Consider the following 57671-nt stretch of genomic DNA (forward strand, 5'->3'; position numbering starts at 1 on the left):
TATAGTTGAAAAAAGTGCCACTAAAAAATATATAATTTGCATTTTACCTACTCCTATACAATATTTTAATTTTGTGATTCTAGTTAACTGTTTTATACCCTATATTTTAAATCACTAAAATTTTAATTACTTTCCAGAGTCTTTAAGTTCTAATAAATCCGTCGGAAATACTTTAAATATTTTCTGTCTTAATAAATATTCATTATTAAATCTTAATGACCATGATTTAATAATTGATAAAGGTACTAAAAAAGGTACTTTTTCTTCTTGATACATTTGTAATGAATCTAAGAAAAAAGATTTTTCTTCTTTTGATAATGAATCTGAAAAATATCCTAACAAATGTAAAAGCATATTAACATTTCTTCCTTTGTTTGTTCTATTACTTAAAGCGCTCCTCAATATTGTTTTATATTCTAACAAGCTATCTTCTATATTTTTTTTATTAGCTTTTGCTACAATCCTACCTAATTCTTTTTGTTTCGAAGGACTATAAGCCATTAATAAATACTTATAATCACTTTGAAAATCAATTAAGCTTTTAACTGAATTTTTATTTATTACATTTTCAAAATCTAAATCCACAAAAATTCTTGTTAAAAAATGCTCTCTTATATTAAAATTACTCAGCCTTCCTTCATCTTCTATAGCAATATCCTTAAAGCTTTCAATTAAATCCCCTGCAAACAATCCACTCACTTTTTTAGGTAAAGGCGCTACTTTTCCAAAATCATTATAAATTTTACAATCTTTTATAGCACATGACGGAGATTTACTTTTTAAAATAACTCCATTTATCTTCTTATCTTCTATAGAATTTAAAAAACTATTAGAAAAATCATTCATATTTAAAGTAAAATCTTCTCCTGTTTTTGAATTTAATAATAATATTTTTTCTTCTTTTTTAACTAATCTTAAAGCTTCTCTAGGACATTTAAGTCCTATTTCCATTTCTGGGCATACGTCAATAAAATCAACATGTTCTTTTAGTTTTTCTATAAATTTATCTTTTACCATACTTCCATCATATCTACAATGTTCATGCTCTATACATCTACTTATTAATACTAATGGTTTTTTCTTTTCCATTTTTTATTACCCCCAAATTAAATTGTATAGTAATTATTTAAGCTCTACATTTTGAATTCGTAACACCTATATAATTTAAATGATCAAAAACAAATCTAGAAATTTCATTTTTATGTCTTGTTTTAAAATTATAAAACTTTAAGTTGTATAAGTAATTCCCACTTCCATAATTATTTCTTTTCTTTATAATTTCACTTTGTATATTATATAACTTTCCATCTATATCTATTTTTAATTCTATTTTTTTATTTATGGGCATATCTTCATAAGTTTCCATAAGCATTCCACTACAACTTAAATTTAATGTATTCGCATCATATTCAATATTTTTAATTCCTCAGTTTTAAACTTACAGTCCATTATTATTGGCAATCTATGATTTTTTCGTCTTTCTTTCTTTTCAATTGGAGAAATTATTAATCCTTTATAAAAAGATATATCTTCTCTTATTATTTTTTCAGTAATTAATATTTCTGTTTTAAATAACTCAATTTGATTTATTAACTCTACTTGTATAGTGCTTTTATTTTCAAACCTAACAATTTCATATCTATCAGTAGGACATCTAAATATGATTTTTTTATCTTTAATACGATCCACATAACTTGTATAAATTCGTCCTTTATATAAAGTCCTTATACTTAAATCCATATCATTTAATCTTTCTTCATATCTAACAATAGATTTTTCTAAATTTTTTTCTGATTTTTTACTAAATAAATTAAACATCACTTATCCCCCTAGTTCATTTCTAAATCACCCAAGTTCAGTATAATAATTTATATTTATATTGTAAATAACTTAAATAAAAAGCTAGAAGATTATACTCTCCTAGCTCTTTATTTAATATCTTTTTCTTTTATATTTAGCAATAAATATTGTTGAAATTAATAATATAATTAAACTTATAATTGAAACCCCATAGTAAATCCATCTGTTTTGATTATTGCTTTTTTTATTTGGAGGTATCATCTGTTTGTCATCATTTTTATCACCATTATTTATCATCTCTTGAGGCTTTTCTTTATTATTTTCATCAACTTGCTCTTTTTTATTTATATCTTTATTTTTACCCATATTTTGTTGGCCTAATGAGGGTAAGTTTAAAGTTGTTGCTATATTTCCATATTCTGTAGATGACTGTTCTCCATTTAATTGAGCTTGAACACTTTTAGTTCTATCCTTTCCAAAAGTTAAAAGTTCACTTACTCCAGTTTTATACTCTTCATAACTATAAAATGCCGTAGCATCTTTTTTTACATAATTACTGATTAATTTATTTATCTGAGTAACTCTATTGTTAAATGTGCCACTGCTAAAATAATTATCTGATATTTGTTTTAAATACTTATGATAAAGCTCTTTATAATCATCATTTTCTAAAAGTTTACCTATAAGAGGAGCATCTTCTAAATTGCCTGTAACAGGTGAATCAATTGGGAAGTTTATAGCTTTTTCTCCATCCTTAACAGCGAAGCCTCCGAATGACATGTTTAAATCCCATGGCAATATCTCAGAGACTCCATCTTTTTCATATAGATAGTAATTATGATACATTCCTCCTGAATAACTATCTAAATTAACTAAAAATGTATTCACTGCAAAATATTTTAAAACTTCATCAACATTTAAGTAATTTTCTATGTTTTTTCCAGTTTTAAGGCTTTCCGTTAGATCAATAATATTTTTGAAATTTTTATCTGTTGTATTTTTAAAAACTGCACTATCTCTTAAAATCGAATAACTATCTATATCGTCGTCTATATATTTTAAATCTGCACCTTGGCTATCTTTATTTCCCATCTTAGGCGCTCCACCATTATTTTCATCGTTACCTTTATTAGTTTCTAAATTTTTAACATCTCCATCTTCACGTGAAACATTTTGATTTTGTACAATATTAGGATCATCTCCATTCATAGCTGGAGGTACTTCATCCTTAGGTACATTACCATCCATGCTTGGAGGTTCACCACCCATTTCAGGCATGTTTCCATCCATCTCTGGTCTTTGAATTTCTCCATTATTACCCTTATTACCGCCCATATTCATTGTTTCTGGCTTATATAAATTACCACTTACTTCTCCATAATTTTTCTCAATAAACCTTTCATCTATAACTTCTACTCCTAAATATAATCCCCAATCAGAACCATTTATTTTTATGTCTGTATAAGAATATTCTGGAGTTGCTATGCCTAAAAAGTTATATATATCATAAGAAATAGCTTCTTTCATATAAGTAGCATCAGATATATTATTATTTAAAGCTAACTTTCTAATTCCATGATATGTTTGTCCATCAACATACTGTCCAAAATCAATTTTTATACTGTATCTATCCGTAGTACTATCATTTGCCACAGAAGTTAAACTAGAGTTGCCCTTAGGCCTTATTCCAACATTATTAAACGTTTCTCCGTTTATAATTACATCCGCACTTTTATATTCCTCTTTTGTTGCATTTTCTAAAAGCCATTTCCAATCACTTTCTTTAATTTTTATGTCTATACTAGTTATACTATTTTTATCTAAAACATCTTCTGTATTAGAAATAGTTTCTATATCAGTTTTATTTTTTGGTATGTATATAGACACTACAATAAATACTACAGATAATATAATACTTATTACAGATATATATTTACTTTGTTTGTCATTTATCATTTTGTTTCACCACCTTATTTGCAATAAGTTAGTATACTATTGCTTTTAAGCCATATAATCTCCATTGTAGCTTACTAAAACTACATTCGAAACTCCACTTATACACGATATTTCATTTACAAAGTTTGTTGTAATATTATTTAACTTAACTTCAACAGTCATCTCTATTCCATTTGTTGGCGAAACAGTTTTAGACTTAACGCAATACTTACTTACACTACTTCCTACTTTTTCTAATATTTTATTTTCACTATTGTCACTATCACAGTTTACAACTAGTATGTATGGATTATCAGTTGTTTCTTTGTTTGCAAATAGAACCATTATAATCCCTATAAAAATAGCTCCTAACACAGCTAGTGGTATTAATCCTGCTCCTAATACTATTCCTTCACTAATTGACCAAAATAAAAATGCTATATCCATAGGTTCCTTTACTGCACTCCTAAAACGAACTATAGATAACGCACCAACCATACCTAATGAAAGTACTACATTAGATGTAACACCTAATATAATTAATGTTGTAATTAATGTAAGAGCCATTAAAGACATGCTAAATGTGGATGAATACATAACTCCCTTAAATGTTTTTTTATAAACTTGCATTATAAATAACCCCAACACAAATGCAAGTGACATCGCTATTAACATATCTAAAAATGATATTGATGTCATTTTTTCAATAAAACTTGATTTAAAAATATCACTAAAATTTACTGTTTGATTAGACATTATTTTTCCTCCTAATTTTTATCCATATATTCTAGATGCTGCATATTTTGAAATAGCAGTCGCTCTACGGTTATTAGTTTGTATTATATCTTGTATTATCTCTGGTAGATATTCATCAAACTTCACTTCTAAAACTATTACATCCTTATCTATAGACCCTATAGTGGGTAAATTGTTATCAAAAAAATTAGTACTTTGAATTCCTGTTCTAATTTTTTTATCAAATGTTATTCTTACATTTCCCATCTTATATACATAAGCTTCTCTTGTATAATCAACTATACTTTTAGGTCTCAACATTTCTGACTTAATTTTCGAATAAAATTCAATAAATAAAGGCTTATTGCTTTTGATTAAAAAATCTATATCTCCTTTAATCAGATTCTCACACTCTTCCTTAGTTATTAATTCACTATCTTTAGAACATAGCCCATTGACTTTTGACTTTTTCTCTAGCTTAATAAAAGAGTGGTCATCATTGTAGTATCTTAGCCTAAATTTTTCTCTTACACTTATTCCATTAATTTTTTCCATAAGAACTTTATCTCTAAAGTTATCAAAATAAAGACTTCTAATTTTATATTCCTTTTTTTCATTAGCATTCTTATCTAAACTCATTATTTGAGTTAACCTATTTTTAATAGCTAAGTAATCTGATGTGTTTATATAATGTTTAATTTCATGTCTAAACTTTTTTTCTTTCATAATTTCACCCCCTATCTGCTCGAAATCAATATTATATAAACAAACTTAAAATTTCCTAAAAAAATTTTTCATTGTTAAAAATTCTTTATAATTTATAATAATTATATTTTTAATGTCATTCCTCAACTAATAATCATAACTTATATTAAATATACAAAATAATTTAGAAGGTGGTTAAAATGGAAGCAATAAATATAAATATAGAAATTTATACGAATGAAAATAATTTTAATTTACACCCAGAAATAGCCGCTACAGTTAGTAAATCAGTTACCCCAAGTACAGTAAATTATGAAGAAACTTTTATCTACACAATAAATGCCTCCTTTAGTGGATTGGGAGATTTCGGGCCTATACTCAATGCTTATATAATTGATCTAATCCCTGAGGACATTGAAATTATAACTCTCCCTCCAGTAGGTGGAATAATTAAAGATATAACTACAAACTATGTTCCTGGAGTTGGAACATATATAAAATTTGATTTTGGCTCCATAACAAACCTTGGAGTTGCTTATGTATTCGATTTAGAATGTAAATTTGCATTATCTGCACCTAATAATAGCTCTTTTGTAAATAGTGTAGATTTAACTGTTACTCAAGAATCTAAAGTAACAAATCTTTCTGCAGATTCTCCCCCAATAAATTTAGTTGCTATTGCAGATTTTGAAATTAGTAAAGTAAAAAGACTTCCGATAATAAATCCTGGTCCTGGAAGCAGACTTGTATATGTAATAGATTTAAAAAATCTTGGAGATAAAGGAGCATGTATAAATAATGTTGTTATTTCTGATTTACTACCAAGTGGAATTTCAATAGACCCGTTGTTCCCTCCAGTTGGGGAAGATGTATCACCTGCGCCATTTCAAGATCCTAAATATGATAAAACCCTTAGTCCACCTTTTAACAATCCTGTTGTATTTAATTTATCTGGATTAGGACCATATTGTGGCACAGATTATAGAATTACAATAACTACTTTAGTAGATGCAACTATTTCAACTGATCAAATTGAAAATAAAGTAAATTGGTCTATAGATGGCACTGAACAAAAAGAAGTTACTTTAACTACAGATATTATAGGCGCAATATATTCTTCTTCTATAACTAAATTTGCTCCTATTTACGGAACTACAGTTGCTCCTGATAATAAAATTAGTTATGCATTAAATTTTAGTAATAATGGTAACCAAGACTTATCAAATGTAACTGTTATCGATACAATTCCTCTGGAAGTTACTCCAAATAGATTATTTACTGGAAGATATGGTATAAGTAGCATAGACTATCTACTTACAGGAACGTTACAAATAGATTATAGTACTGATAACCAAGGTACTTGGTTTCCAGTACCACCATTAACATTTGATCCAGCTATAGGTCAGTGGATTCCTCTACCTACTTCTCCTAAAATAACAAATATTAGATTTAGGTTCTCTGATTGGACTTCAGGAGTAAGGCCATTAAACTTACCTAGAATAGATGGAACTATCAATCCTTCAGCTGCTGGATCAACTATAGACAATACTGCAAGTATAAATTGGACTGAAGGTCCTGGACCTTATTCTGATTCAGATACAAAGTCTACAATACTAAACGGTAATGCTTCTTTAAATTTACGTAAATTCAGGGTGGGTACTAATGCTGCAGTTATTCCTGGAAATATAATTACCTATAGATTAATTTTTAATTCTGGAAACTCCACAATTAACAATGCAGTTTTAACTGATTTGTTACCTGAAGAAGTAGAGTATGTATCACCATTAGGAACTATAAATTCAACATATTATAATTACTTTGATGGAGATGGAGGTAGCTCTCAGCCTCTAACATATAATGTTGCCCTTACTCCAAACTATATGGGCTCTGGTAGAACATTAGTAACATTTACCATTACTTCTCCAACTGTATTCCAACAAAATTCTAATGTTTCTATAGATTTCAATGTAAAAGTAAAAGTTGGAGCAACTGGAGTTATCTCTAACAATGGAGAAATCTATGCATCAAACAATGCTGATCCTGCTATCCCTTTTATAAGTAATACAGTAAATACAAATATTTCCTTTATTAATAGTTTAGCTTCTGATAAAAAAGTTAAAGGTGCTCTTGATTCAGATTATACTGAATTCCCCCAAAAAGGAAAAACTTTCAATGGAGGAACTCTAGAGTATAAACTTACACTTTCAAATACAGGAAACCTTAATCTACAAGAATTAGAGGTAGTAGATATTTTTCCTCATGTGGGAGATACAGGTGTAATACTAATTAATGATCCTAGAAAATCTGACTTTAAAGTGTTTCTTACAGATATGCCAGATATAACTGTAACTAGTACAGATCCTTTAATGCCAACACCTACAGTTCAAATACAATATTCAGAAAGTTATAATCCTGTAAGATTTGGTGCAAATAATAATACTATAGGAACTGTAAATGATTGGACTTCTATAGCTCCTTATCCTATTGATCAAGTAAAATCAATAAAACTTATTATTTCTGGATCTCCTTTAAAACCAGGTCAATCAGTTATTCTGTCAATAAAAGCTCAAGTTCCAGTGGGTATCCCAACTACAGATCCTCCTTTGGTGGCTTGGAACAGTTTTGCTCTTAGAGGTTCTTATATAAATCAATTTGGAGCTTTAACTAACTTTTTACCAGTAGAACCTGAAAAAGTTGGTATCACAGTAGAAAACCCTGTATTTCCTGGAAAAATTGGAACCTTTACATGGCATGATGTGCTTGAAAATGGAATATTCCATCCATTAGTTGATAATGGAATAAATAACGCTACAGTATATCTTTATGACGTAGACCCTACGCTAAATCCGCAAGCTTTGCCTATTGCAACATCTATCTCCAATAACGATACTCTAGGAAAACCTGGATACTATTTATTTTCAAATCTACCTTTAAATAAAACTTATTATGTTAAATTTATTCCTCCTTTAGGATTTGAATATACTATTCAAAACTTAAATCCTGATGGAAGTAAACCTGATCCAAGTACGGGCGTAGTAAAAAATATAACACTTACAGATGATAATCCTTTCGTTTTAGACGTTAACGCAGGTTTTATTGATATAATTTGTAGTGTTACAAATATAAAACAATGCCTTTATATTATATGTTCTGATGATGAGATAGAATATGTCGATACAGATCAAACTTTTTTATATGTCAGCATAAAAGATTATTATATAGATAAATCTAAAGTTGTATATGATGAATATTTAGGTCAAATTGTATCTGGTTATTACCTTTATGCAACTGTAGTTGTAGAGTTTCATATTCACTACAATGAAGATGATTTTATACAATACAATATCTCTTATGAAATAAAAATATTTATTCCTGAATATATTTCAAATGATACGCTTTCTCTTAATAGCTTTACAGATAATATAAACTTTTATATTTGTAATTCAAAAGAAACATTATTGGTAAATTTTGATTTATACACATGCATAAATTTTGAGCAAAGTTAATAAAAAGCAGTAATCTCTTAATCGAGATTACTGCTTTTTATATATAATGTTTAATATTATTTAAAAGTATCCCTTTTTTTTAATACCTAACCAATGTTCCTAATAGTGCTTTAAATAAAAATACAAATATATACATAAAAAAGAACTATGATTTTTATCATCATAGTTCTTAATAAGTTTAATTATAATATTTTTAATTAAACTTATACAGTTTCATTATCTATAGCATTTATTGCATCCATGCATTTTATGATATTCCTTATACTCATCCCATTTATGGCATTTCTTACACTGGTTCCAATTATGAAACTTTTCGCATTTTTCACATTCATCCCATTCATCCCATTTATGACATTGCTTGAATTTATCATATTTATGACATTTATCGCATTCGTCCCATTTATTGCATTCATGACATTTATTGCAATTTTCATATCCATAACATTCGTCGCAATTTTGCCATTTATAATATTTATTCCATTCATACCAATCATAGCATTTATGACATTTATTTGAATAAATCATCTTTATATCTCTCCATAGTATAATATTAAGAAATTCTTATTAAAGAACCTCTAGTTTATAATATGTATCCATATCGAAATGTGTGCTATATTGTCAAAATCCATAATAAATTAACTAAAAAAGTTTTTCGTTCAAAATGTACTCCCTATGTAATATGTTATTTTAATATAATTTAAAATATTAACTTTAATTCATGCTAATATTTTTATTTTTTAAAAAGTACTTGCATAAACAAGTATTTAGTTTTATAATATCCAATATAAATTACTTGCATAAACAAGTATTAATTTAAAATAAGATTGGAGACATTTAAAATGAAAACATTAGTAATTATAGCTCATCCTAATATGGATGAATCAAAAGTAAATAAAGCTTGGAAAAATAACTTAGAAAGTAGTGAAAATATAACAATAAATGAAATTTATAAATCTTACCCAGATGGCAAAATAGATGTAAAAAGAGAACAAGAATTAGTTAAAGCTCATGATAGAGTAGTTTTTCAATTCCCATTCCACTGGTATAATGCACCTTCGTTACTAAAACAATGGATGGATTCTGTATTTGCATTCGGTTTCTCTCATGGGCCTAATGGAAATCATTTAAATGGAAAAGAATTTAGATTAGTAATTTCAGCTGGTGGTCAAGAACAATCTTACCAAGCTGGTGGAGCGCAACACTTTACTATAAGTGAATTAACTAAAACATATGAAGCAATGGCAAAATTCACTGGTATGAACTATCGTCCTGCTTTTGTACTTTACGCAACTCATTTATTAAGTGAAGAAGATATAATTAAAAGTGCTGATAAATTAAAATCTATCTTAAACTAAAAAATAGTCAAAATAAAAATAGAATAGCTGAAGCTATTCTATTTTTATTATTTAGTATTAATACTGTTTAAATTTTCAGCTATCTTTGTTAAAAACTTCATCCCTTGTTCTATTTCTTCCTTAGAAATTCCATTAACCGCCTCTTCAAAACATTCTCTAGCTATAGACTCTACAGGTTCCTTCAAAAGTTCCCCTTTTTCAGTCAACTTAATACGATTTATTCTTTTGTCCGAAGGACAACATTGTCTTATTATTAATTCATTTTTTATTAAAGTATTTATCAGCCTAGATGTACTTGCTTGATCTCTATTTGTAAGTTGCGCTAAATTATATTGGCATAAATTCTCATTATCCCAAAGCATAGTTAATATAGTAAACTGCTCAAAAGTAATGTTTATTCCGTTATTTTTTAGCTTTCTTACAAAATTATTCGTTATAATTTTGTCTGTCGCATTTATCAAAAAGGCTAATCCTTTATCTTTTCTATATTTCATGCTATCACCTTTTTTATTAGATTATAAGTTTATCCTATATATAAAAAAATATCTTGTCAAGACAAAGGACTCATTATTAATTAATATATTTTTATAAACTACATAAAAAAGAATATCTATTTTATTAGATATTCTTTTATTTTTATTTATTGAGCTTTATTTGATTGTTTTGATGGTATAAAGTTTCCTACTATACCTGCAATTACAACTGGTACTATCCAGTTAAACCCTATCTTTGCAAAAGGTAATTCATTTACAAATGGAACATTTATACCCTTGCTACTTAGAACTGTAAGTACACTTACTATTAAAGCTACATAAGTTGCACATTTAAATGCATTATCATTTTTAATTTTATTATTAAATAAAGTCATTAATACTAATACTATTGTAGCTGGATAAATAATTGATAATATAGGTGCTGAGAATTTTATTATTGTACTAACTCCAAAGTTTGCTACTATTGCACTGAATATACATACTCCAATAACGATAGTTTCATATTTTACTTTTCCATTTGATAGTTTAGTAAAATATTGAGCTGTAGCTGAAACAAGACCTATAGATGTAGTCAAACAAGCTAGTGCTACAATTATAGCTAATACAACTTTACCAGGTTGACCTAATAATTGCTCTGTTATATTTACGATTAAAGCTGTTTGATTTATATCACTTGGGTTTACACCTTTAAATTGATGAGCAACTGAAGATCCTAAATAAGTAAGTCCTCCGTATACTATAATTAATGCTACCCCTGCAACTAAACCAGCTCGTAAAGTTAATTTAATTTTGTCAGATTCCTCAGTATATCCTTTTTCAACAAGTGACATTATAACAACTGCTGATAAAGCTATAGCTCCAAGTGGATCCATTGTTTGATATCCTTGCCCTATACCCTCTGCAAATATTGCATCTATAGTTGCTGGTTCATTTAAATTTCCAAGAGGAGATACAATACCTACTATAATTAGAAATATTAAAGCTACTAATAATGCTGGTGTTAAGTACTGCCCTATTATATCTACAACTTTAGATGGTTTTATTGTAAGTACCAGTGTTAATCCGAAAAATATTATAGAAAATAATATCGGACTAAAACCTCCAAAAATAGGTTGTATTCCCATTTCAAATGTTGTTGCTCCTGTTCTAGGTATAGCTAAAAGTGGTCCTAAGCAAATCATAATTGCTGTTGCTAGTATTATGGATAATGTTTTCCCACTTCTTGATAAAACCCTACTTATGTCTCCATCACATTTAGCAGCTGCTAATATCGCTAATAAAGCTAATCCTACATCAGCGATAATAAATCCACTGAAACCTAACATCCAGTGCTCTCCAGATACAACTCCTAAATATGGTGGAAATATTAAGTTTCCTGCCCCAAAGAACATGGCGAATAAGGCAAACCCTACAACTACAGTATCTACACTTTGTTTTTTCATAAAAACCCCCTGTATTAATTTTATAGGCTATATCTAATTATTAAATTACTTAATTATATGTTAAACTTACTAAATAAATCAACTATTCTGAAAAATTTAACATAATTTTAGCATTTTGTACCACTAAGTTAAATTTGTGTTAAATCGATTGACTGCTTGTTTATTTATATTTAACAATATCAAAAATAATATTCCTAATTTGTTAAATATAATAATATTTACAGATTTTGTGTTTAATGAAGTTTTTTTGTGTAGTATAATGTAAAGATAAAATACTCAGGTTATATAATCTATAACATGGGTATTTTATCTTTTGTAACAATTGAGAAAGGAGTTTTTTTATGAGCAAAAAAAAGCGGAATATAATTATAGCAATAATGGTTTCTATGTTTCTTGCTGCATTTGAAGGTACTGTTGTAACTACAGCTATGCCTACAATAGCAAAAAGTTTAAATGGATATAATCTTATGAGCTGGGTTTTTTCTTCATATCTTTTAACCTCAGCTGTCTCCACTCCTATCTATGGAAAAATGTCTGACCTTTATGGAAGAAAAAAAATGCTTTCTATTGGTATAGTAATTTTCTTAATAGGTAGTGCCTTATGTGGATTTTCCCAAAGTATGATTCAATTAATAGCATTTAGAGCAATACAAGGTATTGGTGCCGGTTCTATACTAACAGTAACATACACAATTGTTGGAGATGTATTTGATTTAGAAGAACGTTCTAAGGTTCAAGGATGCCTAAGCACAGTATGGGGTGTTTCTAGTCTACTTGGCCCATTTATAGGTGGATTTTTCATAGATTACCTATCTTGGCATTGGATATTCTTTATTAATATACCTTTTGGTATTTTATCTATTTTCCTTCTTAATAAAAATTTCGAGGAAAAATTATCAAATAGTAATCCTAAAATTGATTATCTCGGATCAATATTTTTAACAATATCTATAGTTTCAATATTATTAGGTGTATTTACTACGTCTAGTTCAACAAAAATTATATATGCTATATTAACTATAGTTTCCCTTGTAATTTTCTACTTAATTGAAAAAAAATCAAAAGAACCTATTGTTCCTTTTGATATATTTTCAAAAGATACAATTTTACTAAATTTAATAGGTTTCTTTGTAGCTGTTATACTTATGGTTATAGAGGTTTACATGCCGTTATACACTCAAAATGTTATGGGTTATAGCGCAAAAACTTCTGGACTTTTAATGGCTCCAATGTCTATAACTTGGCTTTTAAGTTCTTTTATTTTAGTAAAGTTATTTAAGAAATTTGGTGAGAAAAAAGTTATCCTAGGGTCTATTTTAATCTTAGCAATAACATGTTATTTGCTTAGATTTACTACTCCAGATACAAATTTAATTTATCTAATTCTTATAATTTTCATCATGGGTGCAGGTTTTGGAGGTGTACTTAATACACTTATAATACTTATCCAAAATGCTGTTACTTATGAAAAAAGAGGAGCTGCAACATCAACAAATACATTAATTCGTACACTTGGTCAAACAATAGGAGTTAGTGTATTCGGAGGATTAATGAACTCAAGTATATCTTCTTACTTTAAAAATTCAGATATTTCAAATGTAACTGCAGATAATATATATTCTTCTGGAGCTAGCACTTATCAAATAATGGAAGCATTTTTTAATGGTGTCCATAATATATTCTATGCTTTAGTGTTTATAGCTTTGATTTGCTTTATTGCTGGAATATTTATAAGTAAAAAATCCATATTAGAAAAAGATGATAATTAAATGTAAAATTTTATAAAATATATACAAAAAAATCTGAAACTCTATATGGAGTTTCAGATTTTTTGTTACTCAAATTTATATGTTGTCCCGGGAAATAATCTTATAAAAATATAATTAATCATTATATGTAGTATTTATAGGTGGTTTCGATACAGATATATCATATCCTTCATTCAGTAAATCAATTTTTCTCATATCTTCAGTAGAAATTTCAAAATCAAAAACTTCTATATTTTCTTTTATTCTATTTTCATTTGATGACTTTGGAATAGGTATAATGCCTTTTTGAATATGCCATCTCAATGCTATTTGTGCTATTGTTTTATTATATTTTTCTTCTAAGTTAATCATTAAATCATTCAAAAATATTCTTCCCCTGCTTATAGGACTCCATGCAATCACTTGAATATCATTTTCTTTACAATAGTTAATCATTTCATTTTTAACACTGAACGGATGAATCTCAACCTGATTTACCATTGGCATTATAGTTGCACTCTTTTTTAACTCTTCTAAGTGATTTATTTTAAAATTACAAACTCCTATAGCTTTAACTTTTCCTATAGAATATAAATATTCAAAAGCTTTCCATGTTTCAGCATTTAATTTATTTGGCCAGTGTATTAGATATAAATCTATACAGTCTACATCTAAATTCTTCAATGACTTATTAAAAGCTTTAATAGTACTATCATATCCATGATCTTCATTCCAAAGTTTTGTTACTAAAAATATTTCTTCTCTATCTATTTTACTCTCTTTTATACCTTTACCTATGCCTTTTTCATTCCCATAAAATGAAGCTGTATCTATCATTCTATATCCTATTTCGAGAGCATTCTTTACTATTTCAGATGTATCTTCATCGTTACCTGACTTGTATGTTCCAAATCCTACAAGAGGTATCTTTACTCCATTACTTAGATTCGTAAATTGTTTATCCATAAAATAATCCTCCCTTTTGTTATCTAAATCATTTTTTAATATTATATCACTATGTAAACTTACATAATATAAACTGATAAAATAAATGAAAAAGGAGGATATATGTTTTTAATAATACACCCTCCTTTTAATTATTTAGAATTATTTCTTATATGTGCTGCAACCTTTACATCTTCTCTTTTTATATGACTAATTATCCAATTAGCAACCTTACTATTAATTTCACCTACTAAGACAATACTTGGCCCTTCTGCTAAGAGCTTTTTCTGTATATTATCAACAGTATCGATAAAATGTTGGTGATACTTTTTATGATTATTGTAATCAGGATAATTATATTTTTTTTGTAAAACTTCTTCATGCCCAAAATGCGTTCTAGTGTAAGAAGATAAAAATTTCACTGTCTTTTCTAATTCAGCTCTACCCTTACCTTTACTGCAAGCTTCTAATAAATCATTTATCGCTTTTATTAATTCTTTATGTTCTGTATCAATTTGTATATTACCAGTTAGTAAATCATCAGTCCATTTATATGCCATTTTGTCTCCTCGCAATCCTTTGCTTATTTTGGTAATTTTTAGTAAATTATACCATCTTTTGATTTCTAAATCTATTATCCTAATTAAAATTGCTATAGAAAATATCTATTTTAAATTTATATAAAATTAAATTTAGCAATAACTAATAAAAAAGATCTCCTAGGAGATCTTTTTTATTAGTTATCTGATTTTATATTTACCCATGCATTATCATACATTTTCTTAACATCCATTGGGAAATCTTCATAGATTTCACATCTATCCATTATTTCTTTAGGCATATATGCATTAGGATTATTTTTCACATTGTCTGGTTGAGCTAATCTAGCTTCTTTATTTGGAGTAGTGTATCCAATTTCATCCGCTATTCTCAACGCACTTTCTTTATCACTAACAAAGTTTATAAATTTCTCTGCTCCTTCAACATTCTCAGCATTTTTAGGTATACATAAGCTATCTATCCAGAAATTTGCTCCTTCTTTAGGGACTACATAAACTAAATTAGGATTCTCATCTTGAAGATTTAACCCTTCTCCTGACCATATCATATTTATATCAGACTCACCTGCTGGAATCATTGTAGTTCCATTGTCCACACCATATATAGGATTTACTGTTTCTCTTTGTTTTATCAATAATGCTTTAGCTTCTTCTATTTCTTTTGGATTTTTCGAGTTTAAAGAGTATCCAAGTTTCTTTAAAGCAGCTCCCATAGTATCTCTATAAGTATCAAACATAAATACTTTATCTTTATATTTTTCATCCCATAAAATATCCCAGCTATCTACTTTTTCCTTAACTACATCTTTGTTATAAATAAGACCTACTGTTCCAAACATATAAGGTACTGAATATTTATTTCCTGGATCTATTTGAAGATTTAAATAATCCTTATCCATTTGAGATATATTAGGTATATTTTCTTTATTTAATTCTTGTATAAGTCCTTTTTTAATCATCCTTGGCATTAAAGCATCAGATACTAAAATAACATCGTATTTAACTCCACCTTTGCTAATTTTTTGATACATTGTTTCCATATCATCAAATGTTTCAACATTGACCTTTATACCATATTTTTTCTCAAATTCTTTTAATGTTTCTTTGTCTATATTTTCTCCATAATTAAGAAAACTGATTTGTTGAGATGAATCTTTACTACATCCAACAAAAAATGCTGCAATCAATAAAATACAAATTGATAAGCTTAATAATTTAAATATTTTTTTCATACTTTAATCCTTTCCTTTAATATAAGATTATTCTAATACCCCAAACTGTAAATAGTCAATCTTCTTTACTTTGTAGTTTTTAATTAAATAATATTCATATCAAATTTTAAATTCCATTTCATGGATATTTATCATTGAAAATAATAAGCTTTTATATTATAATCTAAACTGTTTTGTTACCATAAGTCTAATAATGTTATTATCCTGTGAAATATGTTTTATAGGGGAAATTATTTAATTTTTAGGTCGAAAATAAATTTTATAAGGAGGAGTACAATGGAAAAAAATAATGAAACTGTATTTTGTTCTAAATGTGGACATAAAAATTCACCATCGGACAAGTTTTGTTCGAACTGTGGAAATAGCTTAAAATCTATTGAAGATTCAATAAAAGATGCTACCACAAATATTAAAGATACTATTACTAACAATGAAACTTATAAAAAGTTCACTGATATAAGTGGGGATGGTGCTTTAAAGGCAGATTGGGAAAATGATGATATGATAAATTTCATTCAAAAAAACACTGAGTATTACATACCCAAATTTAAAGAAATGCAAGAATTAGAAAAAAGTACATCTTGGAACTGGGCATCATTCTTTTTAACATCAAATTGGCTATTCTATAGAAAAATGTATGGATATGGAGTGGGGCTAATAATAGCTAATATAATATTCGCTTGTATACCATTCTTAGGCTGGATTTTAAATATAGGAACATATATTGTATGTGGCTTATATGGGAATAGCTTATATTTAAAACATGTCCAAAAACAATTAAGTTCTGTTGATGGTCTTAAAGAAGATATAAAACATAGAGTACTATTATCTAAAGGTGGTACTAACTTAGTATTACCAATTGTCTTAACATTCTTAGTACCTATATTAATATTTATACTAGCATTTTTTGGATTAACATTATCTATAATGTCTAGTCCATATTATTATTAGTTAATTAAAAGGGTTATGCTATAAGTTTTTATAACATAACCCTTTTTAATCTATTTATATTCTTTTATTATCTGTTTAATATTTTTCTTACATCTAATTCCGCAACATATCCCTGTACCTGCTGTAGTATTTTGTTTAATTTCTTTTAATTTTACAGATCCTTTTTTAACTTCACTAATTATTTCTTCTTTGCTTATACCTTTACATAAACATACTAAACTATTATTTCCATCTAATAACTCCTATTCAATATATACTAAATTACTTCTTTTAATTCGTAACTATTATTCTCCTTAGGCATAACCTTAAATAGTAAAATAGATGAGAATGTTAGCATAATCATATCAGTTATAGGTTGAGCATAAATAAATCCTGAAAAACCAAACACTTTGTTTAATATAATTAAAAGAGGCATATATAGTAATCCTTGTCTTGATATAGATAATATAAATGCTACAACAACTTTACCCATAGATTGAGCTGAAGTTGTAGATATCATCTGACCTCCTACAAAAGGAAGGGATATAATTAGAGCTCTAAGTATTATAGTTCCTTTGTTTATAACCTCAGGTTCACTTGTAAATAATCCTATTAAAGAATTAGCAAATACCCCAAATATTAAAGCTAAGCTTAATCCTATTATAGAAGTTATTATTATACCTTTTTTAATAATTTCTTTAACTCTAGTAATATTATTGCATCCATAGTTATACCCAACTAGCGGTTGGCATCCAGCAGAGAATCCCATAAATACAAATGTTCCTATAGTCATTATCTTCATAGCAACTCCCATACCTGCAACAGTTAATGTTCCATAACCTACCGCTATATTATTTACAATAACAGTTGCTACACCCATTAACATTTGATTTAGAGATGCAGGAACTCCTATTGTAAATATTTCTTTGAATATATTTTTATCGTATTTAAATTTCTTTAAATTTATTTTTAAAGTAGTTTTTCCTTTTAAAAATGCATACGTAAAGTAAAGTAAAGTTGATGTTTGACCTATTATAGTTGCTATTGCAGCTCCAGTTATCTCCATCTTAAGTCCAAATATAAAAACTGGATCTAAAACTATATTTACAACAGTTCCTAATGTAAGGCCTATTACAGATTGCATTATATTTCCTTCTGATCTTAAAAGCTGACCTAATGCATAACTACACATAACAGGTATTGCTCCAATAAACATTATAACTATATACTTATAAGTATAATTAAAAGTAGCATCATTTGCGCCTAACCCCTTCGCAATATTAGGAGACATAAATATACCCGCTATCATAACGATTATACTCATAATAACCAAAATACCTGTTGCTATCGATATTGTCTTATTAGCTTCTTCGTAATCCTTATTTCCTAAGCATCTTGATATATATGAAGATGATCCTGATCCTACTATTCCTGCAATAGCCATAAGCATCATAAATACAGGAAGTGATATATTTGCTGCTGCTAATTGATTTGCATCATTTAACATCCCTATAAAGTAAGTATCAACTAAATTATATAAAACTTGAATCATCATCCCCATAACCATAGGTATTGATAATTTTAGTATAGCTTTTGGAACTTTTTCATCTCTTAAAAGTCTAATTTTTTTATCTTCCATTTTGTCCTCCTATTTGTCACTTTCTTCTATTTTTTATACAAAATCTTGATAGTGTATTTAAAGCTTCATTGATTTCTTTTCTTTCTTCATCTTCCATCTTGTCAAACATATCATTTATACTTTTATATAAATTTTCTTCTAACTCAACTGCAATTTGTTCACCTTTTTGAGTTAACTCTAGATTTGTAAATCTCTTATCTTTTTTTGATTTAACTTTTACTACATATCCATTATCAATTAAAATATCCACTGATGTTGTAAATGCCCCTTTTTGAATTCCTATAAATTCATTAATTTTACTCATTTGTTTGTGTTCATGCTTATGAACAAATAGTAAAATTTTTGCATGTGTTTCATTAAGATTATAATCTAATTCTTTTATTGCAGAGTATTTAAATACATTTTTTGTAAAATGATGTACAATCATTAAGTTTTCTATAAAATTTAAATTTTTCATAAAATCTCCCCTTTTTATTAGTTTTAAATAAAACTATCTTACTTTTTATTATATACCACGATAAATAAGATTCAAACAAAAAGTTTTATTTAAAACTATTTATATTAAAATAAAAAACACTAACTAAGTTAGTTAGTGTTTTTTATTTTAATATTTTACTTACATAGCTCTAGCAGGGAATATAGCATCTAAAATTCCTATAACTACAGCTGCTAATAAAGCACCTATAATAGATACACCCATATTAGGTACTAAAAATTGAGCTGCATATATTATTATTGCTGCTATTAAAAATCCTTTTATTCCTTTTCCAAAAGGAGATGCATCTACTCCCATAAACATTTCTACTAAATAATCTAACACTGAAATTACAACAGCAGCTAATAAAAATGACCATATACCCTGTATTGTGAATCCTGGTGTTACAAATGATGTTATAACTAAAATAACTGCAACTAATAGAAATCTTCCTATCCATCTCATTATACTATTATCATTACCGTTTTCATGTACCATAAAAGTCACTCCTTTAAATAAAGTAATTTGTTTTGATTTTTACAAATAATAAAGTAGGTATAAATAATTAAATTTATGCTATTTTTACTTTTCTACTTTATAGTCATATATTAACCACTCTATTTAAAATTATCCATTCTATAATTTGTAGTTTTGAATTAAACCTTTTAACTTATAAAAACCGCACTTATTATAAGCGCGGCTTTCTAAAATTCATAATATAAATTTTTATTTTAGCTTTACAAATTCCCAAGTTTCACCTTGATTTTTTGATTTGTAAAGAGCTTCGGTATTTCCTTTGTAATCTCCATCTGGACCTTGTCCAATTGACATATATAAAACTCCATCCTTCTCATAAGGTATATCTGGCATATCAAATGGCTTTATAACTCCTCCATTATCTAATGTTACTTCCTGTATAGGATATTCTACAAGTTTAAATGATATTCCTCCATCATCTGTACGATATAACGATCCTTCGGTACCAGAAGGCCTTATTGTAGTTATAAATCCAATATTATCATTTATAAACTTAATTCCTCCAACACTTCCAATTGTCCCATTAAAAGGATTTTCATTTATAACTTCCCATATTTTCCCTGAATCTGTAGTCTTACTAAGTGAATATAAACTACTTCCTAATGCTTTATCTACTAAATTAGCTTTATAACCTACTTCTTTAGTTAGATAAAATTCTTCTTTACTTTTATCTGATCCTCCCGATTCCTGCTCATAATCTTCTGGCTGAGGAAGTAAACATGATTTGCTCCAGCTTGAATCGTTTACTAAATTATATCTAGCAGGAGTTATACCTTCGTTACCTGGAGTAAACAAAGATACAGTGTATCCAACAATTTTAGAATCTGTTTGCTCAACACCTGATAATTCTCCCTTTTCATTGATATTAATAATTCCATCCGAATTATATGCCCAATTTCTTTTTCCATAGTAAACTAATCCATAACTGCCTTGATTCCACTTATCAACAGTTTCCTTAACCGGAATAACTTTAACTGTTTCGATTAATGGATTTAATAATTTATCATAGTTATATTTAGGATTAGCATAACCATTTAAAATTAGTAAAATATCCTTAGACTTATTTTTATCATAACTTATTAAATAACTTTTTTCTTTCCCTTTATCATCTTTTCCATATATAAATGTATCAAAAGATGTAATTGTTCCATCTGGTTTAAATTTTAATGAAAAATTATCTGACATATACAATTCTTTTGGGAGTTTATATTTTTTATTAATATCTTCAAATATACCCCCAACGCCATCTTCATATATATTATTATTTTCAAATTTTACTTTTCTTTCATTTTTTAATCGCTCTATAACCCAGGATAACTTTCCTCCATAATTTACTGAGCTCTTATATATTTTAACTCCGTAAAATGATGTTATCGTTAAAATAATTATAATAAAAATATATTTAAATTTAATTGTTTTATTGTATTTATAGTATTTGTTTTTTGTGACTTTAAATATAGTAAATAAAACTATACCTATTATCAATAGTAGACATATAAAAAAGACATAAATATTATTATTCATTCTTCCATACATACATAATGAAGATAATTCATAACAAAATGTCCAATATAAAACTATCAATATTGGATTTGTTATTAAAGAAATAAATATTTTTTTAAAATTTTCCCTAAATATATTAATCACCCCTAATCAAAATTGTAAATTATGCGTTATTTTTAAATATTTTTTCTCATTCTCTTTCCCCCTTAGGAAAAACCTCTGTTAATTATTTTTGTCATCCATATAAAGTAAGAAATATTACTTTAATTATAGCACTATATTTTTCTAATTTTACGACATAAGCTTAATAGAGTATAAAAGTCGCTTTTTAGATTAATTTTAAAAACTAGAAATCATTATCATTATTATTAATGTTTTATATATTTTTTACCGGGTAAAATAAATAGGTATTCATATACCTTATAAAATAACGAAAGGAGATTGTCATAATTTTTATGACATTGATTAATAATGTTTAGCATCTTAGGATTAATTTTATCATTGATACTTATAATGTACCTTGCATATAAAGGGTACTCAACAATAATAACCGCCCCAATAGTTTCTCTATTAACAATAATTCTTACTACAGGATTTGATAGCCATCTAATGGCAAATTATACAGAAGTATATATGGTTGGATTTGCAAATTTTATAAAAAACTACTTCCCTCTTTTTATGACCGGTGCAATTTTTGCGAAATTAATGGAGGAAGCTGGATATGCAAAATCTATAGCTCATTTTATAACTAAGAAACTCGGAAAAAATAAATCTGTATTAGCTGTTGTTCTATCTGGATCACTTCTTACATATGGAGGGGTTTCATTATTTGTTGTTGCATTTATACTTTATCCAATTGCATCTATGTTATTTAAAGAAGCTGATATTCCTAAAAGACTTATTCCTGGAACTATAGCTCTAGGTGCATTTACTTTTACGATGACAGCTATGCCTGGCTCTCCAGAAATTCAAAATGTTATACCCATGAAATACTTTGGTACAGATACATTCGCAGCCCCTATTATAGGAGTTTTTGCAAGTATCTTAATGCTAACACTAGGAATGTTATGGCTTACTAAGCGTGTTAAATCTGCTAGGAAAAATAACGAAGGTTACGGCAATCATAATCATAGTTCTATTGAGGAAAATTATGAGAATTTACCTAATATATTTAGAGCTGTTACCCCTATAATTATAATTTTTATTACTAATTTGTTCTTTTCAAAAGTTTATTATGAAAATATAAACGGCGAATATTTAAGTAGCTTTAATACTACTTTAAGTAATGTTTCTGGAACTTGGAGTGTTATAATTGCAATAGTTCTAGCTGATTTATTTATAATATTAACTAACTATAAAAACATAAAAAATTTAAAATCAGTTCTAGATATAGGTGTTTCTAATTCCTTCAGACCACTTCTTAATTCAAGCGCAATTGTTGGATATGGAAGTGTTATAAAATCATTGGCAGTATTTAGCGTTATTCAAACATTTATTTTCTGTATTTCATCAAATCCAATAATATCAGAAGCTTTATCAGTAAACTTGATTTGTGGACTTACAGCTTCAGCTTCAGGAGGACTTGGAATATCCCTCGATGCACTTGCACCTACTTATTTACAAATGAGTCATTCTTTAAATATTTCTCCTGAAATTCTCCATAGAATAGCTTCTCTTTCTTCTGGTGGATTAGATACTCTACCTCATAATGGAGCTGTGATTACAACACTTGCTATTTGCGGATTAACTCACAAAGAATCTTATAAAGATATTTTTGTTACTTCTGTAGTTATCCCTATTTTAACGACTACTATAGTTGTAATATTAATTTCTCTTAAATTTGCAGTTTAATTATATAAGAAGAGATTATCACTTTTAAAGTATCTCTTCTTATATAAAAATTTTTTCACATTAAAAAGTTTATCTACTTATGCTTTTTAAGTCCTTGTATCCTATCCTTTTTACAGAAACACTTACTACCTTTATTAAAAACAATCCACAAACTAAATTAATTAAAACTGCCGGAACTACTGCTACTAAAAATAATGATTTGAACGTCCCAGGTAATCCTACTAAAACTAATGCAGATAATAAAAAAGTTGTTCCGCTTACTAATGTTCCTATTGGTAATATTATTAAGGATATTATAAAGTCTTGAGTTTTTTCTTTGAATTTTTTTATAAATGAGAACTTATACATAATAAATACTAAAACATATATTATGTTTGTTGTAATAACTTTATCTAATATATTCGGCAATTGTCCTCCAGGAAACTTTGTCGTTAATGCCGTAAAAATTCCAGTTATAACTCCACATACAAGTGAACTTTTATAATCGTCTTTATTTAAAATTATTATTGTAAATAACATTATTAACGTCATATCTGGCTGAATTGGCAAGCCGATAGTTGGTGTTATTTGATGCAATAGTAGCCCAATCGCTAATAGTAGAGAATTTAAAACTAATTTTCTTGTATTTGTTTTCATAATTATGTCCTCCTAGTTTTTTTAAATAATTATTATTTTTCATTGTAAATTTCCAATGATATAAATCGCTGTCTTTTGAGATACCTGTTCACATCATATTTATCACCACCTTAATTTTTTGAAATTAAAAAACTCCGTCCTATATTAATAGGACGGAGTCTATCCGCGTTGCCACCTAATTTACGTACAAAAAATTATTTGTACATCACTCAATTTCAGGTACTATCATACCCTATTCGCTATAACGTGCGACACACGGTAAAGTCTACTCTCACATAATTGTGATTTCAATTTACTCCTCAAAGGCCCATTCACTAAATCACTTCTTGCCAAGATTCCACCACCCTCAGCTCTCTATATTGAACCTAAATTTAGCTACTATCCCTTTTCTTAGGATTTATATTAAAGTTATTTAAAATAATATTCTATACAACTTTATTTGTCAATTTATTTTTTAATAACTACTCATATAATCTATAAATTAATATGATTTATTTATATGAGGTATATATTAAAAAGTTTACTAATTTATTTTAAGACTTAGATTATTTTACTCCAACTTGATCCCATGCAGCTTTAACATCATTAGCTACTTGATCTCCATAAAGGTCTTTTGCTGATTGAACTAAAGAACTTTTAGCATCTTTAAATTGTGATTGTCTTGTTAAGTATTGAGTAAGAGCTCTATAATATATTTTCTCTGCTTTTTCTTTACCTATTTTAGTTATAGTGTTATATGCTGCTTTATTAGGTATACCACTATTTATATGAACTCCACCTCTATCATAATATATACTATAGTTTTTATAGTCTTTCATATTTGCTGGTTGTCCATGTTTTGTAGGATCTTGTAAATCTCTTATAGCTTCACCTGGTGTTTTATATAAATCTTCTCCCATTTGCCAGTCATCACTATCTACAAAATAACCAAATACATCTGAGAATGATTCATTTAATGCTCCTGGTTGATATTGGTAAACTAAGTCTGCTGATGATGATGTAACTCCATGTGTTATCTCATGTGCAACAACGTCATTTGCTGCTGTAAAAGCATTTTCTGTTGTTTTATTTCCATCACCATAACTCATCTCTACGCCATTCCAGTAAGCATTACTCATACTACTTCCATCCTCTTCAGGAACATGAACATAAGAATTTATATCTGATCCTTTACCATCATAACTTTCTCTATTATGAGTATCTTTGTAGTAGTTATAAACTTGATCTGTAAAATAGTGAGCATCTACAGCTGCTTTATCTTGATCGAAGAAGTTTTTTATATTTGTAATAATATTTCCAACTGTTGTATCACCTTTAAAAGCTTCGAAACTTTTAGTTATTATTTGACCTTTATGAGTAGTATCCACTAATTGATACTTACCATTATCTTCAGTTATTTTTAAGTTTTTAATTTGTCCATCTGAACCAATTCCAGTACCTGTTGCTTGAGTTGCTTCTTCTAAAACATTTTGTTTTTCAACTATACTACCATTTTCTGCATCTACTTTAATTAACCAATGAGCAGGCTCTGGAACAGAATATGATAAATCTAAAGCATATACAGCTCTATTAGTTTTTTCATCAACAACAATTTTAGCATCTTGGATTGTATCTTCACCTGATAAGTTTTTAACTTCATCACGTGATTTTTCTATTGATTTAAAAGCTAACTCAATAGCTTTATCTTTATCTATTTTAGTTTCATTTTTAACTTCCAATTTACCTTGATCTAAATCCCCATTTACAAAAACAACTTTTCCATCTTTATCTGTGTGTATCTTAACCTCAGCTTTATCTGCAAAATAACCATCAGCTTTAGGTTTTAGAGTATAGTGAGTAAATCCTAAGTCATCTTTTTCTTTTTTAACTAATTCATATTGATCTGCATTGTCTTTTACTTTGTAATCTTCAGATACATTTTTTAATACATCTTTTAAATCTTTATCTGCTGTAACATTATAAGCTTGAGGCAATTCTTCCTTAGTTTGACTATCTGCAAAACTTACTGTAGGTGCTAAAAATCCGCATGATAACCCCGCAATTGTTAAAATAGCTAAATTTCTTTTAAACATTAAAATCCATCTCCCTTGTTAAATTTTTAATTAATACTTTTGAAAATTTTAACCCTAACTTAAATAACATTAAATTAATGCATAAAAAATATTAGTTAAGCCTTCAGACTGTCAATTTTGAAGTTTTTGTTTTTGTAAAAATTTAAGAGGAATGTTTTTAGAATACAGTTTGGTATAAAAAAATAATATAAATATTGTCTATTTTTATTATATAAAAAACAAATTAATACTTAAAAAAATATCTATTTTTATTTATTTTATTGATAAAATATTGAAAATAAAAGATTTGTTTCTTCTTGAAAATGATTTTGTATACAAAATTTTGGTTATTACTTTAACATAATTATGTTCGTTCTTTCAATATAGATATTATATACGTATAGTTAGATTGTCAACTATTTCCATAAAAAAATATTTAGATTGCTAACTTTAATTATCTAGATTAAATCTGAAAATGGCTTATACACTTAGGTACAAGCCATTAAAATTAATTGTTAAATTTTTTAAATATTCTATTAAAATTTTATTTTTCATCTTCACTCTCCGTGAATTTAAAATTTCCACTTTATTGGGTTATTTAATTATTATTGGTCAAATTATATATATTATTTAAAAATTAAAAAGTAGAAGATTCATTATCATTTGATAACTAACCTTCTACTTTAATACTTAATTTTTTATATTAAATTAAACTCTTTTAAAATTATTTCTTTTTCTTCTCCAAACACTTCTTTCGTCCTTATAAGCGGATATCCTACTTGAAGTATAAGATCAAAGTTATTATCAATATTTTTTTTATGAGTAATTAACGCATAGCTATGGCTTTCTATCACTTCTTTCACTAGTTTAACAGCACCCCAATGGCTATTTTCTAATCGATGTTGGAATCCACATATAAAATCATCTACTGTATATACAAGTGCATAAACTGAAGGAGATGTGTGGAACATATCAGCTAATCTATTTTCATTTGAATCGTATAAATATCCATTTTGACTTAATATACATTGAAGTTCTTCATGATATTTAACCTTACTTAATTCTTCTATATAGTTACTAGAAAACATATTATCACTATCGATTCTAATATGATAAATATATTTATATCCATCTATTAATTTTTCTATATAGATGTCTCCATCATCTGTAAAAATTATATTTTCAGGAAGTTTTGGATATTTAGATAATGCATCAAATATTAAATTTTCACTTTCTTTTGCATATCTCACAACACATTTAAAGTCTTGATTAGTTTGATTAATCAAACTTTTTCCCGTATATTTCATAAATATATCTATTCTATAATCAATCCATTCTTTTGTTTTTGATTGTTTTTTTACATCAATAAATCTGTCATCAAATTCTGGCCAAAACGGGTTTGTGTCTGTATTAAAGGGTATATCTACAATCATAGCAGTTTCTTTGTTCATACTTAGGCACTCCTTTTAAAATATATTTCGCATAATATGACATTTACTAATATACTATGAACTATAGATTCTTTATGTTAATAAGTCTCAAACCAATTTTGAATTAAACAATCTTTTAATATTTGAAATTTCTCTTCACCTATAGAATTTATAATTTCATTTTGAAATTTCTCTTTTAAAATTAATGTTTCTTTACAAAACCTAAATCCCTTTTCAGTTAAACAAAGCACCTTATCTCTAGAATTTACATCTTTATTTTCTATCATGATGTATTCTCTTTCAATTAGACCTTTTGCACATTTATGAGCACCTTGACGTGATATACCTATTATCCTTCCAATCTGTGCCACGGTTAATTTATCTTTTTCAATCAGGGCAAGCATATATGATTCTGTATCAGTAACTCTTTCTTCCCCCATTTCAACCCAAGTTTCTATAACCATTTTTCTAAGCTTTGCATGCTTTTCACTTATTAAATCTATTATATTTAAACTCTGAAAATTTGAATTCATATTAATACTCCTTTTTTATTAAATCTCTTTATATATTATATATAAATTTACAAATAAACAATATAAATTTAGTAAACTTAGTTGACATTTTTAGTTCAAAGGTGATATCATACTTTAGTCAACTAAGTTGACAATAATAAGAAAAGAGAGGTATTTAAATTGTTTAAAAACAAAAAAGAACATTTTATATTTATATTAATGATATGTACAACAATGGTGTTTATTATGAGTTGCTATAATATAGCTATAATTGAAGGTTTTTCATTAAATATATTTAAGCATGCATTAATGGGATTCCCTCTAGCTTTTGTATATGCACTAATAGGAGATATATTCATAGTTGGTAAGATTGTAAAGCTTATTTCAAGTAAAATATTAAAACCAAATGATAGCATTGCAAAAATAGGACTGTGTATGTCATTTTTTACAGGATGCGGTATGGTTATTTGGATGTCATTATTCGGAGTAGTTACTAATATAGGATTATCTTCAAACTTCATTTATGCTTATATTATTGCTATGTTTACAAATTTTATATTTGCAATACCTTTAAACTTACTAATTGTATCACCTTTAATGAGATTTTTATTCTTTAAGCTATTTCCTCCTATTTCACATATTGATAATCAAAGAAAAGCTGTGTAATAATTAAATTAATATAAAAATAGCCCTAATCCTTTAAATTTGGATTAAAGCTATTTTTTCTTAACATCTTTATTGTCTAAAATAATTACAGTTTCTTTATCTTCATTTGCTATTCTCTTTGTGTCATTTACAAGCTGTATAACATCTTTATATGATTTTTTTACTCCCTTTATAAGTAGCGGAACTCCTATAAAATCAATCTTTAGCCATCTAGAAAATAATCCTCCAAGTGTCATTGGTACTGGAACTGTTGGTGAGGTGTTAGAAAATATTATTTTTTCTTCTAATAAATTTTGTTTATGTAGCATAGATGCTAAATTGTATAATCCAGGAATTAGAATTTTTGAACGCCCTCTTCCCATAGCATAAACTTCATTCCCATCTTTATCACTTCCATAATGAAAAAGTTCTCCACGATTTCCATATACCAACTTATTAAAGTTTGGTAGATTCAATATTTCATCCTTAGTTGGTTCTCGATTTTCATCTAACATTTCCAAGTGGTACGCAACTGCTATTATAGAGGAATGAGTCCCTCCGTAACAATTATATATGTATATCATTAAATCACCTATTTTCTGATTGTTTGTTTTTTCAACAAATGTAGTATATGCATTATATGTAAATATTAAACATTTTTGCATATTAAATAATAAATTTTAGTTTACATATTTATGTTAAATCTTAAAATAAAAACTTATAAATACATGGACAAATTTATTATAATAAATTAACATATACTCAATGAGGTGAGTTTCTTTGAATAAACAATCAAATATAGATATAAAAAAATTTATAGACACATTTGAAAACTTAGCAAGAATTGAAAGACATAATCAAACTATTATGGGAATAAAAAAAAGCGAAGCTAGGGTTTTGCTTTGTGTAGAATTTCTTCATGAGGAAAAAAAATGTAAAGTTAATATTTCAGAAATTAGTAAAAATCTATCTATTACTTCTCCTAGTACTACTGAATTCGTAAAAAATTTAATTAGTAAAGGTTATTTAGAAAAACATGTTAGTCAAAATGATAAAAGGTTTATTGAAATAACATTAACTGATGATGGGAAGAAAATAGTACAGGATTTAAAAAAATACTTTAATTCTTTATTTTCTGGAGTTATAGAAATATTAGGAGAAGAAAAAAGCAAATTATTAATTGAATTATTAGATATAGTTAACGTCTATTTCACTGAATGGTATAGTAGACCAAAATAGAAAGTAAATTTCTATTTTGGTCTACTATTTTTTAATTTAATAAAATCTAAGCTATTTAATATTGACTAATTATTATAACCATGTTAGCATATTAATAGTTAGGTTACCTAATTAATATGCTATGAAAATATCAAAGCAAGTAATTTAAAAATTTTCAAAATTACTTGCTAAATATAAGTTAAATATAAAAATTGTTGAGGTGAAAACTATTGAAAAAATCATACATTGTAATGGGATGTACATTCTTAATTGCTCTATCTTTAATTTCAAAAGCATTTTTATTAAATGAAAACATAAAATTATTTTTAGTAATATTCTTTTTTGTTGGTTGTGGAGTAGGATCTTTAAGACTATTTGTTAATAGCCAAATAAAGAAAATGAAGGGAAAAAAATTAATAAGAAAAATTCTCTTCTTTGCAGTTTTACTTGGACTAGGTATTCCTTTTCAAAATTGGTTCAGGGTTAATGTGATAATGACTATGAATAAATCATTTATGCCATGGAATATTTCTATAATGATAACAGGAGCTATTTTTATTACAACTTTCTTTGGTTTTATTAAAGATAAATTAAGTAAAAAAAGAATAACTGAGGATATATTAGCAAAAGCATCATAATATTTATTTTGAATTTTAATTTTGTTAAATTTAAAATCACAGATTAAACTCTAACTTCAATAACCAGAATAAGATTGTATATTTTTAATTTATACAATCTTTTTTTATAGATATTAATATTGAATATTTGATGCACTTAGATACAAAGTTCTTCTATTTACTGAAAGTTTGATTATTACTATGATACTTACAAAATATAATACAAATTTCCAAATTTATGCTACAAGTTTAAAGAAAGTACAATTGAGATTTTAAGCATGAAAAAGGAAGAGTCTTCGTCTTATTCGCAGGCCTCTTCCTTTAATACATATCATATTTCGTCTCACTGCTTATTTTAAACCTTTTAGTCCTATATATAAATTTTTTCACCCTTTATATAATTCCAATTGCCACTATGGTTTTGGCTCTTTGCTCCTAACTCAAAGTGTAACATAGAGATTCCTAAATCAATATCTTCGTATCCATACTTATCTGATACTTTATAAGCTTTTACTTCATTATCTACAAACGAATACCCTATTGGCTGCTTATTTAATGCAGAAGGTGCTTTTATTACAAACTCAATTCCTTCTTTTATCCAACTTGGTAATAACTCAGTATCTTTTTGTAATAATACTTGATCAAATGTTTTTTTACCTTTGTTCATTTTAGAAATTAGTTTTTCTCTTATGCTCTTATCTTCTAAAACTTCACCTACCGCTATTACACAAATTAGTTCTTCATCTTGCTTTATATCTATATATTTTTTACATTCATTTTTATCGTAAGTTCCACCGATCCAACATGTTCCTAAATTCATATAAGTTGATTCTAGTACTAACATTTCTCCATAATACCCAACCTTAGTTTTATAATTATCTATATTTTTATTTCCTACTAAAGCTATACATGAATTTAATCCTTTTATTAATCCATATGAGGCTGAAAATCCTTTAAATAACTTTGAACAATCTTCTATAAATTGAAAATTCAATCCAGTTTCTTCATTTATTTTATAAATTAATTCTTTTATTTTACTTATATCTTTTATTTCTAATTGCTTATTTATATATGCTCTTCTTGAAGTTCTATAGTTTACAGCGTCTATCCAATTTTTATTAAATTCCATTTTAAATCGCTCCTGTATAAGTAATCAATACTTACATTTATCTATTTAATGTATTTTTCTATACAATCTAATTTTTTTACTAATCCATCAAACTCATGAAGATATTTTATATAGTCCTCTTCTGCTAAATTAAGATTTTCTGCTATTCTTCTTGGAATATCTTTTGCCTTGCCTTCAATTTCTAATCCTTTTTTAGTAACAACTATATAAATTTTTCTATCATCATTTTCATCTTTAACTTTTTCTAAATACCCGTTACTTTCCAATTTATTTAAAATAGGAGTCAATGTACCAGTCTTCATTTTTAACTTAGAACTTATTTCTTTAAAAGGTAATTTTTTATGTTCCCACAGAACCATCATAGTTAGATACTGCGGATATGTTAAATCTATCTCTTTTAATAAAGGTCCATATATTCTAACTATACTCTTAGATACTGAGTATATTTTAAAACAAAGTTGATTTTCTAATTTTAAATTTTCGTGCATGGTACATCCTCCTAAAAAACTATACTATTTTTTATTTATTATAACTTCTTTTATAGTATGTATCAAATAATTTCATATTACTGATTCATAATATTTTTATAAATTTTCAGTACATTATTTCAACTTTTGTTATTAAATTTATATACAAACAAGTAAGCTAGATGAAGTATTTATTAATCCATCTAGCTTTATTATATTTATAAAATATATTATTTTACCCAATCCACTACTTGATCCATTGATTGTCTTAGTTTTTCTTCTGGATTATTAACTCTATATCCAAATGCAGCACATAATACAATATTGAACTTGTCTGTGTCTAATAATCCTCTATCCACTAGTATTTTTTCTACTTTATTGTGATCTATACCACCAATAGCACAAGAGTCTATTTCTTGCATAGCTGCTACACTCATCATATTAGCTAATGCAATATGAACTTGTTCTGAAGAATAATTTTCTAAATCTTTATCATCTTTAAATCTAACATCCTCTATAGACTTCATTATACCTTTATACTTATTAGCAATGTCTTCTGGTAAATGTTTAATATCTTTTAATAAATAATCTATATAGTTTGAATCAAATCTTAATTCTTTCGCAGTTCTGCCTAAATATACTACTAAGTGGCTACATGTTGGCATTTGTGTTTTTCCACCCCAACAAACTTCTCCTAATTCACTTTTTAATTCTTCATTTTCTATAACTAAGAATTTCCAAGGTTCGATTCCCATAGAACTTGGTGAAAGTCTTCCTGCTTCAAGGATTACTTCAAATTCATCTTTATTTATTTTTTTATTAGTATCAAACTCTTTACATGCGTGTCTAAAATTTAAAACATCTAGTATCTCTTTTTTATTCATTTTAATGCCTCCTATTTTCTACCTTATATAGTTTTCTATCCTCTATATGATTCTTGATGCTCTCTCTATATACCTCTCTAAAGCTCCATAACTTTCTTTTCTTTTAATGATATTAGAGCTTCAGGTGTATGAGTTGATAAATATACAGTCTTATTTTCTTTTACAAATTCTCTAACATTATTTAAAGTCTGTTTTGCTAAATCTTTATCTTCAAATACTACTGATAATGCATTTTGTCTAAGTGCTTCATCTGTATAAGTTACATCACCATGGAACATATAATGTAATCCTTCAAACTCTGCTACTACTATAGAATTTCCTTTTGTATGTCCATACGCAGGTAACATAAATATGTTATCAGAAATTTTTTGACTTTCTTTAAAGTTTTTATACTCTCCATCTTCAAAGTTAACTCTTACTATATTGTTACCCTTTAAGTCCATTGCTTCAGCTTCTATTTCTGATATATATATTTTAGAATGTTCAAATAATCTAAGTTCTCCTGTGTGATCTTGATGTTTATGTGTAACTATAACTTTATCTATATCTTTTGGTTCATATCCTGCTTTTTTTAATGCATCTACAAAATTATTAACTTTTTCACCAGTGTATATCATTTGTTCAGGTTTTGGTTCTACATCTTTTGTCTCAACTGGTACTCCTGTATCTACTAATATAACTTCTTTTCCAGTATCTATTAAGTAATTTTGTAAACTTGATTCGTAATTTTTATTTGGATCTAATTTTTCTTTTTCAACTGATCCTCCAAATGCAAGTGCTTCTTTCATAAATCCATTTTTATAAAATTCTAATGCTATTATTTTCATTTTTAAATTTCTCCATTCTTTTTTATCGTATGCGATTAATCTTGTACGATTATTATATCGCATTTTTTTAATATGTCAATTATAATTTTTTACAAAAAAATAAAACCGCATCACTTACTTGTGATACGGCTTATATTAATATTTAAATTCTATAAGTTTATTTTTTAATTGATTTTCAATACTTATTAATTCTGCTTCTGCTTCTCTACGTTTTTGACGTCCTTCTGTTTGTATATTAAGTATTTCATCAAGAGTTGAAATTAACGACTCATTTGTAGCTCTAAGCGTTTCAATATCAACAATTCCTCTTTCAGATTCTTTTGCAGTCTCTATAGTTGAAGTTTTTAAAATTTCTGCGTTTTTGCGTAAAAGTTCATTTGTCATATCTGTTACTTCTCTTTGGACTCTTGCAGCATTAGCAGCATGAGCAACCCCAAGCGCTAAAACCATTTGATTTTTCCAAAGTGGAATCGTATTTATAATTGTAGATTGTATTTTTTCAGACATTAATGAATCATTATTTTGAATTAAACGAATTTGAGGAGCCATTTGTAAAGAAATCATTTTAGTTAATTCTAAATCATGAATTTTCTTTTCAAATCTATTACAAAGAGCAACAAAATCTTTTAGTTCCTGAGCATCCTGAGGATTACCACTAGTTCTTGCTTTTTCCTGTAATTTAGGAAGTTCTTCTTTTTCTAGTTTTTGAAGCTTCTTTTTACCCGCTAATATATACATATAAAGCTCTTTAAAATATGCTTTATTTATTTCATACATCTTGTCTAACATAGCAATATCTTTTAAAAGCTGTATTTGATGCGCTTCAAGAATATTGCACATTTTTCCTATATTGTTGTCTACATTTTCATATTTTATTTTCATGTAGGAAATCTTATCTTTTCCTTTTTTAAAGAAACCTAAAATTCCTTTTTTCTCTTCAGATTCTTCAAATGTCTTTAATTCATGAACTACACTAGATAATATCTCTCCAATTTCACCTAAATCTTTAGTTTTTACATTATTTAATGCTGACTGTGAAAAATCAGAAATTTTCTTTTGAGCACCAGCTCCATACTGTAAAATAGAATTTGAGTTATTTATCTGTATTTTATCTACAAATTGATCAACCATTTTTTGTTCTTCTTCTGTAAGTTGCATTTCATTAACTATTTTCTCTTCTATTTTTTCTTCTTTAACTTTTAAATCAATAATTTCCTCTTGAAATGGTTCAAAAGTTAATTCTGGCTTTATATCAATAGATTCTTCTTTAAATTCATCACTCATTCTTAATGCCTCCCTTTTATTTAAAACTTACTTTTTAAAATCATCTTCTACCAATCCCTCTTGTTTAAATAATGTTTTAAGAACAGAAATATCTGTAGAAACATCTAAAACAACATCTTCAAATAAATCATCTAATAAGTTTTCAAAAGCGCTATTAATAAGATCAATACTTTTTTCAATTTCATTTTTAGCATTTTCTATATTCTCGCCTTGAACTACTTGATTATTTATATCTTTGTATGAATTAATTAATTTTATAGTAATAGGAAGATAATGATTTATAAATTTATTAACTTCTTGTATCTTGTTAGGATTCTTTTCAACCTGACTAAGTATTTGGTTTGCAATATTTCCTAGCTTATCTAATTTAACAGCTATTTCTTCTTTGCAAAGATCATTTCTTATATTTTTTATTTGCTCAATATAACTTCTTCCTATTTTAATTGTAGATTCTATTTCTTCTTTCTCTGAATCATAGATTTCTTCATTTAATTTTTCATTATTACTTTCTTTAGCTATTTGTTGATTTTTTAAATTTAAATAGTCATTATAAACTTCATCATTTAGCATAAAGTACGTTTTTTCTTCATCTATATGTCCTTCTAAAAACATGCCTGTATCAATCATTTTACTTAATTCTTTAACAACAAAACTATCTTTTTCTTTTGTAAATTTTGCTAAATCATTAATTAAAAAATAACTATTGTTATTAATAAATCTTACGTATGTCTTAAAACGCTTTACTCTTTTTCTTAATGTTATTCCCCTTAATAACAAACCTAAACTTACTGCAAAGAATAAAAATCCAACTACCAAAATAATATTACTACCTATACTGATAATCCCACCACTGAATAGCATTTTAAGTATTAGAGTTGTAAATACTGAAAACCCAAAAACTAAACTTCCACTAACTCCGAATAATATATAAATTATTCCTGATACACTTCCAGCTGGTTTTTTACTAATGTATGTTGATATATCATTTTTAGGTTTTTTATTTAAATTCATGTACTTTTCACTATATCCATTAAACTTTGATTTAAATTGATTTAAGGTATCCTCAGTTTTATCTGTAATATCCTTTTTTAAATTAGCAAAATCTATTGCTTTAAGTGCATTGCTAACTGTAGACATAATTTGATCTTCTAAATCAGAAAAATCTTTTTTACTCATTATCTTGCCTCCAGGTTATTTTAATTGTAATTAACATAAGTATATATACTATTATGTTAATATTTTAAGTTTATTATATCTTATAATTTAGCTAATTGTAACCGCTAAGTTAAAAGGAAAATAATACATATATTGAATATATTCTTACTTATAAAAATAACCTTAGACAATTTTTATAAATGCCTAAGGCTAAAATTCCACTTATTTATTACAGTGAATTTCATATGATACGTTATTGATCACTTTATTATTTTAATAAACATGAGTTATTATTTTATCATTTGTTCTTATCTTATTTTTTTCCGTAAATAACCATAGCATTCCCTAATACCTTTTTATGTAATAATATAGGTGTCAATTTAATTATATATTCAAGCTTTTCAACTTTAATTTCTGAAATTCCAAGTGAACTAATTCTATTAAAGAACTCATCATTTTTCCCAAATATTTTTTCATCAAGGAATAAATCTAGAAATACAAACTCTCCATCTTTTTTAAGAACCCTTAAAGCTTCTTTCAATACTTTTATTTTGTCAGCCTCGTCTTTTACTTCATGAAAAGTTAAACAACTTACTACTATATCAAATTCATTTTCACTAAATGGTAATTCAGATGCACTTGCTTGTGTAAACTCAATTCTATCTGCTACACCTTCATATTTAGCATTAGTTTCACATATTTGTTTTGAATATTCCCAGTCATTTCCCCAGTAGTCAATTCCTACAAGAGATGCTTTAGTAAATGATTTAGCTAGCTTAGTTATAAGCGAAGCACTACCAACACCTATATCTAATATTTTTGCATTTTCTTTATAACTAATCTTATTTACAATCAAATAATGTATTTTTGATTGTAAATTCCCACCTCTATCTGAAAATTGATAATAAGAATATGATATTATAAATAAAATATATAAAAATGGTAAAAGCAAAACACTAGCACTAATACGCAAATATAAATTAATTGGCAAAAATGATACCAATATTAACAATATAGAAATTGCTAAAAAAGTAATTATTTTATTTATTCTTATCCACGTTTTATAAATTGGTTTCTTGTTCATAAATAACCTTTCTTAGTATAAATTTGATACTCGTAAAAATAACCTTAATCATCTAAATTTCTAAATTAAGGTTACTTTTATATTTTATTTAATTTATAACTGCTATTTATCAAAAGTATCATATTTTTAATAATCTAATAACCTACCATTATCATTCCAATCACCATACATTACACCGTCTCTAGTCTTGTCTATAAATTTTTTTAATCTTCTATCGTATACTTCTCTTTGCTTTTTATATGATTGAATATTATCTATCCTTATCCTTTTATATAATTCAGGTAACTTATTAAAATTATCCCATGCAATAGAATCCTCTTTTATTGAATTTATTACATCTTCATCTATGTCAAATGATTTCATTGATATATCAGGTAAAATAGATCTTCCTGATTCTGTCAGCAGTCCTATTTTTTCAAGTCTTCTACATCTTTCCTTATTTAATTCAGTCCATGAACTATTTTTACGACGTGGAGATATGCGTTGAGCAGTAATTCCTTCTTCTATTTTCTTACATGTACTATCTATCCAACCAAAACACATAGCTTCTTCAACTAAATCTAAATATATAAATTCGCCATTAATTTTAGCTTTTCCTCTGTTAACAATTACCCAACATTCCTTTTCTATTTTATGATTTTTATTTAACCAAGCTCTTAGTTCTTCTCTATTTTTTACATTCAATAAATTGTTTAACTCCATAGTATCTCCTCAAAGTCATAATAATACTTGAAATTCTTCTACACTCCGTTATTTATGGTACGGTTCATTATTGTTTATTCTATATGCTCTATAAACTTGTTCTAATAATATTAACTTCATCATTTGATGAGGAAATGTCATCTTAGAGAAAGACAACTTATAATCCGCTCTTTTTAAAACGTCATCTGCTAGTCCTAATGATCCACCTATTATAAAAGTAATATGGCTATTCCCTCTAACAGCTAATTTACTCATAGTATCTGCTAATTCTTCAGATGATAAATTCTTTCCATCTATAGCTAAAGCTATAACATAACTATTACTTTTTACCTTTGATAAAATCTTTTGGCCTTCTTTATTTTTTACAATTTCCATGTCCTTTTCACTTAAACTTTCTGGACACTTTTCATCATCTAGCTCTATCATATCAAGTTTACAATACTTAGATAATCTCTTTTTAAACTCATCTATTCCTAATTTTAAATACTTCTCTTTAAGCTTTCCAACGCTTATTATAGTTATATTCATAAATGTCTCCTGTTTCTATAGTCTATATATATCCGATGCATCTTCTCTTAAAAGAACATCTAACTTAAGATCTTGTCCAACTATCATGTTGTTTTGTAATAAAATTCCCTTAGTTGTTTCATACGCTAATTCTGGAAAATTATTTTCTTTACTTAAATGTGCAAGTAGTATAGATTCTGTTCCTTGGTTAATTAGTTCCACGCAAAACTTAGCTGCTTCTTCATTTGATAAATGTCCTGTTTCAGACATAACCCTCTTTTTTAAAGCATATGGGTAAGAACCCATCATAAGCATGTTTGGATCATAATTAGATTCCAATACTATTAATTTAGATTTATATAAATGTTTCTTTAAGTTTTCTGTTATACACCCTATATCTGTTGCAATAGATATTTTTTCTTGTTTATCATTATAAAAATTATATCCTACAGAATCTGCAGAGTCATGAGATGTTGAAAATGGTCTTATTATTAAATCATCTAACGAATAGGTTTTATCATTTTCAAAAACTTTCATATTTTTATCTTTTATATCCCCTATTTTATCCTTCATTGCACACCATGTTTTCACATTAGCAAATATAGGTATATCAAATTTTCTTGATAATATTCCAGCCCCTTTTATATGGTCTGAATGTTCATGTGTTATAAATATTCCCTTTAATTCATTTGCATCTATATCTAAATCTTTTAAATTAGTTGTTATTCTCTTTCCGCTAAGGCCTGCATCAACTAGAACCTTAGTGTTCTTACATCCAATATAATGACAGTTTCCACTACTTCCACTTCCTATAGAACTGTATTCTATCATGTGGCACCTCTTTCTTTTACAATCATAAATTATATTATACCAAAAAAATAGAGCCTTAAAATATTTTTTAAGGCTCTACCTAAATTTTACTTACATTTCTTTATTATGTTATCTATATCTACTCCATTTTTTCTCCATAACTCCATAAATTGGGATCCATTTGCATTTTTAAATTTATATGTTTCATAATATTCTTTTAATACTTTAAAAAATACTTTATCTCCTACTTCTTCTCTTATGTTATGGAATACTACTGCACCTTTAGTATATACGTTTAAACTATAATCCATTGAATTTTTGTATTTGCTTGAAGGCTTAAACATATCTTGACTAGAGTACGATTTTGATTGTTTTTCCATAGTGCTCATTAATCTTGTAGCTGTTTCTTTACCATATTTTTTTTCAAAGTAAAGCACTGTAGAATATTCAGTTAAAGCTTCATCTAACCAAGGTTCATTAACTTCATCATTTCCAACTACACTATACCACCATTGATGTGCTGTTTCATGAGCTATTACATATTCTAATAAAAATTTATTTTTAGAATTATATAAGCTTTTATCTATCATAGATAAAGTTGGATACTCCATCCCCCCTATGTAAAAATCACTTGCTATAACAGAATATGTATCATATGGATATTTACCAAACATATCGCTGAATATGTCTATAGAATCTTTTGCTATAGTTGTAGATAAATCAGAGAATTTTTTATCTAAATTATAAGTTAATATTTCTGTATCCTTTGTATAATCTTTTTTAATATTAAATTTATCGCTTAAAACAAAAGCAAAATCTCTTACTTTATTTGCTTCTATATTGTACATGGATTTTTTATCACTTGATTTTGATTCTGTCACCTTTCCAGTAGTTCCAAATTTATATTTAGATGGAGCTAAAAGAGTAACTTTATAATTACTTACATCACTATAAAATGGGTCACCTATACTTTCATAGCTTTTTGTATTCCATCCTCTATCATCATACACACAAGCTATAGGAAACCAATTTGTAACGTTTATAGTATCATTTCCATATCCAAATCTACCAACTGAGTTAGGGATCTTTACATTAAATTTCATATCTATAGATACAGATTCGTTTTGCTTTAAAGGTTTGTCCAAGCGTACTTCTAATATGTCTTCTTTATTACCATCAATATTAAATTTAACTTTTTCTCCACCGATTAATATATTTTGCATATCTATGTAACCTTCATTAAATCCATTTGGATATGCTTGTTTCATTTGAGATTTTTCAAATGGAGCAAATTCTTCTTTTGAAAATGCATTTGGGTATATGTGAAAGTAAATACTCTTTAACTCATTTTTAGTATTATTAACGTATTGTACATTTTGATTGCACATCAAACGCTTACTTTCATCATCTAATATTACATCCATTTTGTAAGAACTCATATTCTCTGTTTTTATATTTGAAACAGGCTTATCAGCTTCTTTATTAAAATAAAATAGCCCTCCTAGAAAAATAATACCTACTATCATAAAAGATATAATTTTTCTATTTTTCCTTCTAAAATCAATAATCAATTTTAAATCCCCCTTTGTCGTTAAATGAATATTTTTTTTAATTCTCTACATCATAATTTGTAATAGATTTTATGTTATAATCAATCTGAGGTGATAAAATGTTCTTTAAAGAAGTCAACGAAATAGATTTAGGCCAAACTACTATTGATAACATATTTATAGATATATTTATGCCAATGGCTAATGGATTATACGTACAAGTTTATCTTTTAGGCTATAGATATGCATGTGATGAGACTTCTAACCCTAAGTTTAATAATAATTCTATTGCAAAAAATTTAAATGTACCATTATCTGATGTATTGGCAGCTTGGGATTTTTGGGAAGACAAGAATTTAATAAAAAAACATAAAAATGATGGGCTAGATGATTTTAGTTTTTCAATAGAGTTTTTAGATTTGAAAAAAATATATATTGATAATATACTAAACGCAAATAATTCAGTTAAATCTGATGTTAATACTATCATTAGCATAAATGATAATCCTGAAATTAGAAAAATGTTTAATTCTATAAATCAAATTATAGGTAGACATCTTCAGTCTAATGAAAAGATTACAATTATGGATATGATAGATAAATATAATATGAGCACAGAAATGATAGTATGCGCTTATGAACACGTTAAAGAACAGACTGGAGTTGCTAAACCTGTTAGTTACGTAGAAGGTATAATTAGAAACTGGTATGATGCTAGTCTTTATACTGTTGAAGATGTTAAAAATAGCTTTGCTCAAAGAAGTAAGCGATTTATGATGTATAAAACAGTATTTAATGAACTAGGATTTTCTAGACAAGCTACAAAAGCTGAAAAGGAAATTATGGATGTATGGTTTGATAAATATAAATTTGATATAGAACTTATTTTAGAAGCATGTTCTAAGTCTAAAAATATTTCTAATCCTTCTATAGCTTATATTAACGGAATTGTTAAGAGTTGGAATGATAAAAATATTAAAACGTTAGAAGACTTAAAAACATCAGAAGAAGAATTTAAGAAACAATCAGAATCTAAAAAAGTTAATTCAAAATCTTCTAATGCTGCTCCTAAACAAGTTAAAACTAGATTCCATAATATAAATCAAACTTTTACTAAATATAGTCCTGATGAATTAGAAAAAATACTTCAAGAAAGCCAAAAAGGCAAATTTAGATAAATAATTTTAGGTAGGTGATTAATATATGAAAGAATCAACATTGAGAGATATTCTTACTTCTTATGAGCGAAAAAGAGATCAATCTGAACGTGATTTACAAGAAAGAAAAAAGAAAGTTTACTCTAGAATACCTGAAATTAAACAAATAGATGAGGAAATAGGTAAGATAGGATTAAAACTTGCTAAATTAATTCTTTTAAATCCTAAGGATAAAGAGTCTATACTAAATGAAACTAAAGCTCAAATGAACGAGTTAAAGAAAAAGAAAGAAGGACTCTTATCAGATAATCGTGTACCTAATGGATATTTAGAAGTTAAACACGATTGCTCTATATGTAAAGATACGGGATTTTTAGGAAATGGACATAAATGTAATTGCCTTAAACAAAGAATAATAAATGAGGCTTATCATATGTCTAATTTATCTAGAGTTCTTCATCATCAAAACTTCTCTACTTTTGATGAGTCTATATTCTCTACTCAAAGAGAAGATTCTTCTGGAGTATCTCCTCAAGAAAATATATTAGAGATATTATCTATATGTGAAGGTTTTGTTATGAACTTCGATAAAGATAATGATGAAAATATGCTTTTCTATGGAGACACAGGTTTAGGGAAAAGTTTTATGTGTAACTGTGTTGCAAAAGAACTTTTAGATAAGGGTTACTTAGTTATATATCAGACTGCTTTTAAAATGTTTGAAATCATAGAAGAATATAAGTTTAAAAATTCAGATGATCATATAACAAAAGATAATTATAATAATTTATTTGATTGTGATCTTTTAATAATTGATGATTTAGGAACAGAGCTTACTAACTCTTTTACTAATAGTGAATTATTTAATATTTTAAATACTCGTCTACTATCAGGAAAGAAAACTATAATTTCAACTAACTTATCCCCTATGCAATTAGGAGATATATACGCACAAAGAATATTCTCTAGAATATTTGATAGATTTAGAATGGTTAAGTTTACAGGTAATGATTTAAGATGGGAACAAAAAATGACTAAGTAGAAAATCTCCGTATTTTCTAACTTAGTCATTTTATTTATATAATATTAATTGTTTATATTTAATTTTCCATCTTTAATTTCAACACAAGTATCTGCCATATCAGCAATTTCATTATTATGAGTTATCATAACTAATGTTTGTCCAAAATCTTTCACACAACTTCCTAATAAAGCCATAACTTCTTCTGTTGTTTTACTATCTAAATTTCCTGTTGGCTCATCTGCAAATATTATTTTAGGTTTATTGGCCAAAGCTCTTGCAATAGCTACCCTCTGTTGTTGACCTCCACTTAATTCATTAGGAAATTTATTAATTTTATCTTTAAGCCCTAAATTATCAATTATACTGTCTATGTATTTTTTATCTACTTTTTTATCGTCTATAGATATTGGAAGTATTATATTCTCGTATACATTTATAACTGGTATTAAGTTAAAGCTTTGAAATATAAATCCAAATTCTTCACTTCTTAATTTAGATAATTTATTTTCATTTAAAGTTGAGATATCTTTACCTTTTAACATTACTTTACCTGATGATACAGTATCTAGTCCTGCAATACAATTTAAAAGTGTACTTTTACCGCTTCCACTCGGACCTATTATAGCTGTAAATTTGCCTTTTTCTATAGATAAATTTATATCTTTTAATGCTTGTACTTTATTGGCCCCTTTACCATATATTTTATTTAAATTTGTTATCTCTAATATATTTGTCACAAAATCCCCACCTTTATTCATTTGTACTCAACCCTTCTACTATGCTCATTTTTTCAATCTTCTTTTTACATAAAAATACTGCTATTAAACACATAATTATAGATACTATTAAAAATTCTACACTTTCAAATATAGGTAATGTAAACTTAATAGCTTCTTCAGTTCCTAATCCCTGTTTATATGCTTCATTTGTAAGTTTTGTAAGTTTATAAATGTTATGAGTAGCAAGTATACTAGCAAATATTGATGCAAAAAATGCATACATTATATTTTCCTTTACAATCATATTTTTAAGTTTTTTAGGACTCATTCCTATAGCTCTTAATGTTGAAAGTTCCTTCATTCTAGTCATTATATTAGCTTTTATTATGCACAGTACATTTATAGATGATATTAGTAGTATTAAACTTACGATTACCAGTGTTTCTTTTGTAGTCTTTTCGCTTTGCTTTATATAGAAATTTTTATAATTGTACTTACTTTCAAATTTTGAAAATGAATTGTTTTTTATAACTTTTTCTATTTCATCTTGAGCTTTTTTATCAGTTCCTTTCTCAATTTGTATATTTAATTTATTATAATTTTCTCGCCCACTTATATTTTTAAAATCCTCTTCATTTAATACAACTTTTAATCCACGAGAAAGACCACCTTCTTTTAAAACATAGTCTCCATTTAAAATTCCAGCAACCTCTATCTTTTCATTTTTATACTCTACTTTATTGTTTTTTGTAACAGGAATCTTTATATTTATTAAATCGCCTACTTTCATATCATTTAATAACTTTGTATGAGGGGATGCATTAGAGTAAAAATAATTCGTTACTAAAGCTTTTGGATATTTACCTTTACTTTTATCACTTATATTTTCCCCTTTTTCAATATATTGATTTAAGTCTTTTAAACTCTTATTGCTATTCCCTTCAATATCTACATATTCTTCCAAATCTTTATTTTCATCAGCTATACCATTTACACTTTTATACTCCTTGGTTAAATCTTTAGAGTTAGTTATAAAAATTCCAGTTAACTCAATAATTGGTTTTACACTTTTTACTTCTTTTATTTTTGATATTTTTTCTATTTCATTTTTACTAAATTTAGTAAAATTAGAATCTGAGTTATTAGTATTATGAAATAACTTTATATCGCTATTTCCCATCGTCATAACAGCAATACTACTATTATCTAGGCTTTTATCTTCACTTTTTGACATTGCAATCGTATCTATAAAAAGTACTCCTCCCAAACTTATGGATATAATACACAGTATTGTTCTTATTTTATTTCTCCAAAAGTTTTTGTAAGCCATTTCTCCTGAAAATCCAAAAACCTTTCTTATTAATTTATAACAAAATCTATTTTTCTGTTTTTTATTAAATTTATCACTGCTTCTAATAGCCTCTACAGGCGAAATTTTCCCACTTTTATATATTGGTACTAAACTTGATATAAACACAGCTATAGTAGCCATTAACATAGGCTCATATATACTAGCTTTACTTATGTAAATATTCACAAACCTTCCATAAATAATGTAAAATCCAGCATATGAAGCTAATATTCCTATCAAGAATCCAAATGCAAGACCTAATGCCAATACGCTAATACTTTCTATCGCAATCATAAATCTTACTTTCTTTTTAGATAAACCAATTGCTCTTAATATACCTATTTGTTTTGTCATATCTATAAGAACTATACTAAATATATTACATATAACTAAAGTTGCCGCTAACATTGGATATAACTTTCGCTTCATTGTATATGTTGTTCCCTTTGACATTGAGTAATCATCTAAAACTTGTGTTAGTGATGCATTTACCATAAAATTTGAATCATTTAATCCATATTTATTTATAATTTCATAAGCTTTTCCAATATCTGGTCTAGATGAGTTTAAATATAAAGTTCCACCATGAGTTACTAAATTGTTTGGTAAAATAGATTCATTGCTATTATCTTTAGTAAAAGCCTTTACTCCATAGTATTCATTTTCACTTGCATAACTACTTGAATCTTCATAGTAAGCATCAGGTTTTTTTACTATACCAACAAGTTTGAACTTTTTATCTTTACTAAATATTTGATTCTCATTATTTTTATCAACGTAATACTTTACAATTTTAAAATCAATTTCTTGATTTAAATCATCACTTAAGCCCATTTCTTTTAATGCTTTTTGCTCTATAACTATTTCATTTGAATTTTTAGGATTACTTCCTTTCGATAATTGATATCCATATGAATCTATAAATTTATCACTATATGAATTTAATTGAATTGATGTTCCGTTTTTTCCTACAATCTTACCTAACCCCAAAATATCATTAACTTCAGTTACTTCCTTATCTTTTTTTAACTTATTAACTATATCATCGCTTAAGTTGCTATATTCAACGTGATAGTCACTATAATTTTTATATGCTTCTTTTATTTCTAGTTTACTTTGTGTTTCTGGTATTACATTTAATGAAAATACTAGTATTACAGCTAACGCTATACTTGTTATTAATGCGATAGTCCTTCCTTTTTGCTCTTTCATATAAGCAATTGCTAACTTAAAACTAATCTTCAAAATATACCCTCCCTTTTGTAATTCATATTTATGCCCCTAAAATCAAAAAAATAAGGTGTTATCTTTTACGTTTAAAAGATAACACCTTATTTTTTTTGATTCAATATTTATAGTACAACTGGTACCTTTGTAGCCCCAACTGTCATGTTTTCATCTATAGGTATATAAATTTGTAATAAAAATTTATTTTTAAAATCCTCTATTTCCAAATCTCCATTATATTTTTCAAGTGAAGATTTAACACTTTTTAGCCCTATTCCATGAATAAATTTATCTTTCTTGCTAGTTATAATCTTACTATTTTTTATTTCTAGTTTATTTATTTTTGAATTTTCACAGCGTATAACATAATATGATTTAACAAGTGTTCCCCTTATTTTTATATATTTTTTATCCATAGAAGTTTTATTGCATGCTTCTATTGCGTTATCTAATATATTTGAAAATATGCTACATACATCTGTCATTTCTATAAAATTACATTTAGAAAAATTAACATCACAAGTTAAATCTATATTATTTTCATTACAAATATTTTGTTTTTCATTTAATATAATATCTAATATCATATTCCCAGTATTATGTATTTCTTTGAACTCGTTTAATTCTTTACTCATTTCATTTATATATTTATTTACATCTTCTTTTTCAGAGCTTAAATTTTTTATACAAAATATATGATTATTTATATCATGATAAAGTTTTTTAACTTTATTTTGAGATTCTTGAAGATTTAAATAATACTTGTACTGAATATCTATTTTTTCTTTTAATAACCTCTCTTCACTTTTTTCTTTAATATCTTTAATGATTTTAAAAACTATCATTAAAAGTAAAAAGCTACTTAAAAAGGATAATTTAGGAGTTGTATTTATATTAAATCCATTAACTTGACTATATAGATCAATCTTAACCATATACAAAACACTAGGTAAAGTATTTATAAGCGCTACTGAAAAATTACTTATTATACAACATATTATAATTATAATATTTAATTTTTCTTTATCTATACTTCTCAATTTCTTAATTTTGCTTATATAACACATATTTATAAACATTGAAATTGTATTTTCTATAATAAATATTATAGTTAAATTATGTTCTGATGTAATTAAAGTATATGGTGTACCTCCTGTTATAATAAAATAAGATATATCGAATATAAACCCTGAGATTATATAATTTGCTGTAGTATAAGTTAAGTAATATAATAATGATTTAAAATAACTTACTTTATAATTTAATTTTGCAAATAAAATAAATACTATCCACTTTAAATTATTTATAAAACCATAATATTGAGTTGCCATATTAAACATAATTGTAGCATCTAAAGCTCCTATTAATAAAAATATGATATCTATATAAATTTTTTTGTATTTTTTTACTTCTAAACAATTTAATATTTTAATAAAAATTAAATACTCAACAAATACTCTTGCAAATCTAGCTATATTTGACATTAATTCAACATCTAACATAACTTTTCTCCTAAAGAACTTAAAAACTTATGCTTAAAATCTTTAAATCTATGCCTACTAACTAAAATCTCTTCTTTATTATCTAATATAGCTACATATTGTTTTATATTTTCTACATAATTTATATTCACTAAGAAACTTTTATGACATCTATAAAAATTATGATTTTTTAATTCCTTTTCAATCTTATCCATGGTCATTTTAGTTTCATAAATTTTATTTTCCGTGTGTATAGTCATATCTTTTCTTTGAATTTCAATATAAGTTATATCTTCGATATTTATTTTGTAAGTTTCATTTTTATTTTCAACTAACACAAATTTATCTCTTTTATTTATAACTTCATCTATACAGCTCAAAATATGTTTCTTAAAATCATCATATTGTATAGGCTTTAGTAAATATCTATAAGCCCTTACTTCATATCCTTCTTGTATGTATTCAATAAGTGACGTTGTAAAAATTATTTCTGGTTTATTTTTATCGATTTCTCTTATCTTTCTAGCTACATCCATTCCAGTTATTTCGTCCATCTGAATGTCTAGTATAAATATATCCGCACCTTGATTATAATTATTAAGTAATTCTTCCCCAGTTGAATATATATTTAAATTGTAATCAATATTTTTTTCATATAATATATTTTGTAAAATTTTTTCTATATTTTTTTGATGTTCTACTTGATCTTCGCATAAAATTATTTCTATCATAATATCCCCTGTATATATTTTTTATATGTTTATATAACTATTATACATAATTTGTAAATATTTCTTAAGTTATAATAACTTTTTATAATAAAAACTCAATTTTCAGTGAGCTCATTGTGATTATATAATTTTTTTGAACACAAAAAAACTCTTAGATAAAATCCAAGAGTTTACTGGTGGGATTAACAGGGCTCGAACCTGTGACCCCCTGCTTGTAAGGCAGGTGCTCTCCCAGCTGAGCTATAATCCCAAATGCTGGTGACCCATAGGGGAATCGAACCCCTGTTACCGCCGTGAAAGGGCGGTGTCTTGACCGCTTGACCAATGGGCCATATTATATTTTTACAAAAAAAAATGGTGATCCATCCGCGACTCGAACGCGGGACACCCTGATTAAAAGTCAGGTGCTCTACCGACTGAGCTAATGGATCATCTTTTTTTGGAGCTAGTGATAGGAATCGAACCTACAACCTGCTGATTACAAGTCAGCTGCTCTACCGTTGAGCCACACTAGCAATGTGTGTTTGGCGACCTGGAAGGGACTCGAACCCTCGACCTCCAGCGTGACAGGCTGGCATTCTAACCAGCTGAACTACCAGGCCGCATATATGGTGGGATTAACAGGGCTCGAACCTGTGACCCCCTGCTTGTAAGGCAGGTGCTCTCCCAGCTGAGCTATAATCCCAAATATTGGTGACCCATAGGGGAATCGAACCCCTGTTACCGCCGTGAAAGGGCGGTGTCTTGACCGCTTGACCAATGGGCCTTACAAAAAAAATGGTGATCCATCCGCGACTCGAACGCGGGACACCCTGATTAAAAGTCAGGTGCTCTACCGACTGAGCTAATGGATCATCTTTGCTGAGATGTTGTTTCGACTTTTTTCTCTGCCGTATCAACAAATACTATTATATTAGCTTTATTAACTTTAGTCAACACTTTTTGTGAAATTTTTTAATTTTTTTAAGCAAATTATTTAAATACCCTATTTTTCAATGGTTTAATCCATTTATTTAAGCATAATTTTCAGCAAAATTTAGTAATTTTGTTAATTTTTTATATTTTTTTAAAGATTATATTATAAAAATATTTTATTAATACTATTTGTAATATAATATTCTTATACTAAATAAAGGAGGTAAATTTATGAACTTCATAAACAAAGAAAATCATACATTTACATTTTCAAGCTTAAATAATCCAGTTCTTAAAGTAAAATCAGGAAGCAATGTAGTTTTTGAAACTCATGATTGCATGTGTAGCCAAATAACATGTAGTGATGACAATATGGATAGTATAGATTTTGATAGAGTAAATCCAGCAACTGGACCTTTATACATAGAAAATTCTATGCCTAACCAGACTTTAAAAGTTAGTATAAATTCTATTGAACTAAAAGGAAATGCTCTTGCCATGACAGGTCCTGGAGTTGGAGTTCTTGGTAATAAACTAGATACTATGACTCATAATATTTTAAAAATAGAAAATGAAAAAGCTTTATTTAATAATTTAGAACTTCCTCTAAACAAAATGATTGGTGTTATAGGTGTTGCCCCAAGCGATAATAAGTCTATAAATTGTGGAACTCCTGGTAGTCACGGTGGTAACATGGACTGTAAGATTATAGCTGAGGGTTCTAGTGTATATCTTCCTATATCAATAGAAGGATCTTTATTGTCTCTTGGAGATATCCATGCTGTTATGGGTGATGGTGAGATCGGCGTAAGCGGAGCTGAAATAGGAGCTCTAGTTGATGTAAAAGTTGAAGTAATAGATAACTTAACAATAAAGAATCCTATCTTAGAAACTGAAGATGCTTATTATACTGTAGCTTCTGCTGAAACATTGGATGATGCTTATGAAATCGCTATCGAAGATATGTTTGATATTTTACTTCCTAAATGCAACTTATCTAAAAATGATCTAGTTATGCTAATGAGTTTAACTAGTGATATAGAAGTTTGCCAAGTTGTTGATCCTTTAAAAACTATTAGATTTAAAGTTAAAAAAGATATTTTAAGTCAATTAAATATAGATAAATTAATATAAAAATAAAATAAAGCTATGTTAAAACATTATATAATGTTTTAACATAGCTTTTAGTTTTATATATTATAAAATTAGAATATATTTTTTCTTACTATAGTTTGAGCTCTGTTTGGTCCAACTGAAACCATATCTACATTTACTCCAACTAACTCTTCTATTTTAGCTATATATTTCTTAGCATTTTCAGGAAGTTCTTCATATGTTTCCATACCTGTTAAATCTTCAGACCATCCTTCTAACTCTTCATATATAGGCTCGCACTTAGCTAAATCTTCTAATGAAGCTGGGAATTCTCTTAAAACTTTGTCTCCCATTTTGTAAGATGTACATATTTTAACTGTATCAAATCCAGTTAAAACGTCTAATAACATTAAAGATATACTAGTTAATCCATTAACTCTAGCAGCATATCTAACTATTACAGCATCAAACCATCCACATCTTCTTGCTCTACCTGTAGTTGTTCCGAACTCTCTTCCTTGAGTTCTTATCTTGTCCCCTGTTTCATCGTTTAACTCTGTAACAAATGGTCCTTCTCCAACTCTAGTAGTGTAAGATTTTACTATACCTACAACATCTTTTATCATGTTAGGTCCAACACCAGCTCCTACAGAGAATCCTCCTGATGTAGGATGAGAAGATGTTACGAACGGATACGTTCCTAAATCTAAATCTAGTAATGTACCTTGAGCTCCTTCAAATAAGACTTTCTTTCCTGCTTTTATAGCTTCGTATACAACAACTGATGTATCATCTACGTAAGATCTTATTTGCTCTGCATACCCTAAGTATTCATTGTATATAGCATCGAAGTCAAACTCTTCTGCTCCATATATATTCTTAACTATTTTATTCTTAGCATCTATTTGAGCTTTTAATTTTTTAGCGAATATATCTTTATCCATTAAGTCACATATTCTTATTCCAGATCTCTCTGTTTTATCCATGTAACAAGGTCCTATACCTTTTTTAGTAGTACCTATTTTATTATCTCCTCTAGCTTCTTCAGCTAAAGCATCTAATTCCTTGTGATATGGGAATATAACATGCGCTCTATCACTTATTTTTATATTTTTAGTATCTATATTATCTGCATTTAACTTAGCTAATTCTTCTAAAAATCCTTTTGGATCAAATACTATTCCGTTACCTATTACATTTATAGTTTCTGGATTTAATACTCCTGATGGTATTAGGTGTAATGCATATTTCTTTCCATCAACAACTAATGTATGACCTGCATTGTTTCCACCTTGTCCTCTTACTACTACATCAGCTTGTGTAGCTAAATAGTCTATAACTTTACCTTTACCTTCGTCTCCCCATTGAGAGCCTACTATAGCAACAGTCTTCATATTAATTCACCTCTAATTATTTTATTCGAACACTTACTTTCTTATTTTACCAAACATTCGCTTTATTTTCAAAACCTTTTTTATTAACCTATTTTATTTAGTATGTATTTTTCCACATATTCTAAGCTTTCTAGGGTTTTTATTTCGTGTTCATTGTTTTCTATAAATCTAACCATATCATTTACATTGTTAGCCTTTTTTACTAGTTTATTATCTCCTGTAAATGTATTTGTAATGTATATTTTTACTTTATTATTTTCTTCAATACCATATACAACTATAGTTTCTTTATCTTTATCATCAATTATTCTACATATATTGATTTCTTTGTTTATAAACTCTGTATTTGGATATATATATACTATATTTATCATTTTTTTCTCCCCCGTTGAAAAAATTATACTAATTATAAGAAAGCAAGCTAAATTAGCTTGCTTTTTTAATTTGACTTTTATCCACCATTTATCCACAGAGCATCTGTGGAAACTGTGGATATCGTTTCGATAATTTAAAATAAAAATATCCACATATGATTATTTTTTATAAAATTATCAACATGTGGATATTTTTTTATTACATTTCTCTAGCTTTATTTGCAAATTTTTGTATTTCACCTAACCAAACAAGTTCAACTGATCCAGTTTCACCATGTCTATTTTTAGCAATTATAATTTCTCCTATATTCTTTCTTTCTGAATCAGGATGATAATATTCATCTCTGTATAGGAACATTACTATATCTGCATCCTGCTCGATAGCTCCAGATTCTCTTAAATCGGATAACATAGGTCTATGGTCTGATCTTTGTTCTGGTGCACGTGATAACTGAGATAATGCTACTACAGGACAATTCAATTCCTTAGCTATTATCTTCAAAGATCTAGAAATTTTAGATATTTCTTGTTGTCTACTTTCATTCCCTCCATCACCTTCCATAAGTTGAAGGTAATCTATAAGAATTAGGTCTAAACCTTTTTCAATTTTTAATTTTCTACACTTCGATCTTAATTCACCTATTTTTATACCAGGTGTATCGTCTATATATATGTTGGCGTTAGATAAAACAGACATAGCATCTATAATTCTAGGCCAGTCATTTTCATCTAAGTTACCAGTTTTTATCTTTTTCAATTCTACATGAGATTGTGCAGATAACATACGTTGAACTAATTGTTCTTTTGACATCTCTAAACTAAATACAGCTACAGATGCATCACCTTTAAGTGCTGCATTTTGGACTAAGTTAAGAGAAAATGCTGTTTTACCCATTGCAGGACGTGCTGCAACAAGTAGCAAGTCTGTTCTTTGTAGTCCATTGGTTTTCTTATTTAAGTCGTCAAATCCAGTAGTTATTCCAGTTATATCTTCCTTATTAGTATATAACTTTTCTATAGTGTCATATGTATCCATAAGTACTGAATTTATAGTCTGGAAATCTTCGCTAGATTTTTCTTGAGATATATCAAATATTTGCTTTTCTGCTTTTTCTAAAATGTCTTCTACTTTTATTGAACTATCATATCCTAAGTTTAATATATCATTAGATACTCTTATAAGCTTTCTTAAAACTGATTTCTCTTTCACTATATCTGCATAATACTTAACATTAGAAGTTGTAGGTACTATAGTAGATAAGCTAGTTATATAGCTTATTCCTCCTATATCCTCTAGATGACCTTGCTTCTTTAACTCTTCAGTAAGAGTTATTAAATCTATAGGCTCATTTTTATTGTTTAGCTTCATCATGCACTCATAAATAATTTTATGAGCTTCTTTATAAAAATCTTCAGGTTTTATAGTTTCTGTAACAGTTATTATAGCTTCTTTATCTAATAGTATAGATCCTAGTATAGATTGCTCAGACTCCACACTATGTGGAGGAATTCTACCTATATCCTCCATTTATCTCACCTCTAGTGTTTTTCTTATTGTTTTTCTTTTACGTCTACTCTCATTTTAGTAACTACTTTTTGATGTATTTTTATTTCAACAAATCTTGAACCTAAAACTCTTATAGGCTCATCTAATATAACTTTTCTCTTATCTACATCTATTCCATGTTCTTTTTTTATTTGAGCAGCTATATCTTTAGATGTTATAGAACCAAATAATCTTCCACCATCACCAGCTTTAGAATACATAGTTATATTCATTTCTTCCATTTTCTTTCCTAATTCAACTGCTGCTTCGTATTCTTTTTGTTCTTTTATTTGTTGAGATGTTTGTTTTTCTTTTAATTCTTTTAACTCTGTATTTCCAGCCTGAACTGCTAATTTTTTAGGGAATAAAAAGTTTCTAGCGTATCCATCACTAACTTCCTTTACATCACCTTTTTTTCCTGTTCCTTTTATGTCTTTTAATAATATAACTTTCATTACTCTTCTTCCTCCTCTAGATATTGTGTTATGATGTCTGATACCATCTTATATCCTTCTTCTAAAGATACTCCTTCAAGTTGAGCTCCTGCTATATCAATGTGGCCTCCGCCACCTAGTTTTTCCATTAATACATGTACGTTAATAGACCCTAATGATCTAGCACTTATAAATATAGTTCCTGATTTAGTTTTACCTAATACAAATGATGCTTCTACATCTTTTATACTTAAAAGCTCATCTGCAGCTTGAGCTACAACTACATTTATATTATTTATATCCGACTTGCAGTAAGCTAAACATATCTTGTCATTTATAACTTTAGTGCTTTGAATTATCTCTGCTTTCGTTACAAAATCTTCTAAATTAGAGTTAAATAACTTCTTAACTTCTATTGTATCTGCTCCTGCTTTTTTCAGATATGATGCTGCTTCAAATGTTCTAACTCCTGTTTTAAATGCAAAGTTTTTAGTATCTAAACTTATTCCTGCCATTAATCCTTCTGCTGTTAATTTATTTATTTTAACATCTTCTTCCATATATTGAACTAATTCCGTTACCATCTCACAAGTTGATGATACGTAAGTTTCATGGAATAAAAGAACTGTATCATTTATAAATTCGACCCCTCTTCTGTGGTGGTCTATAACAACAATTTTATCAGATATAGCTAATAATTCAGGACATTCAGTAAAGTTAGGTCTATGAGTATCAACTACGATTACCAATGTGTCCTTAGAACAATTTTTAATAGCATCTTCTCTTGACATAAATATATTATTATAGTAATCAGATTTTTTCAATCTACTTACAAATTCATCAATAGAATCGTTAGAACTATTTAAAACTATATGTGCATTTTTATTACATGACTTACATATATCATAAATACCTCCTGCGGCTCCCATTGCGTCCATATCTGGATATTTATGTCCCATTATATATATATTCTTGCTTTCTAATATAATCTCTCTTAGCGCATGACCTATAAGTCTTGATTTAACTTTAGTTTTCTTTTCTACAGCTTTAGATTTACCCCCGTAGAATATAGACTTGTCTTTAGTTTTTATTACGGCTTGATCTCCACCTCTACCAAGAGCTAAGTCTAATGCTCCTTTTGCTAATTTGAAATTATCATTAATTGTTTTTCCTTCTATTCCTATACCTATACTTATTGTTACAGGTAAATTATTTTCTTGGTCAATTTCTCTTATTTTATCTAATATAGAGAATTTATCTGCTTCTAATTTGTCTAATTCATTTTTACTTAAAACTAAAAAGTATTTGTCATTAGCCGTTTTTTCAAGCGCACCGTTGCAACTTGATTCTAATGACGCTAATATTTTATCGATATCTACATTTATTAAAGGTCTTCTCTCTTCAGGAGCACTTTGTAATACTTCATCATATCCATCTACTTGTATAGTAGCTACTACGTTTTTTTCTTCTTCATACTTACTTTTTAAATCTAAGTAGTCAGTTTTATCAATCCAGTAAAGCATCATTAAATATTTAGTTTTGTCTTCTTGATCACTTTTTATAATATTATAAACTATAGTGTACTGTCTTCCATTATAGTTTATATCGGTATATAACTCTTTATTTTCATTTAATACTTTTCTTAAGTTTATATTTTTAACAAGAGTTTCTATGTTCATACCTAAGGTATCTTCTTTTTCTGTCATTTCATGGAACTTAGCATTGTACCATGTAACACTACCATCAAACTCTAAAATACATAAAGGTATTGGCAAGTTTAGTATAGCTTTTTTTGTTACTTCATCAATATCTACAGCTAAATCTTGAATATACTTATTCCATTCTTTTCTTCTTATATCTCTTGTTCTCCAGTTATGAAAAACAATATATATAAAGGCAGCAAATACAAGAGCACCTATATATATATTGTAATACATTAATATAAGACTAAGAATCCCAATAACCACTATGTATGCATTTATTTCTGGCATATTAAATTTAAAGGTCGACTTATTAAACATTTCTACCTCCTAAGTGGATTTGTAGTTTCTTACCTTTCTAAAATCAATTGCACTGTCTAACATTCCTACAAAGCTCAAAATCATGGATCCTGATAATAGAATTACTGCTATTACTGCAAATACTATTTTACCTGGCGATTTATCTTTCCAACTTTTTATAAAGTAAATAGACACTGATACACCTTGTATTAAAAATAGTATACTAAATACCAATTGAATATTTAACATTATTGAATCTGTATAAAGCCCTATATTCAACATCTCTAAGAACATAACTAATAAATATAATATTAGTGATGTTACTATAGCATTTCCTGGTAAATAAAACTCCGAAAATTTTGGTAAATCGTAATTTAATACTTTAGTTCTTCTTAAAATAAAGGCTTCTACATAATATGTTATTAATGATGCTATTATGCTATACATAAATAACACTGTAGGCATCATGTTTTGGAACATATTAATCATATCTTTGGCTGTTATATTTTCTTTAGGCATCATATTCGTACTTTCCATAATGGCAAACTGAGCTTCTACTGTTGCTTTTATAGTTTTTGATATATCTGCTAATAAGTCTATATTGAATAACAGTTTTGACATTGCAAAAAATACAATTATAGATAGTATAAATGCTATCGTTCCAAAATATATAGGCGTAAAGCTTTTATTTTCATCTTCTACTTTGCTATCTTGATTGATTCTATATCCCACTGCTATCCCTGGTAACATACACATTATAAGTAAATTTAAAGCATATACTACGTTTACAGTTAATACCAATATAAAAAAAGAGGATATAGCTGAAATTAATGCATACTTATATCCTGAAGTTGTTGATATTATAGCATATGGAACAGGAAGAATAAGCGCAAGTAACCCTAAAAACGGAATGTATGCTGAAGCAAGACAAAGTCCAATAGCTATAACAGTAATCATTGCCGTTTGAGTTAATTTAGCTCTATTATTCAAATTAATATCACTCCCTATTGTCTAAGTAATTTTTAAGATTAGATAAATCTCCATACCATCGTTCTACACTATGGTCTTCCTCTATTCCATCCTTTATCTTTTCCTTTATTTTATAATCTATTTCCTTAAAGCTAATTCCAAGTCTCTTTGATAGTAAATATGTAACCATAACTATATTAGCTAGAGTATCTTGTAAAATCTGATCTACAGGTCTTGTACCTTTAAATAAAAGGTTAAATAAGTCCCCCAGGCTTATTATTAATTCTGTTTTCATCCATTCAATAATTTTTATGTTCTTCGTTATCTCTGAGTTTTTATCTAGTCTCACTATGT

55 protein-coding genes, 8 tRNA genes, 1 pseudogene and 1 other annotated feature (1 of these 65 only partly in view) are annotated in these 57671 nt (G+C 27.1%); of the genes and pseudogenes, 11 read left to right on the plus strand and 53 right to left on the minus strand.

What is annotated here, in order from left to right; all coding sequences use genetic code 11:
• The 7 genes from KXZ80_RS15645 to KXZ80_RS15675 all read right to left on the minus strand — a co-directional run.
• Window positions 1-42 carry the beginning of a sulfite exporter TauE/SafE family protein gene (locus tag KXZ80_RS15645; RefSeq protein WP_021434281.1) on the minus strand. The gene continues 732 nt to the left of window position 1, outside the view, so only the first 42 of its 774 coding nucleotides appear in the window; the start codon lies at window positions 40-42; the stop codon falls past the left edge of the window.
• An 84-nt stretch (window positions 43-126) separates the two neighbouring features.
• On the minus strand, window positions 127-1089 hold the full coding sequence (locus KXZ80_RS15650) for a YbgA family protein (protein ID WP_021434282.1): 963 nt from the start codon (window positions 1087-1089) through the stop codon (window positions 127-129).
• Between the two features lie 37 nt (window positions 1090-1126).
• Window positions 1127-1366 carry a hypothetical protein gene (locus KXZ80_RS15655; RefSeq protein ID WP_021434283.1) on the minus strand — a complete coding sequence of 80 codons (240 nt, stop codon included), beginning with the start codon at window positions 1364-1366 and terminating at the stop codon, window positions 1127-1129.
• A gap of 23 nt (window positions 1367-1389) precedes the next feature.
• On the minus strand, window positions 1390-1818 hold the full coding sequence (locus tag KXZ80_RS15660) for a hypothetical protein (protein ID WP_021434284.1): 429 nt from the start codon (window positions 1816-1818) through the stop codon (window positions 1390-1392).
• A gap of 114 nt (window positions 1819-1932) precedes the next feature.
• Window positions 1933-3756 (minus strand): CotH kinase family protein, encoded by a 1824-nt coding sequence (locus KXZ80_RS15665; protein ID WP_021434285.1) that lies wholly within the window; start codon window positions 3754-3756, stop codon window positions 1933-1935.
• Window positions 3757-3801: 45 nt separating this feature from the next.
• Window positions 3802-4491, minus strand: a complete 690-nt coding sequence (locus KXZ80_RS15670) for a DUF4956 domain-containing protein (RefSeq protein WP_021434286.1) — start codon at window positions 4489-4491, stop codon at window positions 3802-3804.
• Between the two features lie 18 nt (window positions 4492-4509).
• Window positions 4510-5196 (minus strand): polyphosphate polymerase domain-containing protein, encoded by a 687-nt coding sequence (locus KXZ80_RS15675; protein ID WP_021434287.1) that lies wholly within the window; start codon window positions 5194-5196, stop codon window positions 4510-4512.
• Window positions 5197-5375: 179 nt separating this feature from the next.
• On the opposite strand from KXZ80_RS15675, the gene KXZ80_RS15680 reads away from it, so the two are divergent.
• Window positions 5376-8681 (plus strand): SdrD B-like domain-containing protein, encoded by a 3306-nt coding sequence (locus KXZ80_RS15680; RefSeq protein ID WP_021434288.1) that lies wholly within the window; start codon window positions 5376-5378, stop codon window positions 8679-8681.
• Window positions 8682-8897: 216 nt separating this feature from the next.
• Here the strand turns inward: KXZ80_RS15680 and KXZ80_RS15685 are convergent, their stop codons facing one another.
• Window positions 8898-9206 carry a hypothetical protein gene (locus tag KXZ80_RS15685; RefSeq protein ID WP_119472429.1) on the minus strand — a complete coding sequence of 103 codons (309 nt, stop codon included), beginning with the start codon at window positions 9204-9206 and terminating at the stop codon, window positions 8898-8900.
• Between the two features lie 314 nt (window positions 9207-9520).
• Here KXZ80_RS15685 and KXZ80_RS15690 point away from each other — a divergent pair, with 314 nt between their 5' ends.
• Window positions 9521-10036, plus strand: a complete 516-nt coding sequence (locus KXZ80_RS15690) for an NAD(P)H-dependent oxidoreductase (RefSeq protein WP_021434290.1) — start codon at window positions 9521-9523, stop codon at window positions 10034-10036.
• A 47-nt stretch (window positions 10037-10083) separates the two neighbouring features.
• Here KXZ80_RS15690 and KXZ80_RS15695 read toward each other — a convergent pair whose 3' ends face one another.
• Both KXZ80_RS15695 and brnQ read right to left on the minus strand, forming a co-directional pair.
• Window positions 10084-10530 (minus strand): MarR family winged helix-turn-helix transcriptional regulator, encoded by a 447-nt coding sequence (locus tag KXZ80_RS15695; RefSeq protein WP_021434291.1) that lies wholly within the window; start codon window positions 10528-10530, stop codon window positions 10084-10086.
• A gap of 146 nt (window positions 10531-10676) precedes the next feature.
• Window positions 10677-11972, minus strand: coding sequence for a branched-chain amino acid transport system II carrier protein (gene brnQ, locus KXZ80_RS15700; RefSeq protein WP_021434292.1), 1296 nt, complete (start codon window positions 11970-11972; stop codon window positions 10677-10679).
• Between the two features lie 341 nt (window positions 11973-12313).
• On the opposite strand from brnQ, the gene KXZ80_RS15705 reads away from it, so the two are divergent.
• Window positions 12314-13741 (plus strand): MDR family MFS transporter, encoded by a 1428-nt coding sequence (locus KXZ80_RS15705; protein WP_021434293.1) that lies wholly within the window; start codon window positions 12314-12316, stop codon window positions 13739-13741.
• 114 nt (window positions 13742-13855) lie between these two features.
• Here KXZ80_RS15705 and KXZ80_RS15710 read toward each other — a convergent pair whose 3' ends face one another.
• The 3 genes from KXZ80_RS15710 to KXZ80_RS15720 all read right to left on the minus strand — a co-directional run bounded on the left by KXZ80_RS15710 (window position 13856) and on the right by KXZ80_RS15720 (window position 16457).
• Window positions 13856-14686, minus strand: coding sequence for an aldo/keto reductase (locus KXZ80_RS15710; protein WP_021434294.1), 831 nt, complete (start codon window positions 14684-14686; stop codon window positions 13856-13858).
• Between the two features lie 131 nt (window positions 14687-14817).
• Window positions 14818-15225: a bacteriohemerythrin gene (locus KXZ80_RS15715; RefSeq protein WP_021434295.1), complete on the minus strand. Its 408-nt coding sequence runs from the start codon at window positions 15223-15225 to the stop codon at window positions 14818-14820.
• A 176-nt stretch (window positions 15226-15401) separates the two neighbouring features.
• The gene (locus KXZ80_RS15720; protein ID WP_021434296.1) at window positions 15402-16457 is read right to left on the minus strand and encodes an ABC transporter substrate-binding protein; all 1056 of its coding nucleotides are present in this window, start codon (window positions 16455-16457) and stop codon (window positions 15402-15404) included.
• A gap of 276 nt (window positions 16458-16733) precedes the next feature.
• Between KXZ80_RS15720 and KXZ80_RS15725 the strand changes: the two genes are divergently transcribed.
• Window positions 16734-17408: a zinc-ribbon domain-containing protein gene (locus tag KXZ80_RS15725; RefSeq protein WP_021434297.1), complete on the plus strand. Its 675-nt coding sequence runs from the start codon at window positions 16734-16736 to the stop codon at window positions 17406-17408.
• A 50-nt stretch (window positions 17409-17458) separates the two neighbouring features.
• Here KXZ80_RS15725 and KXZ80_RS17915 read toward each other — a convergent pair.
• The 5 genes and pseudogenes from KXZ80_RS17915 to KXZ80_RS15750 all read right to left on the minus strand — a co-directional run.
• Window positions 17459-17614 (minus strand): annotated as a pseudogene (locus KXZ80_RS17915) ((2Fe-2S)-binding protein); the annotation flags it as partial.
• 50 nt (window positions 17615-17664) lie between these two features.
• Window positions 17665-19026 carry an MATE family efflux transporter gene (locus KXZ80_RS15735; protein ID WP_021434298.1) on the minus strand — a complete coding sequence of 454 codons (1362 nt, stop codon included), beginning with the start codon at window positions 19024-19026 and terminating at the stop codon, window positions 17665-17667.
• Window positions 19027-19042: 16 nt separating this feature from the next.
• Window positions 19043-19483 (minus strand): MarR family winged helix-turn-helix transcriptional regulator, encoded by a 441-nt coding sequence (locus tag KXZ80_RS15740; RefSeq protein WP_021434299.1) that lies wholly within the window; start codon window positions 19481-19483, stop codon window positions 19043-19045.
• 159 nt (window positions 19484-19642) lie between these two features.
• On the minus strand, window positions 19643-19999 hold the full coding sequence (locus KXZ80_RS15745) for a phage holin family protein (RefSeq protein ID WP_021434300.1): 357 nt from the start codon (window positions 19997-19999) through the stop codon (window positions 19643-19645).
• Window positions 20000-20227: 228 nt separating this feature from the next.
• Window positions 20228-21622 (minus strand): WD40/YVTN/BNR-like repeat-containing protein, encoded by a 1395-nt coding sequence (locus KXZ80_RS15750; protein WP_226898122.1) that lies wholly within the window; start codon window positions 21620-21622, stop codon window positions 20228-20230.
• 390 nt (window positions 21623-22012) lie between these two features.
• On the opposite strand from KXZ80_RS15750, the gene KXZ80_RS15755 reads away from it, so the two are divergent.
• On the plus strand, window positions 22013-23392 hold the full coding sequence (locus KXZ80_RS15755) for a GntP family permease (protein WP_038286055.1): 1380 nt from the start codon (window positions 22013-22015) through the stop codon (window positions 23390-23392).
• A gap of 69 nt (window positions 23393-23461) precedes the next feature.
• Here KXZ80_RS15755 and KXZ80_RS15760 read toward each other — a convergent pair whose 3' ends face one another.
• The 4 genes from KXZ80_RS15760 to KXZ80_RS15775 all read right to left on the minus strand — a co-directional run bounded on the left by KXZ80_RS15760 (window position 23462) and on the right by KXZ80_RS15775 (window position 28042).
• Complete coding sequence (locus KXZ80_RS15760) at window positions 23462-24028, minus strand: tryptophan transporter (RefSeq protein WP_021434303.1); 567 nt, start codon at window positions 24026-24028, stop codon at window positions 23462-23464.
• Window positions 24029-24173: 145 nt separating this feature from the next.
• Window positions 24174-24429: a binding site (T-box leader), on the minus strand.
• 144 nt (window positions 24430-24573) lie between these two features.
• Complete coding sequence (locus KXZ80_RS15765; protein WP_021434304.1) at window positions 24574-26100, minus strand: M4 family metallopeptidase; 1527 nt, start codon at window positions 26098-26100, stop codon at window positions 24574-24576.
• A gap of 677 nt (window positions 26101-26777) precedes the next feature.
• Complete coding sequence (locus KXZ80_RS15770; protein WP_021434305.1) at window positions 26778-27530, minus strand: rhamnosyltransferase; 753 nt, start codon at window positions 27528-27530, stop codon at window positions 26778-26780.
• A 77-nt stretch (window positions 27531-27607) separates the two neighbouring features.
• Entirely contained in the window at window positions 27608-28042 is a 435-nt protein-coding gene (locus tag KXZ80_RS15775; RefSeq protein ID WP_021434306.1) for a MarR family transcriptional regulator, read from the minus strand.
• 159 nt (window positions 28043-28201) lie between these two features.
• Here KXZ80_RS15775 and KXZ80_RS15780 point away from each other — a divergent pair, with 159 nt between their 5' ends.
• Window positions 28202-28687 carry a DUF2798 domain-containing protein gene (locus KXZ80_RS15780; RefSeq protein ID WP_021434307.1) on the plus strand — a complete coding sequence of 162 codons (486 nt, stop codon included), beginning with the start codon at window positions 28202-28204 and terminating at the stop codon, window positions 28685-28687.
• Window positions 28688-28737: 50 nt separating this feature from the next.
• On the opposite strand, the gene KXZ80_RS15785 is transcribed toward KXZ80_RS15780, so the two are convergent.
• Complete coding sequence (locus KXZ80_RS15785; protein WP_319025346.1) at window positions 28738-29331, minus strand: DUF3189 family protein; 594 nt, start codon at window positions 29329-29331, stop codon at window positions 28738-28740.
• 115 nt (window positions 29332-29446) lie between these two features.
• Between KXZ80_RS15785 and KXZ80_RS15790 the strand changes: the two genes are divergently transcribed.
• A complete protein-coding gene (locus KXZ80_RS15790; protein ID WP_021434309.1) occupies window positions 29447-29905 on the plus strand; it encodes a MarR family winged helix-turn-helix transcriptional regulator in 459 nt (152 codons plus the stop codon).
• Window positions 29906-30114: 209 nt separating this feature from the next.
• Window positions 30115-30522, plus strand: coding sequence for a hypothetical protein (locus KXZ80_RS15795; protein WP_021434310.1), 408 nt, complete (start codon window positions 30115-30117; stop codon window positions 30520-30522).
• A gap of 349 nt (window positions 30523-30871) precedes the next feature.
• Here the strand turns inward: KXZ80_RS15795 and KXZ80_RS15800 are convergent, their stop codons facing one another.
• The 11 genes from KXZ80_RS15800 to KXZ80_RS15850 all read right to left on the minus strand — a co-directional run bounded on the left by KXZ80_RS15800 (window position 30872) and on the right by KXZ80_RS15850 (window position 40921).
• Window positions 30872-31630, minus strand: coding sequence for a nitroreductase family protein (locus KXZ80_RS15800; RefSeq protein WP_021434311.1), 759 nt, complete (start codon window positions 31628-31630; stop codon window positions 30872-30874).
• A gap of 41 nt (window positions 31631-31671) precedes the next feature.
• Window positions 31672-32118, minus strand: coding sequence for a MarR family winged helix-turn-helix transcriptional regulator (locus tag KXZ80_RS15805; protein ID WP_021434312.1), 447 nt, complete (start codon window positions 32116-32118; stop codon window positions 31672-31674).
• A gap of 209 nt (window positions 32119-32327) precedes the next feature.
• Window positions 32328-32981, minus strand: a complete 654-nt coding sequence (locus KXZ80_RS15810) for an NAD(P)H-dependent oxidoreductase (protein ID WP_021434313.1) — start codon at window positions 32979-32981, stop codon at window positions 32328-32330.
• Window positions 32982-33058: 77 nt separating this feature from the next.
• Window positions 33059-33808, minus strand: a complete 750-nt coding sequence (locus tag KXZ80_RS15815) for an MBL fold metallo-hydrolase (protein ID WP_021434314.1) — start codon at window positions 33806-33808, stop codon at window positions 33059-33061.
• Window positions 33809-33943: 135 nt separating this feature from the next.
• Window positions 33944-35092 (minus strand): toxic anion resistance protein, encoded by a 1149-nt coding sequence (locus KXZ80_RS15820; RefSeq protein ID WP_021434315.1) that lies wholly within the window; start codon window positions 35090-35092, stop codon window positions 33944-33946.
• 27 nt (window positions 35093-35119) lie between these two features.
• Complete coding sequence (locus KXZ80_RS15825) at window positions 35120-36268, minus strand: 5-bromo-4-chloroindolyl phosphate hydrolysis family protein (RefSeq protein ID WP_021434316.1); 1149 nt, start codon at window positions 36266-36268, stop codon at window positions 35120-35122.
• A 292-nt stretch (window positions 36269-36560) separates the two neighbouring features.
• Window positions 36561-37331 carry a class I SAM-dependent methyltransferase gene (locus KXZ80_RS15830; RefSeq protein ID WP_038286060.1) on the minus strand — a complete coding sequence of 257 codons (771 nt, stop codon included), beginning with the start codon at window positions 37329-37331 and terminating at the stop codon, window positions 36561-36563.
• Window positions 37332-37457: 126 nt separating this feature from the next.
• Window positions 37458-38033, minus strand: a complete 576-nt coding sequence (locus tag KXZ80_RS15835; RefSeq protein WP_021434318.1) for a YdeI/OmpD-associated family protein — start codon at window positions 38031-38033, stop codon at window positions 37458-37460.
• A gap of 48 nt (window positions 38034-38081) precedes the next feature.
• Window positions 38082-38561: a 23S rRNA (pseudouridine(1915)-N(3))-methyltransferase RlmH gene (gene rlmH / locus KXZ80_RS15840; protein WP_021428104.1), complete on the minus strand. Its 480-nt coding sequence runs from the start codon at window positions 38559-38561 to the stop codon at window positions 38082-38084.
• A 15-nt stretch (window positions 38562-38576) separates the two neighbouring features.
• Window positions 38577-39371, minus strand: a complete 795-nt coding sequence (locus tag KXZ80_RS15845; RefSeq protein WP_021434319.1) for an MBL fold metallo-hydrolase — start codon at window positions 39369-39371, stop codon at window positions 38577-38579.
• An 86-nt stretch (window positions 39372-39457) separates the two neighbouring features.
• Window positions 39458-40921, minus strand: coding sequence for a M1 family metallopeptidase (locus KXZ80_RS15850; protein WP_021434320.1), 1464 nt, complete (start codon window positions 40919-40921; stop codon window positions 39458-39460).
• A 98-nt stretch (window positions 40922-41019) separates the two neighbouring features.
• Here KXZ80_RS15850 and KXZ80_RS15855 point away from each other — a divergent pair, with 98 nt between their 5' ends.
• Together KXZ80_RS15855 and KXZ80_RS15860 are read left to right on the plus strand one after the other, a co-directional pair.
• Complete coding sequence (locus tag KXZ80_RS15855) at window positions 41020-42078, plus strand: DnaD domain protein (protein ID WP_021434321.1); 1059 nt, start codon at window positions 41020-41022, stop codon at window positions 42076-42078.
• 25 nt (window positions 42079-42103) lie between these two features.
• Window positions 42104-43099 carry an ATP-binding protein gene (locus KXZ80_RS15860; RefSeq protein WP_021434322.1) on the plus strand — a complete coding sequence of 332 codons (996 nt, stop codon included), beginning with the start codon at window positions 42104-42106 and terminating at the stop codon, window positions 43097-43099.
• A gap of 44 nt (window positions 43100-43143) precedes the next feature.
• On the opposite strand, the gene KXZ80_RS15865 is transcribed toward KXZ80_RS15860, so the two are convergent.
• The 12 genes from KXZ80_RS15865 to KXZ80_RS15920 all read right to left on the minus strand — a co-directional run bounded on the left by KXZ80_RS15865 (window position 43144) and on the right by KXZ80_RS15920 (window position 49444).
• Complete coding sequence (locus KXZ80_RS15865; protein WP_038286063.1) at window positions 43144-43839, minus strand: ABC transporter ATP-binding protein; 696 nt, start codon at window positions 43837-43839, stop codon at window positions 43144-43146.
• Window positions 43832-46396, minus strand: a complete 2565-nt coding sequence (locus KXZ80_RS15870; RefSeq protein WP_021434324.1) for an ABC transporter permease — start codon at window positions 46394-46396, stop codon at window positions 43832-43834. The genes KXZ80_RS15865 and KXZ80_RS15870 overlap by 8 nt, the downstream gene beginning before the upstream one ends.
• Before the next feature lie 107 nt (window positions 46397-46503).
• Window positions 46504-47880 (minus strand): ATP-binding protein, encoded by a 1377-nt coding sequence (locus tag KXZ80_RS15875; RefSeq protein WP_021434325.1) that lies wholly within the window; start codon window positions 47878-47880, stop codon window positions 46504-46506.
• On the minus strand, window positions 47874-48590 hold the full coding sequence (locus tag KXZ80_RS15880) for a LytR/AlgR family response regulator transcription factor (RefSeq protein WP_021434326.1): 717 nt from the start codon (window positions 48588-48590) through the stop codon (window positions 47874-47876). The genes KXZ80_RS15875 and KXZ80_RS15880 overlap by 7 nt, the downstream gene beginning before the upstream one ends.
• Window positions 48591-48764: 174 nt before the next feature.
• A tRNA-Val gene (locus KXZ80_RS15885) sits at window positions 48765-48840 on the minus strand.
• 6 nt (window positions 48841-48846) lie between these two features.
• Window positions 48847-48921, minus strand: a tRNA-Glu gene (locus KXZ80_RS15890).
• Between the two features lie 24 nt (window positions 48922-48945).
• Window positions 48946-49021 (minus strand) — tRNA-Lys (locus tag KXZ80_RS15895).
• Between the two features lie 9 nt (window positions 49022-49030).
• Window positions 49031-49105: transfer RNA gene (locus KXZ80_RS15900), tRNA-Thr, on the minus strand.
• Between the two features lie 10 nt (window positions 49106-49115).
• Window positions 49116-49192, minus strand: a tRNA-Asp gene (locus KXZ80_RS15905).
• A gap of 7 nt (window positions 49193-49199) precedes the next feature.
• Window positions 49200-49275, minus strand: a tRNA-Val gene (locus KXZ80_RS15910).
• A 6-nt stretch (window positions 49276-49281) separates the two neighbouring features.
• Window positions 49282-49356: transfer RNA gene (locus KXZ80_RS15915), tRNA-Glu, on the minus strand.
• Window positions 49357-49368: 12 nt separating this feature from the next.
• Window positions 49369-49444, minus strand: a tRNA-Lys gene (locus tag KXZ80_RS15920).
• A 292-nt stretch (window positions 49445-49736) separates the two neighbouring features.
• Between KXZ80_RS15920 and KXZ80_RS15925 the strand changes: the two genes are divergently transcribed.
• Window positions 49737-50639: an acetamidase/formamidase family protein gene (locus KXZ80_RS15925; protein ID WP_021434327.1), complete on the plus strand. Its 903-nt coding sequence runs from the start codon at window positions 49737-49739 to the stop codon at window positions 50637-50639.
• A 71-nt stretch (window positions 50640-50710) separates the two neighbouring features.
• Here the strand turns inward: KXZ80_RS15925 and KXZ80_RS15930 are convergent, their stop codons facing one another.
• The 7 genes from KXZ80_RS15930 to KXZ80_RS15960 form a co-directional block, all read right to left on the minus strand.
• A complete protein-coding gene (locus tag KXZ80_RS15930) occupies window positions 50711-51994 on the minus strand; it encodes an adenylosuccinate synthase (RefSeq protein ID WP_021428046.1) in 1284 nt (427 codons plus the stop codon).
• Window positions 51995-52077: 83 nt separating this feature from the next.
• Window positions 52078-52368, minus strand: a complete 291-nt coding sequence (locus tag KXZ80_RS15935) for a hypothetical protein (RefSeq protein WP_021434328.1) — start codon at window positions 52366-52368, stop codon at window positions 52078-52080.
• Between the two features lie 199 nt (window positions 52369-52567).
• The gene (gene dnaB, locus KXZ80_RS15940) at window positions 52568-53896 is read right to left on the minus strand and encodes a replicative DNA helicase (protein WP_021428037.1); all 1329 of its coding nucleotides are present in this window, start codon (window positions 53894-53896) and stop codon (window positions 52568-52570) included.
• 23 nt (window positions 53897-53919) lie between these two features.
• The gene (gene rplI / locus KXZ80_RS15945; protein ID WP_021428061.1) at window positions 53920-54369 is read right to left on the minus strand and encodes a 50S ribosomal protein L9; all 450 of its coding nucleotides are present in this window, start codon (window positions 54367-54369) and stop codon (window positions 53920-53922) included.
• Window positions 54369-56369 carry a DHH family phosphoesterase gene (locus KXZ80_RS15950; protein WP_021434329.1) on the minus strand — a complete coding sequence of 667 codons (2001 nt, stop codon included), beginning with the start codon at window positions 56367-56369 and terminating at the stop codon, window positions 54369-54371. The genes rplI and KXZ80_RS15950 overlap by 1 nt, the downstream gene beginning before the upstream one ends.
• Before the next feature lie 9 nt (window positions 56370-56378).
• Entirely contained in the window at window positions 56379-57338 is a 960-nt protein-coding gene (locus KXZ80_RS15955; RefSeq protein ID WP_021434330.1) for a YybS family protein, read from the minus strand.
• A gap of 7 nt (window positions 57339-57345) precedes the next feature.
• On the minus strand, window positions 57346-57666 hold the full coding sequence (locus KXZ80_RS15960) for a MazG-like family protein (RefSeq protein ID WP_021428034.1): 321 nt from the start codon (window positions 57664-57666) through the stop codon (window positions 57346-57348).
• Window positions 57667-57671 lie beyond the last annotated feature (5 nt).

Origin of the sequence: Paraclostridium bifermentans (assembly GCF_019916025.1) — a bacterium.
GTDB classification, from domain to species: domain Bacteria; phylum Bacillota; class Clostridia; order Peptostreptococcales; family Peptostreptococcaceae; genus Paraclostridium; species Paraclostridium bifermentans.

What these genes read in the sequence shown, in the direction of transcription:
- KXZ80_RS15820 (WP_021434315.1), bottom strand. Translation starts at nt 35,092, where the DNA reads ATGAGTGATGAATTTAAAGAAGAATCTATTGATATAAAGCCAGAATTA.
- KXZ80_RS15660 (WP_021434284.1), bottom strand. Translation starts at nt 1,818, where the DNA reads ATGTTTAATTTATTTAGTAAAAAATCAGAAAAAAATTTAGAAAAATCT.
- KXZ80_RS15745 (WP_021434300.1), bottom strand. Translation starts at nt 19,999, where the DNA reads ATGGTACATGAAAACGGTAATGATAATAGTATAATGAGATGGATAGGA.
- dnaB (WP_021428037.1), bottom strand. Translation starts at nt 53,896, where the DNA reads ATGGAGGATATAGGTAGAATTCCTCCACATAGTGTGGAGTCTGAGCAA.
- KXZ80_RS15715 (WP_021434295.1), bottom strand. Translation starts at nt 15,225, where the DNA reads ATGGCATATAAATGGACTGATGATTTACTAACTGGTAATATACAAATT.
- KXZ80_RS15765 (WP_021434304.1), bottom strand. Translation starts at nt 26,100, where the DNA reads ATGTTTAAAAGAAATTTAGCTATTTTAACAATTGCGGGGTTATCATGC.
- KXZ80_RS15720 (WP_021434296.1), bottom strand. Translation starts at nt 16,457, where the DNA reads ATGAAAAAAATATTTAAATTATTAAGCTTATCAATTTGTATTTTATTG.
- rplI (WP_021428061.1), bottom strand. Translation starts at nt 54,369, where the DNA reads ATGAAAGTTATATTATTAAAAGACATAAAAGGAACAGGAAAAAAAGGT.
- KXZ80_RS15935 (WP_021434328.1), bottom strand. Translation starts at nt 52,368, where the DNA reads ATGATAAATATAGTATATATATATCCAAATACAGAGTTTATAAACAAA.
- KXZ80_RS15670 (WP_021434286.1), bottom strand. Translation starts at nt 4,491, where the DNA reads ATGTCTAATCAAACAGTAAATTTTAGTGATATTTTTAAATCAAGTTTT.
- KXZ80_RS15865 (WP_038286063.1), bottom strand. Translation starts at nt 43,839, where the DNA reads ATGAATAAAGGTGGGGATTTTGTGACAAATATATTAGAGATAACAAAT.
- KXZ80_RS15805 (WP_021434312.1), bottom strand. Translation starts at nt 32,118, where the DNA reads ATGCACGAAAATTTAAAATTAGAAAATCAACTTTGTTTTAAAATATAC.
- KXZ80_RS15675 (WP_021434287.1), bottom strand. Translation starts at nt 5,196, where the DNA reads ATGAAAGAAAAAAAGTTTAGACATGAAATTAAACATTATATAAACACA.
- KXZ80_RS15810 (WP_021434313.1), bottom strand. Translation starts at nt 32,981, where the DNA reads ATGAATAAAAAAGAGATACTAGATGTTTTAAATTTTAGACACGCATGT.
- KXZ80_RS15680 (WP_021434288.1), top strand. Translation starts at nt 5,376, where the DNA reads ATGGAAGCAATAAATATAAATATAGAAATTTATACGAATGAAAATAAT.
- KXZ80_RS15785 (WP_319025346.1), bottom strand. Translation starts at nt 29,331, where the DNA reads ATGCAAAAATGTTTAATATTTACATATAATGCATATACTACATTTGTT.
- KXZ80_RS15880 (WP_021434326.1), bottom strand. Translation starts at nt 48,590, where the DNA reads ATGATAGAAATAATTTTATGCGAAGATCAAGTAGAACATCAAAAAAAT.
- KXZ80_RS15725 (WP_021434297.1), top strand. Translation starts at nt 16,734, where the DNA reads ATGGAAAAAAATAATGAAACTGTATTTTGTTCTAAATGTGGACATAAA.
- KXZ80_RS15735 (WP_021434298.1), bottom strand. Translation starts at nt 19,026, where the DNA reads ATGGAAGATAAAAAAATTAGACTTTTAAGAGATGAAAAAGTTCCAAAA.
- KXZ80_RS15800 (WP_021434311.1), bottom strand. Translation starts at nt 31,630, where the DNA reads ATGGAATTTAATAAAAATTGGATAGACGCTGTAAACTATAGAACTTCA.
- KXZ80_RS15860 (WP_021434322.1), top strand. Translation starts at nt 42,104, where the DNA reads ATGAAAGAATCAACATTGAGAGATATTCTTACTTCTTATGAGCGAAAA.
- brnQ (WP_021434292.1), bottom strand. Translation starts at nt 11,972, where the DNA reads ATGAAAAAACAAAGTGTAGATACTGTAGTTGTAGGGTTTGCCTTATTC.
- KXZ80_RS15925 (WP_021434327.1), top strand. Translation starts at nt 49,737, where the DNA reads ATGAACTTCATAAACAAAGAAAATCATACATTTACATTTTCAAGCTTA.
- KXZ80_RS15685 (WP_119472429.1), bottom strand. Translation starts at nt 9,206, where the DNA reads ATGATTTATTCAAATAAATGTCATAAATGCTATGATTGGTATGAATGG.
- KXZ80_RS15770 (WP_021434305.1), bottom strand. Translation starts at nt 27,530, where the DNA reads ATGAACAAAGAAACTGCTATGATTGTAGATATACCCTTTAATACAGAC.
- KXZ80_RS15875 (WP_021434325.1), bottom strand. Translation starts at nt 47,880, where the DNA reads ATGTTAGATGTTGAATTAATGTCAAATATAGCTAGATTTGCAAGAGTA.
- KXZ80_RS15825 (WP_021434316.1), bottom strand. Translation starts at nt 36,268, where the DNA reads ATGAGTAAAAAAGATTTTTCTGATTTAGAAGATCAAATTATGTCTACA.
- rlmH (WP_021428104.1), bottom strand. Translation starts at nt 38,561, where the DNA reads ATGAATATAACTATAATAAGCGTTGGAAAGCTTAAAGAGAAGTATTTA.
- KXZ80_RS15855 (WP_021434321.1), top strand. Translation starts at nt 41,020, where the DNA reads ATGTTCTTTAAAGAAGTCAACGAAATAGATTTAGGCCAAACTACTATT.
- KXZ80_RS15710 (WP_021434294.1), bottom strand. Translation starts at nt 14,686, where the DNA reads ATGGATAAACAATTTACGAATCTAAGTAATGGAGTAAAGATACCTCTT.
- KXZ80_RS15830 (WP_038286060.1), bottom strand. Translation starts at nt 37,331, where the DNA reads ATGAACAAGAAACCAATTTATAAAACGTGGATAAGAATAAATAAAATA.
- KXZ80_RS15845 (WP_021434319.1), bottom strand. Translation starts at nt 39,371, where the DNA reads ATGATAGAATACAGTTCTATAGGAAGTGGAAGTAGTGGAAACTGTCAT.
- KXZ80_RS15815 (WP_021434314.1), bottom strand. Translation starts at nt 33,808, where the DNA reads ATGAAAATAATAGCATTAGAATTTTATAAAAATGGATTTATGAAAGAA.
- KXZ80_RS15755 (WP_038286055.1), top strand. Translation starts at nt 22,013, where the DNA reads ATGTTTAGCATCTTAGGATTAATTTTATCATTGATACTTATAATGTAC.
- KXZ80_RS15950 (WP_021434329.1), bottom strand. Translation starts at nt 56,369, where the DNA reads ATGTTTAATAAGTCGACCTTTAAATTTAATATGCCAGAAATAAATGCA.
- KXZ80_RS15665 (WP_021434285.1), bottom strand. Translation starts at nt 3,756, where the DNA reads ATGATAAATGACAAACAAAGTAAATATATATCTGTAATAAGTATTATA.
- KXZ80_RS15690 (WP_021434290.1), top strand. Translation starts at nt 9,521, where the DNA reads ATGAAAACATTAGTAATTATAGCTCATCCTAATATGGATGAATCAAAA.
- KXZ80_RS15760 (WP_021434303.1), bottom strand. Translation starts at nt 24,028, where the DNA reads ATGAAAACAAATACAAGAAAATTAGTTTTAAATTCTCTACTATTAGCG.
- KXZ80_RS15695 (WP_021434291.1), bottom strand. Translation starts at nt 10,530, where the DNA reads ATGAAATATAGAAAAGATAAAGGATTAGCCTTTTTGATAAATGCGACA.
- KXZ80_RS15740 (WP_021434299.1), bottom strand. Translation starts at nt 19,483, where the DNA reads ATGAAAAATTTAAATTTTATAGAAAACTTAATGATTGTACATCATTTT.
- KXZ80_RS15705 (WP_021434293.1), top strand. Translation starts at nt 12,314, where the DNA reads ATGAGCAAAAAAAAGCGGAATATAATTATAGCAATAATGGTTTCTATG.
- KXZ80_RS15835 (WP_021434318.1), bottom strand. Translation starts at nt 38,033, where the DNA reads ATGGAGTTAAACAATTTATTGAATGTAAAAAATAGAGAAGAACTAAGA.
- KXZ80_RS15655 (WP_021434283.1), bottom strand. Translation starts at nt 1,366, where the DNA reads ATGGAAACTTATGAAGATATGCCCATAAATAAAAAAATAGAATTAAAA.
- KXZ80_RS15775 (WP_021434306.1), bottom strand. Translation starts at nt 28,042, where the DNA reads ATGAATTCAAATTTTCAGAGTTTAAATATAATAGATTTAATAAGTGAA.
- KXZ80_RS15930 (WP_021428046.1), bottom strand. Translation starts at nt 51,994, where the DNA reads ATGAAGACTGTTGCTATAGTAGGCTCTCAATGGGGAGACGAAGGTAAA.
- KXZ80_RS15650 (WP_021434282.1), bottom strand. Translation starts at nt 1,089, where the DNA reads ATGGAAAAGAAAAAACCATTAGTATTAATAAGTAGATGTATAGAGCAT.